Here is a 56,758-nt window from a genome sequence, read left to right on the forward strand (position 1 = left end):
CGGTTCAGGGCCGGCGCCGAGAACTACCTGGAGGCGCATCGCGCGGAGAGCCTGGAGACACGCGGCACCTTCAGCCAACTGGTCGACGTGTGGAGGCGCGACCGGACGCTGCGGGATCTCACCCTGGACCGGCGTCTCGGCAGGATCGCCGAGCAGCTCGCCGGATTCCCGCTGCGGCTGTGGCACGACCAGATGCTGGTGAAGGAGCCGCACAGCGACACCGCCACGGAATTCCATCAGGACCGCCCGTACTGGCCGCACCGGGGCGACCGCCTGCCGCTCTCCGCCTGGATCGCGCTGGTCGACGTCCCGCCGGAGCGGGGCTGCATGACGTTCCTGCCCGGCACCCAGCATCACGCCGGTCTCCGCCCGCAGGACCTGCACGATGCGGAGGACCTGTTCGCGGCGGAGCCGGCGCTGCGGTGGGCGCCCCGCGTCACCCTCCCCCTGCGGGCCGGCGACTGCACCTTCCACAGCGGTTACACGGGGCACATGGCGCTGCCGAACCGCACGGGGACGGCCCGGCTCGCGCACGTCACCATCTACATGGACGCGGAGACCGCCTTCAGCGGCGGCGCGCACCCCGTGACCGACGGCCTCGGCCTCACGGCGGGGGATCGGCTGAACGGCGAGAGGTTCCCCCGTCCGTGGGCATGAGCAGGCGCACCGGACCGAACAGGCCGGAGACCCGCTGACCGGGGAAGACGAAGTGGGTCGGGCTCACCTCGTCGAGGTAGGGCGCGAGCGTGCCGCAGACCAGGATCTCGATCTCGTTCGGGCCCTCCCGGAGGGCGGCGCCGAGGTCGAAGCGGTACGGGGCGCAGATCCGCACGCCCGCGTGCACGCCGTTGACCGTGACCTCGGCGGTGCCGCGCACCCGTCCGAGGTCGAGCGCCGCCGTCGCCGGGGCCGGGGCGGAGGGCAGGTCGACGCGGCGGCGGTAGCGGACCGCCCCGCTGTAGCCGGCCAGCCCCGCGTCCTCCCAGTCGCCCAGCTCGATCGTTCCGGAGCCCAGGGCGAACCGCACGGGCCCGGCGAGCGCGGCGCCGGCCTGGTGCCCGGGGACGGTCCGGATCCGCAGCTCCGCCGTCCTCCGGCCGGGCGCCCGGAGCGGAGCCCCGCCGGGGCCGGGCCGGGGAGGCAGCCGCATCTCCGGGCCCGGTTCCAGCCGCTCGCCGTCCAGGAGCACCTCCAGCAGTTCACCGCGCACGTCGGCGCCCATCCGGGTGGCGCCCGGCGGCACGGTGACGCGGAGCCGCTCGACGCGCGGACCGACGCCCGGAACGGCGAACCGCGCGGGCAGCACGTCGCCGCTCTCCACCGTGTCATCGAGCCAGGCCGCACCGGGCAGCGGATGGGGGCGCCGCCGCAGGTGCAGCGAGGCCGGGTCGCCGTACTGGCGGCGGTTCGGCAGGACGGGCACCGGCTCCCCGTCGCGCGCGGCCGTCCACCCGGCGCCGGAGACCACCGCGCCGTCCACCATCACGGCCGGAGGCGCCCCGCTCTCCGTGAGGACCAGCGTCACCTCGCCGCCGGTCACCTCGTAGCGGCCGACGCGGGGCACCGCGTGCTCGGCGTACGGGTCGAACCCGCCCTGGCGGCCGACCTCCTCGCCGTCGACGAGGATCCGGCAGGGGGCGGCCGAGGCCACCTGGAGGACCGACGGGCCGGAGGTGGCCGCCGCGTCCCTGCGGGGGGCGGTGAGCGTGATCCGCGCACCCGGCCTCCCTGGCCCGGCCACCGTGATCCACTCCGGTCGCCGATAGCGGCCGGGATCGGTGATCACGGCGAGGTGGGCGCGCAGCCGCACCTCCTCGTCCGGGACGAACCGGACCTCGACCTCGCGCTCGCCACCCGCGACGGGGGCCGTGGCGATCGCCAGGTGCCCTCGGTCGTCGAGCGGGACCTCGGCCCCGTCGACCAGCAGCGTCTTGGCCGCCGGCGCGCCGACCGCCACGAAGCCGCCGTCCGCCGGCACGGTCACCCGCGCACAGAAGAGCACCGCCTCCCCGGCCGGGACCTCACCGAAGTCGAGGAACTCCTCCGGCACGTGCCCCTTCGGCCCGAGGAAGTCGCGGTGCACGGCGTCCTTGCGGATGCCGCGCGAGTCGGAGTACACGGCCGGGCGCCACGAGCCCTCGGACTCCAGTGCCCAGACGCCGTGCGGGCCGAACGTGGCGTGCGCCTCGGCCCAGTCCGTCTCACCCTCCACCTGGTGCAGGAAGCTCCAGCTCTCGATCGGGACGTCCCGGCCGGCGGGGCGGGCGAAGTCGCCCCAGGAGTTGTCGAGGGTGGGCACCGCCTCCATCGTCCAGGAGGTACCGAGGTCCAGGACCGCAGCCGCCTGCCGCTCTTCGGCGGGGGCGGCCCCCTTCCGGTCCGCGCCGTCCGCGGCGTCCTCGCCGCCGGGGAAGACGAGCAGTGCGGCGGGAGCGTCGTCGAACGGCACGACCACCTCCGACCAGGTCGCGTCGACCGCCCGGACCTCCAGCGGGCGCGGCGGCCCCCCGAACGGGCCGGCCAGGAACGCCGGGCCGCGGACACCGCGCACCCGCACCCGCATGTCGCGCAGGTAGCGGTCCGGGTCGAAGTCGTAGGTCACGTCGAGCCAGCCGAGGTCGGCGCCGCGCTCGCCGGGACGCTCGACCGACACGCGGCTGGCCATGGACGGAGCGGCGGTCACGAAGACCACGGTGGCGCCGTCGACCTCGCGGACGAGGGCGGGGACCGGTGCGTCCACGCGGCGGTCGGCCGCAAGGGCCGCCCCGATGCCGTCGGCGTCCGGCACGACCTCCGCCAAGGCGCGGAGCCTCGCCACCGCCGCGTCGGCGTCCGGGTCGCCGACGCCGTGCCGCGGCGGCGGACCCACCGCGACGACGCGCCCGCCGGCCTCGGCGAACGCGGCGAGCCTGCGCGCGGTCTCCCCTTCGAGCACGGTGCACGCGGGCAGGACGACGGTGCCGTACGACTCGTCCGCGACGTCCAGCCGTCCTCCCGTGACGTCGGCCCGCTGCACCGAGTCGTCGTCCACGACGTCGGCGTCGATTCCCAGCCGGTCGAGCACGCCGGGGACCATCCGGAACCACGCCATGTCGCCGACCAGGGCGCGGTAGGCGTCCTGGGCGCGGACGGCGTCCGGGTCGACGCCGTCGAGGCGCGTCCCGGCCTGCGCGGTGGCGGTCGGGAACAGCACCGCGACGTCGCAGACGTGCCTTCCCAGCGACAGCGCGGCGCACAGCCGGGTGACCGCGTCGGCGAACACCCGGTGGTGCCTCCAGTAGGGCTGGCGCCAGTCGGTGGACGGCGGCGCCCATTCCCACCAGCCCGCCTTGGTCGTGTAGTAGACGGCGTGCGGGTTGTAGAGGGTGGCGCCCGACCGCAGCCAGGGAAGCAGCCAGTCGAAGGTCTCCTCCAGCGTCCCGCCCCAGCCGCTGGAGTGGAACGCCTCGATCCAGGTCCGGCCGCGGCCGTACAGGTGCGCCAGCGACGCGTGGATGCGGGCGTCGCCGTGGTGGTCCGAACCGGGGGCGCCGAACCAGCGGTGCGTGCGCGCGTAGTCGGCGTAGATCCTGACGCCGTCCACCGGGAGCCCGGCCCGTGCCGGATCCTGCTGGTCGCACCCGTGCAGCAGGCCGTGCGCCTGGTGCCACTCGGCGAGCGGCCGGAAGAACGCGTCCTCGGCCAGTTCCGCGCGGGTGAGGTGGTAGTCGCGGCAGATCCGGAACGCGTCCCGCCCGCTCGCCCCGCTCCCCGCGCTCGCCCACAGCGCCCCGAGGTGCGGGGTCAGGTCGTAGCCCCGGCGCCGCGCGAACTCGTCGGCGAACGTCCGCGACCAGGTCGGCAGCGAGGGCAGCTCGTCCTGGAACGACCCGACGATCACGTTGCCGAGCCGGTGGCCGAGCCGCCGCGCGAACTCGCCGTGCACGCGGTCGAGCAGCACCTCGCACGCTTCGGCCGACAGGTAGTCGAAGCCCCGCACGCCCGCCGTCCCGGACGGTTCCAGCCATCGGCCCGCGTAGGCGGGGACGTCGCGCACCAGCCGGGCCTGCAGGTCGGCGCCGGAGAAGCCGAGCTGGTCGTAGAACCAGAGCGACACCCCCAGCCCGGCGGCGTCCTCGCACACCGCGTCCAGCAGGTCCCACCAGGCGTCGGAGAAGAACGGCGGGTCGTCGGCGTCCGAGCCGAACATCGGCCCCGAGGGCGCCAGGTTCAGCACCACCAGGTTGTGGACGCCGCCCTCGGCGAACCGTTCGAGCTGGTCGCGGAGGCGCCGCCGGTCCAGCCGCTCGCCGCTCCACCACCAGATGGGCGCCGGCGAGTACGCGGACGGCGGCGCGTCCAGGGCCGCCCGCAGCCGGGGCGGGATCGCGGCCGCGCTCACCCCTTCAGCCCGCTGGCGAAGCCCTTGATCACGTACCGCTGCAGCAGCAGGAAGACCACGATGATCGGCAGCGCGGCGAGCACCAGGCCGGCGAAGACCAGGCCGTAGTCCGACACGTACTGCCCCACGAACGCGAAGATCCGCACCGGGACGGTCTCCCGCGCCGACCCGCCGAGGTAGAGCAGCGGCGTGAAGAAGTCGTTCCAGACGAACACGGCGTTGAGGATCAGCACGGTGCCGGTGATCGGCCGCAGTAGCGGGAACACCACCCGGGTGAACGCCTGGAGATGGCCGGCGCCGTCGATCAGCGCGGCGTTGGCGTAGTCGCCCGGCAGCGCCCGGATGAACCCGGTGTAGAGGAAGATCGTGAACGGCAGCTGGATGCCGGTGTAGAAGATGATCATCCCCTGGTAGGTGCCGAGCAGGCCCGCCGAGTCGGCCAGCTTGAACAGCGGGATCATGCCGAGCTGGAACGGCAGCACGATGCCGAGCAGGAACAGCACGTACAGCACGAACCCCATCCGGGTGGCGCAGCGGGCCAGGAAGTAGGCGGCGAACGACCCGATGGCGATGAGCGCCACCAGGCTGACCACCGTGATCACCGTGCTGTTCAGCAGCGCCGACCCGAGCGAGGCCCGCGACCAGGCGCCGGAGAAGTTCTCGAACGTCGGCGACGTCGGCGGGGACAGCGGCGCCGAGGCGATCTGCTGCTTGTCCTTCAGCGACAGCGTGATGAGCGCGTACACCGGGAACAGGAACGCCAGCGCGACGGCGATCATCAGCACTTCCAGCAGGAAGGTGCGGAATCCGTACCGCAGGCTCATGCCGCCACCTCCCGGCTGCGCAGGTAGTAGATCTGGATCAGCGAGACCGCGGCGACGAACAGCGCCAGGACCAGCGCGATCGCCGTACTGTAGCCGTAGTTGCCGAACACGAACGCCTGCTTGTACAGGACGGTCGAGAGCGTCTCGCTGGAGTGGCCGGGGCCGCCGCTCGTGGCCGCGTAGACCTGGTCGAACAGCTTCAGCCCGCCGATGGTCGACAGCATCACGTTGATCGTGACCGCGGGGGCCAGCAGCGGCCAGGTCACGCTGCGGAACCGCTGGAACCGCCCGGCGCCGTCGATCATCGCGGCCTCGTGCAGTTCCGCGGGCACGCCCTCCAGCCCGGCCAGGAAGATGACCATCGAGTAGCCGGCGAACTGCCAGATGACCATCCCCGCCACCGACCACAGCGCCAGCGACGGGTCGCCCAGCCAGTCCTGGCGCAGCGACCCGAGACCGAGCCCGCCGAGGATCGCGTTGAGCCCCGCGTCCGGCGCCGGGTTGTAGACGTACTTCCACAGGAACGCCACCATCACGGGGCTGACGACGGCGGGCGCGAAGAACACGACCCGCAGCACCGCGCGCGATCTGATGCGGGTGTGCACCCCGAGCGCGAGCAGCAGCCCGATGCCGTTCTGGACGACGACGATCGCGACGGTCAGCAGCAGCGTGTTGACCAGCGATCCGCGGGCGGCGTCGTCCTGCAGCAGCCGCCGGAAGTTGTCGATGCCGTTGAAGGACCGGTCACCGATGCCGTTCCAGTCGGTGAAGGCGTAGACGATCCCGCTGGCGCTCGGATACAGCACGACCAGCACGTACACGAGCAGGGCGGGCGCCGCGAACCACCAGGGCGGCGCCAGGAAGCCGCCTCGCCGCCGGCGGCCGCGGGGCGGCCGCCGGGCACCGCGCGCCTTCGGTGCTCCGGCGGCCGGCGCACCGGCCGCCGGAGCGGCCGGTGCGCGCTGAGGGGACGAGGTCACGGCTGCTTCTTCCGGTAGGTCTCGTCCAGCTTGGCCAGTCCCTTGGCGACCGTCGTCTTGCCGGCGAGCAGCTCCTGCACCATCGCGAAGTGGGCGGGCTGCACCTCGGCGTTGGGCCAGGCCTGGTCCATGAAGGGGACGGCCTTGTTGCCGTCCATGTACGGCAGGAACGGCGTCAGCACCGGGTCGATCTTGGAGCCGGCGTCCCGGACGAGCGGGACGCAGGCGACGGACTCGGCCCAGCGGTTGATGTTCTCCTGGCGGCCGAGGAAGTCGATGAACGCCTTGGCGGCGTCGCGGTTCTTGCTGCGGGCGCTGACGCCGAGCCCCACGACGACCCCGGCGGGGATCCACACCTGGGAGGCGTCGTCGGCGCCCGGCACCGGGAACATCGACAGGTCGTCGGGGCTCGGCGCGGCCTTGCGGAAGTCGGGCAGGACCGCGGAGACCTGGATCGCCATGGCGGCCTTGCCGGTGGCGACCATGGACGTCTGCTGCTCGAACGTGGTGCCGTTGGGGTTGTCGTTGAAGAAGCCCCGCTTCTGCAGCTCCAGGTACATGTCGAGCGCCTGCACCCAGCCGGAGTTCGCGAACGTCGCCGTCCCCGCCTTCATCTGGCTGTCGAACTGCGGGTTCTTGGCGTACACGGTGGACGGCACGAGCGCGTAGGTGATCAGCTGCGTGACCCACTGGGTCTGCGCGCCGAGCGCGATCGGGACCTTGCCCTTCTTCTTGATCTTGTCGCAGACCTGGAGGAACTCGCTCCAGGTCTTCGGCGGGGTGACCCCCGCCTCCTGGAAGACCTTCTTGTTGTAGATCGCGCCGATCACGCTGGATCCGGCCGAGTACAGGAACGTCTTGCCGTCCATCTGGAAGGCGGGCTTCAGCCCCGCCGGGACCCGCTTCGTCCAGGCCTGGTCGCTCAGGTCGGCGAGCAACCCGGCCTTGGCGATCTGCACCATGCTCATCGCGCTGCCGTTGCCCGGGTAGACCACGTGCACGTCGGGGGCGTTGCCCGCGCCCAGCTGGGTGCGCAGCGAGGTCTCCACCTGGTCGGTGGGGGCGAACGAGGTGCTGAACTTCGCCTTGGTGTAGGCCTTGGTGAGCAGGTCGAGCGGCTTCTGCTGGTCGGCCACGCCGACCAGGCGCAGGGTGCCGCCGGACCCGCCGGACGACCCCCCGCAGGCCGTGAGGGCCGCCGGCAGAGCGGCCACCGCGGCCGCTCCGCCCGACAGCCGCAGGAAACCGCGGCGGCTGAGGGCCGCCCTGTCGAACGACGATGTCATCTGTCCTCCTCGCGTTCATGGCGCGGGTCGCCGAGGTGACGGCGGCCGGCCATGCCCGTCCCACGTGGGGACGGTGGTCAATGAAGTTCCGCGGTGAAGCGGTACTCCCCCGAAGCGGTCCGGCAGCGGAGCTCCCCCGGCTCCGTGCCGACGATCCGGACCCCGGCGGCCTCGGCCACCGGTACCCCGCTCTCCGTGACCCCCCCGGGGTCGTCCGCGGGGATGTGGACGGTGGCGGTCGCGCCGGGCGGCACCGTCACCTGAAGGTGGAACATGCCGTCCCGGCGGGTCCAGCGGGTGGCGACGGTCCCGCGCACCGACTCGTGGCTCGCTTCGGCGGAGGCGAGGTCGCCGGGCCTCGGCCGGACCAGCACTTCCCGGTAGCCGACCGATCCGGGCGCCTGGTCGAGGCCGGCGACGCCGCGGTAGAGCCATTCGCCGATCGAGCCGAGCGCGTAGTGGTTGAAGGAGTTCATCGCCGCGGCCTGGAAACCCCGCTCGCCGGTATAGCCGTCCCACCGCTCCCAGATGGTGGTCGCGCCGTGCCGCAGCGGGTGCAGCCATGACGGCGGCTCGGTACGGCGCAGCAGCGCGTGCGCGAGGTCGCTGTGGCCGTGCGCGTCGAGGACGGGGGCGATCAGGCTCACCCCGAGGAACCCGGTGGTGAGGCCCGGGCCCGCCTCCCGGACGAGCTCGACCAGGCGTCGCACCGCACCGGGCACGAGGTCCGGCGGGAGCAGGTCGAACGCCAGGGCCAGCAGGTAGGCGGTCTGGGTGTCGCCCTCGATCCCGCCGTCCGGGGTCACGAACCGCTCGGTGAAGGTCTTGCGGATGTGCCCGGCCAGCGCGCCGTACCGCGCGGCGACCTCCGGCTCGCCGACGACCTCGCCGGCCCGCGACGTCAGCTCGGCGCTGTGCGCGAAGTAGGCGGTGGCGAGCACGTCCCGGGGCGTGGGCGCGGGCGCGAGCCAGTCGGCGAAGTGGGGGCCGACCCGGCGGCTCCACACCAGGTCGGGGTTGTTCCGGTGAACGTGGTCGACCCAGGCGCACATGGCGTCGAGGTTGCGTTCGAGGAAGCGCTCATCCGCGTACACCCGGTAGAGGTGCCAGGGCACGAGGACCCCCGCGTCGCCCCAGCCGGGCGCGCCGTCGTCGGCGACCCCGGCGAGCCTCGGCGCCACGTTGCTGAACGCGCCGTCCGGCGACTGCGCGCCCCGCACCTCCCGCAGCCAGCCGTCGAAGAACGCGGCGACGTCGGCGTTGAGGCACGCGGTGGGCAGGAAGACCTGGGCGTCGGCCAGCCAGCCGAGCCGCTCGTCCCGTTGCGGGCAGTCGGTCGGGACGCTGACGAAGTTGGAGCGCTGCCCCCAGCCGATGGCCTCGTACAGGCGGTTGACGTCCGGGTCGGAGCACGTGAACCCGCCCGCCCAGGGGGTGTCGCTGTGCAGCACCACGCCGGTGATGCCGCCGGCGTCGAGCGTGCTCGGCCCGGTCACCTCGGCGTACCGGAACCCGTGGTAGGTGAAGCGGGGCTCGAAGACGGTCTCGGCGGGCCCGGCCGCGATCAGCACGTCCGTGGCCGCGGCGGTGCGCAGGTTCGCCGTGTAGAGCGCACCGTCGTCGTCCAGCGTCTCGCCGTGCCGGATGACGACCCGGTCGCCCCGGGCCAGGCCACGTACCGTCAACCGGACCCGGCCGGCGAAGTTCTGCCCGAAGTCGACCAGGAAACGCTCCGCGCCGACGCGGGTCACCGACCGGGCCGCGAGCTCCCGGACGGCGCGGACCGGCTGAGCGACCGACGCGGTGAGGCGGCTCCGGTCCGAACCGGTCACCCGCACCGGCCGCCACCGGCCGCTCGCCGGAACGTCCGCGTCTTCCTCCTCACCGGGGCCGCCGGGGAGATCCCACCCCGGCGTCTCGCGGCGGAGGTCATGGCACTCCCCCATCAGCAGGTCGGCGTACCGGATGGGAGAGCGGGCGCTCCGCCAGTCGCCGCCGGTCGCGACGATGTCACTGGTCCCGTCGGCGTGGACGAGGTGCAGCTCGGCCAGCAGTTGCGGGAACGTTCCGTAGTGGGCGCCCGAGCGGCGCGGATCGAAACCGACGAACCCGCTCCACCAGCCGTCCGCGATCGTGACGGCGAGGACGTTCCCGCCCGCCCGCACCAGGTCGGTCACGTCGTAGACCTGGTAATCGATGCGGTCGCGGTAGTCCGTCCAGCCGGGGGCGAGCTCGGCGTCTCCGGCGCGCACGCCGTTGACGCGCGCCTCGTACAGCCCGCGGGCGGTGACGTACAGCCGGGCGCGGACCGGGGCGGCGGTGACCTCGAACGCCCGGCGCAGCCGGACGGCCGGCTGGAGCCCGTGGTCGGTGAGGGCGAGCGCGCCCTCCTCGGGAGCGTCGACCACGTCGAGGTCGGACGGGTCGTGGGCGATCCAGGAGGCCGTCCACTCCGCCGGGCTCATCATCCCCGTCTCGAACCAGGACTCCCGTTCGGCGGACGCGCCGTCCGCGCCGGTGACCGTGACCGTCCAGCGGTAGCGGGTGCGGGGCCGCAACCGTCGTCCCTGGTAGCGTGCACCGACGGCACCGGGGTCGGCCACCTCTCCGGTGTCCCAGACACGCTCGCCGTCCTCCGCCCGCACGCGCACCCGGTACGCCGCGGGCGCGTCGCCGCGCCTGCCGGACGCCAGCCGCCACGACAGCAGCGGCGCGGGCTCGTCGATGCCCAGCGGCCGGACCCGGTGATCGCAGCGGAGGCCGTACGGCGCCACACTCTGGGACTCGGCCACTGGCCCACTCCGATCGCAATCCCAACAACAAAACTGTGAAGATAACGCCAAAAAATGTGAGATTGAGCGTAAGAGGCCGCCGATCGGGGTGTCAAGATGTCTGCTGGATCACTTCTGAGGGGATCTGGCGAGCACCGCCGCGGAGCCGCCGCGGGCGGCCCCCGCACCCCCGAGTCGACCCTCTATCACCGGACTGACCACACCACTCGTGGTCAAGACACATGAGAAGGCGCTCGGCGTCGGACCCGGTGCCTCCCTGCCCCAGCCGGGCTCACCGAACGTGAGATAAGAACACTTCGAAACGTTAACAAGCGCCGGGCCGCGGTGCGGGCGGGAGCTCGGCCGGGGCGGCGAGCGGCGCGCAGCTCAGGTCGCCGCCAGCTCGTAGGCCACCTTCTGCTCCTCGAGATCCCGCAACGCCTCGGCGCCGGCGCCGTCGTCGACGATGACGCGGTCGAACGCCGACAGCGGCGCCACCCGATGCAGCGCCACCCGGTTGAGCTTGGAATGGTCGATGAGGAGCACGCTGCGCGCCGCGGCCCGGAGCATGGCCCGCTTCACCGGCACGATGCGCTGCTCCTGGTGGTAGGCGAACCCTCCGCCGACCGCGGAGGTGGACACGAAGCACAGGTCCACGTTCAGCGCCTCGATCGCGTCGACGCAGGACACGCCGAGGAACGAGTCGTGCAGCGGATCGTAGTCGCCGCCGAGCGCCATCAGCCGGATCTCCTGCTCACGGGCGAGCAGGTTGACCGCCTGCAGGAAGTTCGTGACGACCGTCAGCGGAACGATGCCCGGCAGGCGGCGGGCCAGCGCCAGCGCCGTGGTGGAGTCGTCCAGCATCACCGCCATCCCGGGCTCGACGAGCTCGGCGGCCCGCCTGGCGATGGCGTCCTTCTCGGCCCGCATCGACTTCAGGCGGTAGGCCACGCTGCTCTCGAACACCCCTGACGGCTGGGCGGTGACCCCGCCGCGGTGCTTGCGGACGATGCCCCGGCGGGCGAGTTCGTCCAGGTCGCGGTGGATCGTCATGAGGCTGACGGCGAAACGATCGGCGAGTTCCGCCGCGGTGACCGAGCCGACCGACAGCACGACGCCGGCGATGTCCTGCCGGCGCCGCTCCGGACCGCGCGGCGCGCCGCCGTCCTCGCTCATGGTCGATCCTCCCGTGGTCCGCATCGCACGACGGGCTGCCGGAAGCGACAGGACGGGACCGAAGATAACACTCTCAGATGCTCTCTTAACAAGAAATCCCGAGGCGCCTGCACGCGCTCGCCGTCCGGTCGGCGCTCCAGCAGCGGTCTCCTAGACATGTCCAGTGGCATACGGCGAGCCCGCTGCGGTCCGCGCACCTCGTGCCTCCAGGCGCGCGCGCAGGCGCAGGCGCCCCGGGTTCACGCCGGCCGCGTGCATGATGCCGCAGAGGAACAGCGCCAGCCAGCACAGCGCGGCGGGCGCCGATGTCACTCCCTGCCCGTCGGTGGTCGTCAGGATGAGCGCGACGACCGCGACGGTCAGGACCCCGTACGCCGCGGCCGCGATCAGCCAGGCGCGGTGCCGGTGCCGGACGCCGATGTAGAGGAACGCGCCCCAGGTCAGGAAGCCCAGCGCCAGGGCCGGCGCCATCCATAGGCTGTGCAGGATCTTCCAGCCAAGCCCGTGCCGGGTCATCGCCGCGTCTTCGGCCGGCGCGTAACCCGGCACGCTCTGGCCCGGCACGCTCTGGCCCGGCACGCTCTGGCCCGGCACGCTCTGGCCCGGCACGCTGTAGCCCGGTGGGGACGTCATGGACGTGGGGCCCTGAGGTGGCATCCGGGACGAGGTGCCAAGAGGCATGAAGCCCGTGGGCAGAGGGGGCGGGCCGGACGTTGGTACGGGACCCGCCTGGGCCGGCCCCTGGTCGGCACCGGCGAGCCGGGTCAGGACACGGGCGTGCAGGTGCATCCCCGTCGGTCCGGCCGCCGCCGGGGCGATCTCACCGAGCGGATGCGCGCGTTGCACGAACCCCAGGAGCCGCTCGTAGGTTTCGCGGGCGTCCGCCGGGCGTTGCCGCGGATCCTTGGCGAGCAGCCGGCGGACGAGTTCCTCCAGGTCGGGCGGGACGTCGGCGCGACACAGCGGCGCCGGTTCCTCCTCGAGGTGCTTGTAGCCGAGCGCGTGCGGCGACGTCGCCGTGAACACCGGACTCCCGGCGAGCATCTCGTAGACGACGCAGCCCAGCGCGTAGAGGTCGGTGCGCGGGGTGGCGCGCTCGTTGCGCAGTTGTTCGGGCGCCATGTACGCGGGCGTGCCGACGATCTCACCGGTGCGGGTGATGCGGACGACCCCGGCGGCGTCCAGGACGGTCGCCACTCCGAAGTCAAGGACCTTGACCGTCGCGTCCCGGGTCACCATCAGGTTCTGCGGCTTGATGTCGCGGTGCACGAGCGAGCGGCCGTGCGCGACGGCCAACACCGAGCAGACCTGTGCGGCGATCGCGGCCGCCCACGGGACGGGCAGCGGTCCCTGCTCGGCGACCAGGTCCGCGACCGTGCAGCCGTCCACCAGCTCCATGACCAGGAAGAGGCCGTCGTCAGAGGAGCCCGCGTCGTGCACCGCCGGGACTCCGGGATGCTGCAGGCCCGCGGTGAGCGCCGCCTCCTGCACGAAGCGGCGCACCAGCCTTCCGGGGTCCGGCCAGCGGGCGAGGGCCTCGTTGGTGAGCAGCTTCACCGCGATCCGCCGCTCCAACTGCCGGTCGACCGCTTCCCATACCTGGCCCATGCCGCCCCGGCCGAGCGGCGCGACCAGCTCGTAGCGTCCCCCGAGCAGCTGCGTCACGCGGGCCCCCTCCGTACGGAAAGGATCATTCTGGCGCATGCCGCGGCCCGCGCGGAGCGTTCTGGACGAGCGCGTCCACGACCGCCGCGGACCGCCCGGCCTCAGTCGTCGGCGACGTCCAGCTCGCCCGCCGCGACACCGTCCGCGAGGAGCCGGCCCATCTGCTCGGTGAGGGCGATGCCGTCACGCGCGGCGGAAGCGACGCGGTCCATCCGCCGGAACGCCTCTCCGTACCGGCGCTGCTGCTCCAGAGGAAGCCGCGGCACACGCGCACGGTGGACGTCCACCCGGCTGCCCGTCGACGACAGGGCCGACGACCGCACGTTGGCGGTACTGCGCAGGACGCCCGCCAGGAAGTACGGGTCGAGCTCCTCCGGGTCGACCCTGACGAGCGACAGCTGCGGGCCGAGCAGCAGACCCTCGCGCTCCACCACCCGCGCCGCGAACCGGCGGGAGGCCACCGCCACAACGATGTCGCCGGTGCGCGTGAGGAGCCAGTCCTCCTCCGCGCGGTCGAGGACCCGTCCGGTCGGCTCGCGGTCGTGGATCACGTCCTCGGCGGTGAGCATCGGCCGCCCCGCGCCCGTCTCGGCCGCGTCCCTGCGCGCCGGTGCCCGGTGCACGGTCAACGCGCCGACCCGGGCCAGTTCCGCGACGGAGGTGACCGCCGGTTCCCGATCCCGCGTCGCGGGTCCGAGGTCCGGCACCAGCCCGGACATCTGCCCGAGCAGCGCGGTCAGCCGGTCGCGCGTCTGGACGAACCGCTCGGCGGTCCGCTCCCCCGTGCCGGCGGCCAGGTGCCGCGCCGGGGTCAGGTCGACGTCCTCGTCCAGCAGGTCGATGATCGGCACGATCCGGCTCGTCCCGGGCCGGTCCACGTCGCGGCCGGCGTGGAAGTCCCGCCAGGTCCGGACGATCTCCGCGCCGTCCGCGCCGTCCACGCCGTCCACCACCAACAGCCCGGACGGCCGGTCGCCCGACGGCCTGCGCAGCAGCCACAGATGGGGGCCGTCGGGAAGCGCGACCACGGCGCGCAGCGCGCCGCGTCGCAGCAGCTGCGTGCGCATGCGCCGCCCCGAACGCCGCCCCGCCACCGCGGGCGGCATCAGCAGGACCGCGAGCCCGCCGGGGACGAGATGCGCGAGGGCGTGCTGCGCCCAGGCCAGTTCCGGCTCCATGCGGGGCGGCAGCCCGTACTCCCACCGCGGGTCGGCGGTGAGCTCCTCGTGGCCCCAGTACCGCTCGTTGAACGGCGGGTCGCACACCACCGCGTCCACGGTGAGGCCGGCGAACGCGTCCTGCCGCAGCGAGTCCCCGGTGCGGATGTCGGCCGGGGTGCCGCGCAGGGCGAGCCGCGTCCCGGCCAGCGAGGCGAGCACCTCGTCCCGCTCCTGCCCGACGAGCCGCCGCTCCGCACCGCCGGACGGCGCCGGCAGCGCCGACAGCAGTTCGCCGGTCCCGCACGCCGGGTCCAGCACCGACCGCGCGTCCGGGTCGACCAGCCCGGCGATGAGCGCGGCGAGCTGCGGCGACGTCAGCGCCATCCGGGGCAGTCGGACTTCCAGGTAGCGCTCGACCAGGAACTCGAACGCGCGGGCAGGGCCCCACGCGCCGGACAGTTCGTCCACGGCCCTCAGCAGCGGCACCGACCGCTGGTCGACGCCCAGCCGTTTCGCGGCCGACCGGTCGCTCAGCCCGCCGAGCGGGATGCCGGCGCGCTGGCAGGCCCCCACCTGCCGCAGGACGGCGCCGAGCTCGCGTTCGTCGCCGGCCGCGCGCAGCAGCTGCCACGCCCGCTCCTCCGGAGGGGTCTCGACGAGCTTGCCCTGGTCGCGCAACCACGCCTCGACCTCGGCCAGCGAGAACACGGGGCTGGTCGGGGTGCCGCCGATGGGCTGCGGAAAGTCGGGATGGCGGCGCCGCCAGTTGCTGACCGCCGCCCGGCTCACCCGGACGAGCCGGGCGATGTCCGACGTGGTCACGGTGGCGTCCTCGCGCACGTCCACCCTCCTCATCTGCGACTCCGACACCCTATCGCCCGCCCGGATGCGTGTCGCCACAATCGAACCACTTGTTAGTCGAGTTAACACGTGCTGTACTTGGCGACGCGCCGAACACGTGATCGTGTCGGCGTTCCACGACGACGCCCCTCCGGAGGTTCCGCCATGCCGTCCCTGCGCCCCGCCGTCCCGCTCGCTGCGATCGCCACCCTGGCCGGCGCCGTCCTACTGACCGGGTGCGGCGGCGGCAAGGACGACAACGGCCCCAAGAGCAGCGGCGCCACCTCGACGGCCGCGGGCGCCGAGCCCGCCGGCTCCCCCAAGAGCACCGCCGCCGCGGCGGCCTACCACGACCCGATGGACATCGCCAAGAAGATCCGCGGTGCGCACCTCGGCTGCACCAAGGCCACTCGGACCGAGTCGCTGGGCAGCGGAAAGGTGATCTGCGGCGGCACCGCCAACATCAGCATCGAGTTCTACGAGACGCCGAGCGCCTTCCTCGAGGTCAAGAAGACCATCTGCCAGATGGGCGTGGCCGCGACCATCGTCGCCGACCCGGGACGGCGCTGGATGGTCACCTCGCTCAACACCGGCGTGAACAAGCGCATCCAGCGGGCGGTCGGCGGCAAGGTGGTCAAGACCTGCTGACGGCCGGGAGGTCCGCCGGCGGGGGCATGTCAGCCGCCCAGCTTCACGACCAGCGAGCGCAGGTGAGGTGCCGCGGCGTTCGGCCGCCCGCGCTTCACCCACGCTGCGATGTGCTCGCTGACCAGCTCGGCGAGGCTCGCGCGCTCCTCGTCGCTGAGTTCGACCGTGGTCGTGGAGTCGGTCCGGCAGTTGTAGGCCCTGAAGAGGATGTCCCCGACGGCCTGCTCGGCCACGGGAGGCTTGCGGTTGCGCTGAGCATGCCAATCGGCACTGTTGTTGACGACGCCCCAACCGTGCAGGGCTTCGTGGTTGGTGAGTTCGAGCCTCATGGGGCCGGTACCTCTCGCCTCAAGGGTATGACCACACCCTACGCAGGCGTGGCCCTTGAGGCCCGGGGCGCTCCGGTCGGCGGCCTTCTTCCAGGCGGCTTCCGAGAGCACGTTCGCGCCAGCCGGCGGGATGTGGCTGATCGCGACCTGCCGGGCGCCACGGACGAGGATGTCGGCGCCGGCGGCGAAGCGGGGGACGAGCGGGCGACGGAACACCGGACCGTGCGCGACGAGGATCGCGGTGACCTCGATGTCGTCGTTCTCCGTGGCGTGGCGCGGCCGCGGCCGCCGTACCGGTCTCTTCCGGGTGTCCGGCTACTCTGCCGCCGTGATTATGATCAAGGAAATCGATTCTTCGTATATGTGAAATCCATAAGATGGATGTCATGAATCTGGCCCGGCTGGACATGAACCTCGTGGTGGCGTTGCGGGCGCTGCTGGAGGAGCGCAACGTGACGCGGGCGGGCCGGCGCGTCGGCCTCAGCCAGCCGGCCATGAGCGCCTCACTGGCCCGACTGCGGCGGCACTTCGACGACGACCTGCTGGCCCGTGTCGGCGGCGGCTACGAGTTGACGCCGCTGGGCGCCGCGCTGCTGGAGCGCACGGCCGCGGCCTGCGATCTGCTGGAGCGGGTGTTCGCCAGCCAGACGCAGTTCGACCCCGCCGCCGAGACGCGGGAGTTCACGCTGCTCGGGTCCGATTACGGCAACAGCGTGTTCGGCGCGGAACTCGCCCGCGTCCTCCACGATGAGGCGCCCGGTGTCCGGCTCAGCCTGCAGCAGAGCAGTCCCGCCGTCGTGGAGAACCCGGCGACGTCGCTGGGCCGTGTGGACGGGCTGCTGCTCCCGCACGGGATCATCGACGGGATTCCCTCGCTGGACCTGTTCGAGGACCGGTGGGTGTGCGTGGTGGACGCCGGCGGGCCCGACCTGCTCACCCTCGACGATCTGGCCCGCCTGCCGTGGGCGGTCTACCAGCGGCCCTACGACGCCCCGGTGACCCGCCAGCTCAGCATGATCGGGGTGAGCCCGCGGGTCGAGGTCTCGGTGCAGTCCTTCCAGATGCTGCCGAACTTCGTCGCGGGCACCGACCGGGTGGCGCTCATGCAGGAGAGGCTGGCCCGCCAGGCGACCGCTCCCGTCAAGGTCCTGCCCTGCCCGTTCGCGGCCGTGCCGCTGCGCGAGGCGCTGTGGTGGCATCCTCTCCACGCCCGCGACGCCGGGCACATCTGGTTGCGCGAGACCGCGGCCCGGGTGGGCGCCCGCATCCAGGCCATGGATGCCGAGCATACGAAGGATCGATTTCACAACGCGTGACGGCGGCCACATGATGGCGGCCATGTCGAACCCATCCCGGTCGGCCGGCGGCACGCTCGCCGCCGCCTGCTTCGCGATCATGCTGGCGCAGATCGCCAACGTGACTCCCGCCCCCATCAACGGCGAGATCCAGACGTCCCTGCACGCGACGGGAGTCGGCCTGGCCTGGGTGACGTCGGCGTTCCTGCTGCCGACGGCGATCCTGGAGCTCAGCTTCGGCGTCCTCGGCGACCTGCTCGGACGCCGCCGGGTCCTGCTGGCCGGCACGGCGCTGCTGGCCGCCGGCTCCCTGGTGGCCGGCTCGGCGCACAGCGTGCACCTGCTGTGGGCCGGGCAGGCGATCGCCGGGATCGGCGCGGGCGCGCTCATCCCGACGTCGCTGGCCATCGCCGTCGCCAGTGCCCGCGACGACGAAGAGCGCTCCCGCGGCGTCGCCCTGTGGACCCTGTCGATGTCCATCGGCACCGTGCTCGGCGTGATCGTCAGCGGCGCGCTCAGCGAGAACGCGTCCTGGCACGCGTCGTTCTACGCGATCGCTCCGCTGGCCGTGCTCAGCATGCTCGCGACCGCGCTGCTGGCCGCCGAGTCCCGCCAGCCCGAAGGCCGGTCGCTGGACTGGGCGGGGCAGGGCAGCATCGCGGTCGGGATGTTCTGCCTGCTCTACGGGATCGTGCAGGGCGCGGGGAGCACCTGGTCCACCCCGGTGATCGTCATGCTCGCCGTCGGAGCCGCCGGCCTGGTGGCCTTCGTCGTGATCGAGAGCCGGGTGCCGGCGCCGATGCTGCACCTGGCCGTGTTCCGCGTCCCCGCCTTCAGCGCCGCCGCGCTCGCCGCCGTCATCGGCATGTTCTCCTTCCTCGGCAGCGTCTACGTGCTGAGCATCCGGACCGGCGCCCTGCAGCACAAGACCGGCATCGCCGCCGCCGCGTTCTTCATCGTCCTGCAGGGCGTGCCCTGCGTCCTCGGCCCCGGGCTGCCCAAGGCCATGCGCCGCTTCGGGGCCCGCCGGCTGGTCACCGGCGGCCTCGTCCTGCTGGCCGCGGGCGAGTTCTGGCTGGCCGACATCCCGGTCACGAGCTCCTCCCTCGGCGCGCACGTCGGACCGCTCCTGCTGGAAGGCATCGGCTTCCTGTTCGTGGTCTCGGCCATGACCTCGGCCGCGATCTCGGCGGTCCCGATCTCGGCCACCGGCATGGCCAGCGCCGCGATCAGCACCGCCCGGGACTTCGGCATGTGCATCGGGCCCACGATCGTCAGCGCCGTGGCGCTCAGCGCCGCCGGCTCCGACCTTCCCCACCGCCTGGCGGGCCTCAACCCCGCCACGGCGGCCGCCGCCGACCACGCCGCGGCCGCCGGCGGCCCGTTCGCGGTCCTGACCGTCCCCGGAGCCGCCCCCGCCGCCCTCCGCGCGCTCTCGCACGGATACTCGCTGGGACTGGTCATCTGCGGCTGCGCTGCGCTGGTGGCCGCTCTCACCACGGCACTGTGGCTGCGCGAATCAACCGACCGCCAGGTGGCTCCCACTCCCGCACCCATTCCGGCCTGAGCGCCGCCCGGAGAGTGAGCCGGTACGGCGGGCTGGTCGTCGATCCTGAGTACAGGGCCGCCTTCACTGATCCCCGTTGACCGTCGCGGCGATCTCGTCCGGGGTCCACGGCGGGGAGGTCTCATGATCCCGCCAGGTGAGGTACCGCTCGACCGGCGGTGGGAACTCTCCGATGTAACCGCCTGCGCCGGCGAACACGCGACCCGTGACGTCGGGCGACTCGGTGCTCGCGAGGAAGAGGTAGAGCCGGGCGACGTACTCGGCGGGAGGCGGCGCCAGCGCTCCGGCGTGCATCAGGTCGTTCAGGATGCCTCGCCGGTGCAGCCGTTCGATGTGGGCCTCATAGTCCGCGCCGCTCGACAGGCGCGTCTCGGCTCCAGGGCAGACCGCGTTCACCCGGATGCCGTGTTCCCGGAGCTCGGCCGCCAGCGCGTAGGTCAGGCTGTTCACGCCTCCCTTGCCCGCCGGGTAGCCGGTTCCCCCGAAGGCCCCGGTGAACGCGTGCGAGCTGGTGTTCACGATCCAGCCGCGTCCCGCCTCGACCATGAGCGGAGCGAAGGCCCGGCAGGTGAGGAAGGTCGCGTGGAGGTGGACCTCGATGAGCTCGCGCCAGGCCTCCACGGAGATGTCCAGGATCGAGGACGCCGGGGGCTCGGCGGCGCCCGCGCAGTTGACGAGGATGTCAGGAGTGCCGAGCTCCCGCGCCGCACGGAGCAGCGACTCGACCACGCCGGGGTCTGCCGCGGAGCCGGCCACGCCGACGGCTCGTGCCGATGAGCCCAGCGCGGCGACGGCACCGTCGACGGCCGCCGGATCGCGTCCGTTGATCACGACGGACGCTCCCGCGTCCGCCAGCGCGCGCGCCACCTCCAGGCCGATGCCGCGGGACGACCCGGTGACGACGGCGACGCTCCCCTCCGCGAGCGGTCTCATCGCGCCCCCTCCTCAGGAAGAACGGCTCCGGCGGCCAGAGACATAGTCGCCTCTATGTATTCGTCCGGCTCGACGAGTCAACGCCCGCCACCCGCCGGCGTCCCCACCGGCTGGATGAACACCCCGTCGGCCTCGACGGTCGCCCCGCCGGCGTCCGAGATCGACCCGGCCACGAAGATCTTGCGCCCCTCCTCGCGGACGATGCTCGCCTCGAGGTGGAGAGGGCCGAGCGGAGTCCCGCGCCGGTAGCGCATGGTGAGCGTCCCGGTGAAGGCCGTCCGGCGCATCGCGGACGCCGCCTCCCCCATGATGTGGTCCAGAAGCATCGCGGAGACCCCCCCGTGCACCAGTCCAGGCGGCCCCTCGTACGCCGCGCCGAGGACCACATCCGCGTGGCATACCGACGAGTCGTGCTGCACGCGGAGCGGCGGGGCGATCGCGTTCGCCGCGCCCATCACGGCATTGCCCCAGTTCCAGGACCGAAGCTCGGCGTTGTACCGGATGCCGGCGGGGCCGGGCAGCTGGGCGGTGCGCAGCCGCGCGACGAGCGCGGCGAGGCCGTCGCGGATCCGGTGCACCTCGTCATCGTCGACGGTCGTCCGGATCGTGGCGTCGATCAGCTCGCGGACGGTGCCGGTGAGCGACGCCATCACCGCTTCCCGGCGGTCCACCTCGGCGGTCGGCGTGTCTTCGCGGACGAAGCCGCCGACGCCCACCGCGGATTCTTCGGGGAAGGAACGGCGGCCTGTCATGCGCCGACCGTATACCGGAGGCACGAGCATCAACAAGAATCACATAGATCCGTCTATGCCTCTTTCGCCGGTGCGACCTCGCCGTCACGCCGCCCGGCCTACAATCGCCTCGTGACCGAGCCCTCGACCGACCGGGCGGCGGAGGCGGGCGACCCGGCGGGCCCCGGCGTCCCCGGCACGCCCGTCAACGCCAGGGGCGCCCGGCTCAACCGGCGCGGTCTGGAGACCCGCGCCCGTGTGGTCGGAACGGCGATCGCCGTGCTCGCCGACGGCGTGCACGGCGGCGAGGTCAGCGCCAACCTCGTCGCGAAGCGCGCCGGCGTGACCTGGGGCACGGTCCAGCACCAGTTCGGCGACGTCGACGGGCTCTGGGCCGCGGTCCTCGAGGAGCTGGCGAGCCGCGGCGAGATGCTGCCGTGGAAGGAGATGGACGACGGGTCCGTCGCCGAGCGGATGAGCCGGATCGTCGACGCCCTGTGGTCGGGTCTCGACTCCACCCCCGGCCGAGCGGTGGCGACCCTGCGCGGCCTGCTGCCCCGCAACACCGCCGAGCTGGCCGACACGTACCCGCGCACGACCGCCCAGCTCGACCTCTGGGACCGTCATTGGCGGCGCGCCTACGCGCGGGCCTTCCGCGGGCTCGTCGTCGACGCCTACCGGCTGGAGCGCGTACGCCACCTCCTGCCGGCCGCGGTCCACGGCCTCTACCTGGAGCAGAACCTCAGCACCTGGACCGACATCGACGAGGCGCGCGCCGTCCTGGCCGAATCGATCGCCGGCTACCTCGAAAGCCGCGGCTGAGCGCGGGCGCCGGCGTCGGTGCCCGTGCCTGGGCCGAAGCGGCGCCGGTACTCGAGCGGGGTCAGCCCGATCTTGCGGCGCATCAGCGCGCGCAGGTTGGCGGCGGTGCCCAGCCCGCTGTGCCGCGCGACCCTCTCGAAGCGCGACTCGCCCCGCTCGATCATGCGGCACGCCAGGCCGAGCCGCTCCCCCGTCAGCCATCCGAGCGGCGTGGTGCCCAGTTGCGCCCGGAAGCGGCGATGCAGCGTCGCCGGGCTGACCGCGGCACGCGCCGCGAGATCGGACACGGTGAGCGGGGCGTCCAGCCGCTCCTGGGCCCAGGCGAGGACGGGCGCGAGGGACTCGTCGGGCACATCGGGCACGGGCCGCTCCACGAACTGCCGCTGCCCGCCGTCGCGGTGCGCGGCGAACACCAACCGCCGGCTCACCGCGTTGGCGACCTCCGCGCCGTGGTCGCGGCGGACGATGTACAGGCCGAGGTCGAGCGCGGCAGCGCTCCCCGCGGCGGTGAGGACGTCCCCGTCGTCCACGAACAGCACGTCGGTCTCCAGCCGGACGGACGGGAAGCGGGCACGGAAGTCCTCCGCCCACTGCCAGTGCGCGGTGGCGCGGCGCCCGTCGAGGACCCCGGCCTCGGCCAGGGTGAACGCGCCGCTGCAGAAACCGACCAGGCGGGCGCCGCGCGCGTGGGCTCGCCGGATCGCGTCGAGCACCGCGGGGCGGCGCGGCACCCGGACGTCCGGGCGGTTGGGCACGATCAAGGTGTCCGCCGACTCGGCCGCGTCCAGGCCGGCCACGCCGGTGAGGGTGAAGAACCCGTCCCGCATCGACGTGCGGGGCTCGGGCGAGCACAGCCGGAAGTCGTAGAGGTCGCGGCCGAGCTCGGGCCTGCGCAGGCCGAAGACCTCGGTCGCGCAGCCCAGCTCGAAGGGGTTGGAGTTCTCGTCCACGATCACGACGACCCGGTGCGGGGTCACCGCATCGCGTGCTTGCGAGGATCCTTGCGCCATGTGCTATTCCTAGCACTCACGTCGGGTGCGCCCGGACGGCCAGGATGCGATGCATGAGCAACGGACCCATCGACCTCGCCCAGGCCATCGCCTCCTTCGACGCGCTGTGGAGCCCCCGCATCGTCACGCGCGTCAACGACTACGACGTGCGCGTCGCCAAGGTCGAGGGCGAGCACGTCTGGCACGTCCATGACGACACCGACGAGTTCTTCCTGGTGCTGGACGGGGAACTGCACATCGCCATGCGCGGCCCGGATGGGGAGCGCACGGTCCGGCTGCCCCGGGGCGCGGTCTTCACCGTTCCGCGCGGCACCGAGCACAAGCCGTCCGCTCCCGCCGGGGCCGCGATCCTGATGTTCGAGCCGTCCGGGACGTCCACGGTTGGCGACCGCCATGACGCCGTCCCCGACCACGTCGACGCGACGACGGGCCACGCGCTCGACTCCTTGCGTGGCGACGGCGACGGCGACGGCGACGGCTCCGCCGCTCCTTCGCCCCCGTCCCGATGAGAAGCAGGTCGCCGCCGGTCAGGCGGAAGACTTGATCTCCTCCAGGCCGGCCGCCACCAGCAGCGGCGTGAACTCCACCACCTGGTGTTCCGCCACACCGTTGAGGAGATACGGGTCGGTGGCCAGCAACCGATGGATCTCATCTGAAGGCATCTCCGGGATGAGGTAGACACCCCCGACCCACTCCGGCCGACGGCCGGCGACAAGGAGCAACTGCTTGGCGAGCAGATCATTCAGCCACTCGCCGTGGGCCGGCCTCCACCGATCCACCTCATCGATCGGAGCTGTGTACGTCACGGTCACCACGAACATCCTCGGACCGTACTGGACCTTCCGGCCTCACAGCGATCGAATTTCCTTGATCAGAGAGCACGAGCCCCGGCAGGCCGTCTGCGCGTTGGTCTTCGATGCCGGCCATGCTGATTTCACCGTCAGCCGGACATCATGACCCGTTGAAGGCCGCTGGGCCGTCTCCTTGCGTGCCCACTCCCCAGATGCCGCCGGCCACGGCGGCGAGGTCGTGCACGTCGGTCCCGGCAGGGATCGTCACCGCCTCCCACTTGCCGCCGCTGTAGCGGTACGGGGGCTCCTCGGGTGGCGCGGACGCTTCCGCCACGACCCAAGGGGTCCCGGACGAGTCCACGGTCAAGTCGCCGAGGTCGGGGAACCCTGCCGCGGCGGCGATGTAGGTCCACGCGGTGCCGTTCCAGTGCGCCAAACGCTTGGCCGTGATGCCCCAGACGTCGTTCGCGGCGACCGGGACGACCTTGCGGAACCAATCGTTCTCGGTGACAGCGGGCAGCGGGACGCTCTTCCAGGCGGCGCCGTCGAAGTGCGCGACGGCGGGCACCTGCTGCAGGCCGTCCTTGTAGCCGACCGCCCATGCGTCGGACGCGGTGAGCGCCTGAAGGTCGGCGACGTAGTCGACTCCGGGCACGTTGACCGCGGTCCAGGTATCACCGGTGCGCTTGAACAGCCCGTTCCCGGAATCCAAGTCCCAGGCGCTGGCGAAGGTGCCGGCCGCGCCGGTGACGAGCGTGGTGACGTACTTGGCCGGAGCCGCCACCTGCTGGAACGCCGAGCCGTCGAAGCGCGCCATGTAGGTGCTCGAACTCCCGCTGGCGCTCGGTCCGCCGGCGATCCAGGTCTCGCCCGCACCCGAGGCGATCCGCGCGATCTCGCCCTGGCCCGCCCAGCCGTTGATCGGATACTCCTTCCATGCGGAGCCCACCCGACGCCGCACGACCGGGTTCCCGTCGTTGTACACGGGGCACAGGTCGCCCCAGCGGAGGCAGTACTTGCCCTGTACGCCGCCGACCCAGACACCGCCCGCGCCGTCGGCGGTGACGTCGTAGAGCCGGGCCGTCGGCCACAGGAAGGGCAGGGAGACCGTGCGCAGTTCGGGGGCGGCCGCGAGGGCGGGTGCGGGAAGAGACGCGAGGGCGGCGACGGTGGAGATGACCGCGATGACACGTTTCATGTGAGCACTATCCAACGGCCGCCAAAAAAACACCAGTGTCTACTGGGATGATCCCGGCCCCGGCCGCTCCGCGTCCGACTCCGCGGCGGCGAGGAGCCGCTCAGCGCAGTACGGCCGCCAGCAGGTCGGCGCCCAGCGACGTCAGATCGGACAGGTTCAGGGTGTATCGGACGTAGCGGCCGTTCCGTTGAGCGGTGAGCAGGCCCGCGCGGCGCAGGACGGCGAGGTGACGGGAGACCTCCGGGGGCGTGAGCTCCCAGAAGTGGGCCAGCTCGCCGGTGGTGTGCGGGCCACGGGCCAGGGTGCGCAGGAGCCGCAGCCGCACCGGATGCGCGAGCGCGTCCAGCCGGAGGGAGACCGTCTCCAGGGAGACCGGCTCCGCCGGACCCGGCTCGGCGACGGGGTACTGCACCACCGGATGCCACCCGGGCGCGTGGACCGCCACCAGGTGCGGGCGGCCGAACACGCTGGGGATGAAGGTGACCCCGGCGCCACGGGCGGTGGTCGCCTTGTCCTGCACCTTGTCCACGATGATGCAGTCGCCGTCCGGTGCCAGGGTGACCGCGCCGGAGACCGAGGCGAGTGCCGCCCCGACGCCGTGCCGCCTGAGCAGTTCGTTCTTCAGGCGCAGATCGGCGGCGAGCTGCGCCGCGACGTCCGCCCAGGCGCCGTCGAAGAACGCCTCGGCGCATTCTTCGAGGGTGTCGCGCACCCGCGCCCGCACCGCGGCCGGGTCCGCGAGCAGCCGTTCCGCGAAGGCCTCCTGCAGCGCGCCGCGGGCCTGGGCCACGTCCAGGGCCCGCTCGCGCGCGGTCGTGTCGGTGAGCGGCGACGCCCCGCGGAAGTGGACCCGGTTGCTGCCGCACGTGGTGACGAGCGCGGCGGTCACGTAGGTCTCGTCGTCGATCCGGTCCACGTCGTCCAGCTCCTCGGCGAGCGTCGGCCGGGGCCGTGCCGGGATCATGAAGTCGGCCTGCGAGGAACGCCAGAGGAACTCCGCCTCCCTGAGCCGCTCGGCCAGCTCCGGCCGCAGCGCGGCCCAGACGTCCGCGGCCCAGCCGGCGAACTGCGGATGGTGGCCGGGTTCGGCCAGCACGTGCAGCATCGCGGTCAGCTCGCCCAGCGGGGAGGCGGCGAACCGCACGCGCTCGGACGGCAGGCCGCTGATGTCGATCCTCAGCGTCACCCCCTCATCATCGCCGCCCGGGCGGCCCGGCGCGGCGTCGATTGACGATGTACGTCAACCGACGTGCCCCGCCCCGGCGGCCGGACGCACCGTCTGACGCCATGGCGACCATCACCAGATTCCAGCCCCGCGCCCTCGTCCGCGCGTCCGGAGGCCCCCGCTATGCCGTCGCGCTGGCCGTGGACGCGCTGGGCACCGGCCTGCTGCGGCCCTTCCTGCTGCTCTACGGCGTGACGGTACTGCGGCTGTCCGCGCCGGTCACCGGCACCGCCATGACGGTCGGCATCGTCGCGGGCCTCGGGTGCATGCCCGCGGTGGGCCGATGGCTGGACCGCGGCGCACGCAGCACGGTCGTGGCGGCGTCGATGCTGGTGCGGGTGCTGGGCGTGGCGCTGCTGTCGGCCGCTCCGGCGGGGCACGTCGGGCTCTTCGCGGCGGCGGCGCTCTTCCTCGGCATCGGCAACCAGGCATGGCCCGCCGCCCACGCCGCGCTCGTGGCCACGGTCGCCCACGGCCGGGAACGCGACACCGCCCTCGCGGGGGCCCGCGCCCTGCGCAACGCCGCCCTGGGCGTCGGCGCGCTCGTCGCCACCGCATGCCTGGCGGGCGGCACCACCGCGCTGCAGGCGCTGGCAGCGGTCACTGCGCTCGCCTACCTCGCCGCAGCAGCCTTGGCGTGGTCGGTCCACGTGCGCGCACACCCGGCGGGGGCCGCCCCGGACAAGGACCGGGACGAGGAGCCCGCGCCCCGGATGCTCGCCCTCCTCGCCGCCAACGTGGTCTACGTCTTCTGCCTCAACGTCCCCGAGATAGCGATACCGCTGGTCCTGGTGACGCAGTTCCACGCATCTCCGGTGTGGCCGGCGGCCGTCTTCGTGGCCAACACGGTGCTGGTGGTCACCCTGCAGGTACCGGTCACCGTCCTGATGTCCCGGCTGTCCCGGCGGACCGTGCTGGCCCTCTCCGGCGTGGTGCTGGCCGCGTCCTACCTGGGGTTCCTCGCGGCCGCCTCGCTGGGACACGGCTGGGGTACCCCGGCCGTCGCCGCGGTGTCCGTGGTCTGCACGATCGGCGAGATCATCTACGCCGGCAGCGCCACCGCGCTCGTCGCCGCACTGGCCCCGGCCCGTGTCCTGGGCCGCGCCCTCGCCCGCTTCCAGCTCTCCACGGGCTTCGGCCTCGCCGTCTCTCCGGCGGTCATCACCGCTCTCGCCTCCCGCGGCCCGGCCGCCCTCTGGGGCGGCCTCGCCGCCGCGACGCTGCTCTCCGCCTCCGCCGTCGCCACCGAGAAGGATCGAGGAACACGGCTGGGCGCTCGCCACGGCCGGGCGAGCACCGCGGGGGCCGAAGATCGATAACAGTCTTGTTGTGAGACTTCCTCGGATTTGGTGATCGTGGTTCCATGGCACCGAGCAAGCGTTTGGGGATCATCGTCGAGCGCCGAGCGAGGGAGCACCGGATGGGCCTGCGGTTTCGCGGAAGGTGGTGGGTGCCCCTGGCGGCCGTGGCCGTGCTGATCCTCGGCATGGTGCAGGCCGCGCAGGCGCACATCGAGCGGCCGTCGTACTGGCCGTCTCCCGGTCCCGACTGCTCCGTCAGCCCGTGCGCGGGCGGGAAGGTGCCGACACCGCGGAGCCTGGCGTCGGCCGTCGACACCGTCCCGCGGAGCACGACCCGGGTGGTGTGCCAGCCGGATTCGCTGAAGCGGCTGGACGCCTCGATCAAGCGGGCGCTGAAGTCGGGCTACAACGTCCGCCCGCACGACCACCGGACGCTCGGCGCCGCCGAGGCCCGGAACCTGCGGCGGATCAACCGCACGCTGTTCGACCGGTGCCGGTACAGCGAGATCCAGCCCGCGGTGACCGATTCGCGGAACAACGACCGCGTCGTGGTGCTGCCGGGTGTCTACACCGAGCCCACGGCGCGCAAGAAGCCGACCCACGACCCCGCGTGCGACCAGTACAAGCTGAGCACGGGCGCGTACTCCTACCTCGGCGAGTACACCTGCCAGAACGACGCCAACCTGATCGCCGTGCTCGGCCGGTCCCCCGGCGGCGGCAAGGACCCGGACCCGCCGCTCGTCGACCGGCACGGCATCCCCAACCGGGGCTCGTGCGTGCGCTGCAACCTCCAGCTCGAAGGGTCGGGCGTGAGCGCCGACGACGTGGTCGTGGACGCCGGCGACCCGTCGTCCGGCAACGGCGGCCCGCGCAACTCGGCGAAGGACGTGGGCATCCGCGCCGACCGGGCCGACGGCTTCGTGCTGCGGAACCTGACCGTCCGGCACGCCAACGAGCACGACATCTACGTGCTCGAGAGCAACGGGTACCTGCTGGACAGCTTCAAGACCTTCTACGCGGGCGAGTACGGCGTGCTCACCTTCGTCGAGGACCACGGCGTGATCCAGAACTGCGAGGCGGCCGGCAACGGCGACTCCGGGCTCTATCCCGGGTCGGGCGCGAAGACCGGGGCGGGACGCGACGAGCGCGTCTACCCGGCCGCGCGCTACAGCCAGGAGATCCGCTACTGCGACTCGCACCACAACACCAGCGGCTACTCGGGCACCGACGGCAGCGCCACCTGGGTGCACCACAACAACTTCTACGGCAACGCCCTCGGCTTCACCACCGACGTGTTCACCGCCGCCGGGCACCCCGGTTTCCCGCAGCAGGGCGACCTCGTCGAGAAGAACGACTTCTTCTCCAACAACTTCAACCCGTACCTGGCGGGCAGCGACGTCGTGCCGACCGTTCCGGTCCCGGTGGGGAGCGGGATGTGGATCGCCGGCGGTGACGACAACGTCGTCCGGAACAACACCTTCCGCGACAACCGGCGGCGCGGGGCCATGCTCTTCGCCGTCCCGGACGCGTTCGTCTGCGCCGACCAGCCCATGACGGGCTGCGACCCGCTGAAGCTGTCCACCTCGCACCGCAACCAGTTCTACGGCAACAGGATGACCGGCAACGGCGTGGACTTCTGGTGGGACGCCTTCCCCGGCAATTCCGGCAACTGCTGGTACTCCAACGGCGCCGTCACCACCTCCCCCGGCAACCTTCCGGACTGCCTGAACGGCAAGGCTCCCTTCCTCAGCATCGGGCTCGGCAACCTGGGCAACGAGTTCGAACTGCTCACCTGCATGTCCAACCTGAAGCCCGGCGGCCCCTGCCCCTGGTTCAAGACCCCCGGGACCACCGCGCCGGCCGCCATCAGGACGGCGTCCGCCGGCGACCCCCACAACCCCGGGACGAGCGAACTCGACGACGCGATGCTCGCCGCGATGACCTGCCATTCCTGGAAGGAGATGACGACCGGCCAGCGCGACCACATGCTGGCCAGGATGGCGGTGTTCATGGGCGGCCAGATCGACCATCCAGGGGCGCGCGGCACGACGCTGAGCAACCAGAAGGCGACGAGCGTGCTCAACAACGCCTGCGGGCTGTCCTTCGCCGGGCCGTTCAAGCTCTACAAGCTCTACGCCCGAGCAGCGGCCTTCCCTCTGCAACTCCCGTAACGCCTCAAAGGGACGGTGATCCGGACCTCCGCCCGGGGAAAGGCAACAATGTGAGCACCCGGTATCGGGCCCCGTATTTACCCGGTACTTCACGCTGAATATGGCCTGAGCCGGGCAACTCTCTTGACCGGCCGTGTCAACGGTCAGCATGATCCAGTCCCTACGGAGGGACTCATGCGACACTTCACGCTGGTTGCCCTGGCCGTAAGCGGCCTGCTCACGTTCAGCGCCTGCAAGGCGGACCCCTCGCCTTCGGCAGCGGTCTCGCCGATATCGAGCCCGGCGGACTCCGCTTCCCAGGCGGCGTCCACATCGGCGACGCCCGAGGGCTCGACCGGGAAGAAGAAGGTCACCGTGACCCGAAAGATCCCCTTCAGCACCCGGAAGGTGCGCGATACGTCCCTTGCCAAGGGAACCACCAAAGTGAAACGGCACGGCGTCGCGGGCGTCAGGAAGCTCACCTATGAAGTGACCCTCCGCGACGGCGTGGAGATCAGCAGGAAACTGATTCATGAAGAGACCACCAAGGCCCCGGTCTCGCAGATCATCGCGGTCGGTGCCAAGCAGGCGTCGAGGTGCGACCCGAACTACGGCGGCGCGTGCGTGCCCATCGCGAGCGACGTCGACTGCGCCGGCGGCAGCGGCGACGGCCCCGCCTACGTGCGGGGCCCCGTCCGCGTGATCGGCAGCGACATCTACGACCTGGACCGCGACGGCGACGGCATCGGCTGCGACACCTGACCCGGACCGATCAGCCGCCGCCGGTTCCGCACCGTCCGCTTCACGGAGGGCTGCGCGATCCCCTGGCCGCCTGGCTCGGCGGGGCCGCCGGAACCACGACGGCGCAGGCGGACGGCGGGGCGCGGGGATCGCGGACGCGAACGAGGTCGGTGCGGACGGACGGCGGCTGCCGGGTCATGCGGACAGGTGCGGGCGCAGGCGGGCCAGGGCCCGTTCGGTGTCGGCCTCGGCGGCGAGCGCGGCCATGAGGAGCAGCCGTGCCTTGGGGGCGCCGAGCGGGCCCGCGAAGACGGCGCCCGCCTCGGCGAGGTCGGCGCCCCCGCCGGCGCCGTAGACGGGGACCGCCGGTCCCTCCGCGCAGCGCGACGTGACCAGGACCGGGATGTCCTGATCGAGGCAGGTCCGGATCTCGGCGAGGACGCCGGGGGTGGGGTTGCCCGTGCCGAGCGCCTGGACGACCAGCCCCCGGGCCCCCGCCGCCCGGCAGGCGGCTATCTGCACGCCGTCGGCGCCCAGGTGGACGGGCACGATGTCCACCCGGGCCTCCAGCGCGCCCAGTTCGGCGAGCCGGAACCCGTCCGGACGTGCGGGCCGGGTGATCGCCTCGATCCCGTCGTCCCGGACGAGGGCGACCGGCCCGTGACCCGGTGAGGCGAAGGCCTCCGGCGCGAGCGTGTGCGCCTTGGTCGCGTACCGGGCGGCATGGACCTGTCCGGCCATGGTGATGACGGCGCCCAGACCCCGGGTCTCGGAGGCGGCGGCGACGCGGACGGAGTCGGCGATGTTGCGCGGGCCGTCGGCGTCCGGTGCGGACGCGTGCCGCTGGGCGCCGGTGAACACCACGGTTCGCCCGGGAGGCAGGACGAGGTCGAGCAGGTAGGCCGTCTCCTCCATGGTGTCGGTGCCGTGCGTGATGACCACGCCGTCCACGCCGGAGGCGTCCGCCTCGGCGAGGATCCGCCGGGCCAGGCGGAGGACGTCGGCGACGGTGAGGTTGAAGCTGTGCGCGAGCATCACCTCGCGGACGCGCACCGCCGCGGGGACGGCCAGGGCGGTCCCCGGGACCGCCACCCGGACGTCCCCCCGCGAGGACGGGCGCGACGCGATGGTGCCTCCGGTGGTCAGGACCGTGACTCCCATCAGGACACCGCCTCGGCCGCCACCGCCGCGTCGGCCGTGACCTGCCGCCGCGCCCGGACGGCCAGGGCGTAGTAGAGCCCGCCCGCGACCAGACCGCCCGACAGCCAGGAGAAGTCGGTGTGGCCCAGCGCCCGCGCGAGCGGTCCCTGCAGCGCCGGCACCATGCCGTACTGCCACGCCCATCCGGCCAGCAGTCCGAGCGCCAGGCTGACCAGCGCCGGGCCGCCGCGACCGCCGCGACCGCGGTACAGGGCGGCCACGTCGACGCGGCCGCGCCGCAGGACGAAGAAGTCCACCAGGCAGACGGCCGCCCACGGACTGATCCAGACGAGGATGGACGACATCCAGTTGTCGAAGGCCTGGGCGAAGCTCTCGGCCTGCAGGAACACCGCCAGGACGAGGGACGCGACCGTCCCCGCCGCCAGCGTCACCTTCCATCGGGCGACGCGGATGCCGACCGACAGGGCGGCCAGCGAGCACGAGTACAGGTTGAGGATGTTGGTCGCGACGGGCCCGTGCATGATCAGCAGCAGCACGGGCACCGCCATCACCCCGAAGGCGCCGGTCACGAGGCTGGAGGGGTCGCTGCCGCCGCCCGCGGAGGCCAGGCAGGCGCCGAGCGCGGCCAGCCACACCGTCGGGACGTACATGCCGAGCGCGGTGGACCAGAACACCGACCGGTCGGAGGCGCCCGTGCGGACGAAGCGGCTGTAGTCGGCCGAGTACGGCAGCCAGGTGATCCCCCAGCCGATGCCGATGGCGGTGAGCAACTGGGTGACGGCGGTGACCTTGCCGCCGGTGGTCGTGGCGGTCGCGGCCGTCCAGTGCGGGTCCGTGTGCGCGAGCGCGAGGACGGTCATGATCGCCATCACCAGCACCGTGGCCGGGACGGTGTACTTCTCGAACGTGCGGATGGCGTAGAACCCGTACAGCGCCAAGGTCAGCTGGAGGGCCATGATGAGCGCGGCCACCAGGTACCTGAGCCCGGTGCCGCCGTGCACTCCGAGCTGCCCGAGGATCTCGATGACCAGGTCGAGCACCACCCAGGTGTTGACGCCGACCCAGCCCGTGGTGAGCAGCCCCTGCACCAGGCCGGGGACGAGGGCGCCGCGCCGGCCGAACGGCCCGCGGCCGAGGACCATCTGGTTGACGCCGGTGCGGTGGCCCATGACGTTGAACAGCCCGAAGACCGCGCAGCCGACCACGTTGCCGAGGGCGATGACCACCAGGGTCTCCACCAGGCTCAGGCCGAGGGTGACGCCGAGCGCGCCGAGCACCCAGTTGATGGGCGCGATGTTGGCGCCGCACCAGATCCAGAACTGCTGCCATGGCGTGGAGTCGCGCGAGGAGGCGGGGATGGGGTCGATGCCGTGCTCGTCGAAGCGGACCTGCTCGGGCCGGCTCTGTGCCGGATCGTTGTTGGACATGGTTCCTCCGTCCGTGATGTGACACACAAAAGCACCAGGCTCCGACGATGCGAAGTAGAGGAACCTCTATTGCTGAGCGCTTCGACTGTATAGATTCACACCATGTTCACTCTGCGGTCCCTGCTGGCGGACGAGACTCTGGAACTGCGGGTCCTGGTCCCGGGACCTCCGGGCGCCCTGGACGAGCCGGCCGCCTGGGTCCACAACACCGAGCTGCCCGACCCCTCGCGCTACGTGCGGCCGCGCGAGCTGGTGCTGACCAACGGCCTGTGGAGCGACCGCGCCACCGCCGCCGAGTTCGTCGCCGACGTCCGGCGCGCCGACCCGGCGGGCCTGGTGTTCGGCCTGCGGCCGGAGTGCCCCGTGACGCCGGACGACCTGGTCCGCGCCTGCGAGGAGGCCGGTGTGCCGCTGCTGGAGATCTCCGCGGCGGTGCCGTTCACCGCGATCTCGCAGGCGGTGGCCGCCCACTACACCGAGGAGCGGCAGGGCGCGCTCGTCGGCCTGGTCCGCCGGGGCGAGGCGCTGGCGACGGCGATCTCCCAGGGCGCGGGCGCCTCCGGTGTGCTGCGGGTGCTGCGCCGCGACCACGAACTGCCGCTCGCGGTGATCGACCGGATGGGCCGCCTGCTCGCGTCGGCCGGAGCCGAGCTGGAGCCCGCGCAGCTCCAGACGGTCGCCACTGGTCTGGCGCGCCGTCCGCCGCCCCTGGAACTGGACCTCGGCGCCGCGGGCAGGGCCGCCCTGTACCTGGTCGGGGCGGTCGGCGAGGCCGACGCGGCACTGGTCTGCCTGCGCCCGGTCGGCGACCTCACGCGCGTCGAGCAGGACGCCCTGGAGCAGGCGGCCCGCTTCCTCAGCCTGGAGGTCGCCAAGAAGCAGGCGATGCAGGCGATCGAGCAGCGGTTCGCCGGGGAGCTGCTGGAGATGGTGCTGTCGGGCGGCAGCCGCGCGGCCGAGGTCCCCGGCCGGCTGCGCGCGTTCGGGGTGGACGCCGAAGGGCCGCTGGCGGTGTGGGCGCTGGCGTTCGCCGGCGCCGACGCGACCCTGCCCGGACTCGCGGAGGCGGCCGGCGAGTTCTTCGCCGCCGCGGGCGTGCCGGCCGTGGTGGCGGGCGGGTCGCAGGACGTGGTGGCCGTCCTGGCGTGGCGGCACGGCGAGCGGGAATCGGCCCCCCTGGCCGAACGGCTCGTCTCGGCCGTGACCGGCCGCTTCCCCGGACACCGGCCGGTCGTCGGCCTCGGCGGGGTCGTCTATGACCCGGACGGGCTGCGCGAATCCCTCGTCCGGTCCCGGGAGGCGTGCCGGGCCCTGCGGCAGGGCCGTCCGGGACGCGCCGTCCAGACGTTCGCCGAGCTCGGCGCGCACCGGCTGCTGCTCGGCATGCAGGACGCCGAGACCCTGCGGACCCTGTCCGACGGCGTGCTCGCCCCGCTGCGCGAGCACGACGCCGGCCGGGGCGCCGAGCTGGAGGGCACGCTGCGCGCCTTCCTGGACCACGACGGGCACTGGTCGGCCACCGCGGCGGCCCTGCACGTCCACGTCAACACGCTGCGCAACAGGCTCGCCAAGATCACCGAGCTGACGGGCCGGGACGTGACCCGCACCGCCGACCGCGTCGATCTCTTCCTCGCCCTCCAGGCCGCCGGAATGGAGTGACGCCCGCCTCTCTCAATCCGGGTGGACCTCCGGGTCGACCTTGGGCCGCTCGTGCGGACGAACCCGGACCTCCGGGTCGGCGACGGCCGCCGCGGCGACGTCCCTGCAGCGTGCGAACGTCACATCCGCGCACTCGCGGGCGTACTCGATGAGGTGGCGCAGTGCCATCGCGCGGCCGGGACGTCCCGACAGGAACGGGTGCGCGCACAGGTTGAACAGGCACCGGTAGGCGCGCATGCCGTCCAGCTCCGCGCGCCACAGCTCCAGTGCCTTGCGCGGTGACTCGATCACCGACCCGATGTTCGGCTCGGGCAGGTAGGCGTACTGCTCCCAGTCGTCCAGCGACCAGTGCACCGGCAGCTCGACGATCTCCCCGGCCGCCGTGCCGATCCGGTACGGCCGGTCGTCCCCCATCAGGGACGAGTCGTAGCGCAGCCCGTGCTCGGCCACCAGGTCCGTCGTCAGCCAGGACGCCCCCCACAATGCCGCGCGGAATCCGGTGATCTCGATGCCCTGCCGTGCGAACACCTCCAGGGCCCGCACGAAGTCCGCGCGCTCCTCCTGCGGGCTCATCGACGTGGGCGGGCGGTGCGCGTAGGAGTGGTGCGCCACCTCGTGGCCGCGCTCGACGATCGAGGCGGCCAGCCCGGGGCGCCGCTCGGCCACCCAGCCCGGCACGAAGAACGTCGCCGGCACCTCCATCTCGTCCAGCAGGTCCAGGATGCGGGGCAGCCCCACGTCCGGCCCGTAGGACTGGTGCGACATCGTGCCCGCGTGCCGGGCGTAGCGTCCGCCGTGGGCGAGGATCGGCGTCTCGGCGTCCACGTCGAAGGTCAGCGTCGCCACCGCCGCCGCCCCGCCATGCCAGCTTCCGGTCCCGTCTCCGCCCATGACCTCGTCCATGTCCGTATCCATCTCTCGTCCACGCCCGGCTTCCGGCTTCGCGTCAGACCTTCGCCTCGAGCACCCGTCGCCGGCGCCGGGCGTTGTCCAGCGTGACCATCGGCTCCAGAAGCGTACGGTCGAAGCGCTCCAGCCGCCCGCCCTCCGCCAGGCGGCGCGGCAGGTCCGGATTGACCAGGGCGGCCCGGGCCACGGACACGAAGTCGGCGTGACCGTCCCCGAGGACCTGCGCCGACAGCTCCGCGTCGTGCATCCCGCCGTTGGCGATCACCGGGAGCCCGGTCACCCGGCGGGCCTGGCCCGTGATGGTGAGCCCGCCCTCCAGCTCGGCCGTCTCGATCCAGTTGCGGCCCTCGCTGGCGATGTGCAGGTACGTCGCGCCCGCATCGGCCAGCGCGGCGAAGATCACCTCCCCGTCGTGGACGCCGCCCGGCCAGCGGTGGTGGAAGTCGTTCACCTTCGTCTGCGACAGCCGCACCCCGACGCACCAGTCCGGCCCCACCTCGGCGCGGATCGCTTCCACGACCTCGGCCGTGAGCCGCACCCGGTTGGCGACCGGCCCGCCGTAGGAGTCCTCGCGCAGGTTGGTGTAGTCGGTGAGGAACTGGTCCAGCAGGTACCCGTTGGCGGCATGGACCTCCACGCCGTCGAACCCGGCGTCGCGGGCGTTCACCGCCGAGGCGACGAATCCGGCCACGGCCTCCTCGATGTCCGCGGAGTCCATCTCCCTGGGCACGGGCCACGGGCCGCTCCCGCCGTACTCGGGCATCTTCGCGCCCTGCGGCTTCACCGCCGACGGCCCCGCCGTGCCATCGCGATGCGGGTTGCCCTGCGACAGCGCCCCCGCGTGCATCAGCTGCGCCACGATGAGTCCACCGGCCTCGTGAACCCTCCCGGTGACGTCGCGCCACGCCGCCGCGTTGCGCGCCGACACCAGCCCCGGCTGGTTGAGATAGCCCTGGCTGTAGGCGGAGTCCGTGTAGATCCCCTCGGTGACGACCAGCCCGAACCCGCCGCGCGCGAACTCGGTGTAGTAGGCGGCCATCTCGGGCGTCGCCGTGCCGTCCGGCTCGGCCGACACCCTGGTCATCGGCGCCACCACCAGCCGGTTGGCCGTCCGCAGGTCTCCGATGCGCCCTGGCTCCAGCGCGGAATGGCTTCCCTGAACGCTCATTGGTCTTCCCCTCATCTCTCGGTGATACGGCCGCTCCCCGGCGATGCGCCGGGCGTCACCACACGTCGATCGCCAGCGGCGTCGGCCGGTCGTTGTTGATGCCGACCATGTCCTGCGGGCACGCCGAGACCACGACCACGCAGTCCATGGCGGCCTCGAAGGTGATCGCGTCCCCGGCCCGGCTCTCGGCCGGCAGCCACCGCAACCGCCCCGACTCCTGCACGGGTATCCGCATGAACACGTTGACCGGCTGCGGCGTGACCCCGGCGTCGAGCCCCAGCGTCGCCAGCGCCAGTTCCAGGTTCCGCGCGCACGAGCGATGCTCGGGTACCCCCAGCGCCGCATAGCGCGCCGGGTCGCAGGCGGCGATCAGCATGTCGTGCGAGCCCGGCGAGGTGTCGCCGGCCAGGACGAGGATCGGCCTGCGCCGATCGGTCACGAACGCCTCCCCGGCCTCCGGGAAGAGCCGGCTCGTCACGCTGCGGGTGTGCGCGGCGCTCAACCGCTCCCGCGGATCGTCGGCGGCGAAGGCGAACAGGTCACCGACCTGCCCGCCCTCCAGGTCCACCACCCGCACCCGGTGCCCGGCGGCCACGCGGACCGCCCGCCCTTCCCCGGCGGGCACCACCGTCCGCTCTGTCGTCAGCTCCATGCCGCAAGCACACCACCGGCCAGAACCCCACGGCCATGGACATTGCTCTACCATTCGGCGCACCGGATGGATGTTCCTCTACCCGACCCGGCCGATCGCGCCCGTCAGGCGGCGAGGTGACGCGACCGGCTTCGCACGCCGTCGGCGGCCGCTCCGCCACCAGCGGCGTGGCCGACGTCGTACGGGGCGGCGGTCAGGAGGCGTCGCCGGTGAGCAGCCAGCGCAGTCGGGTCGTCAGCTCCTCGATGACGGCGTCGGCCCGCCGGTCCCGTTCCGTGCGGACCCAGTCGTCGAGCCAGACCTGCAACGCCGAGACGATCATCCCGGCGGCGACGCGCGGGCGGATGCCGGGCAGCTCGCCGGCGGCGATGGACGCCTCGACGCCGCCCGCGAGCGTGTCCAGGCCGGCGCTCCAGACCGTGCGCTGAACCCCGCGTCCGCCGTCCGCGCCGCTCGCCCAGCCGGATCCGGCCCGGAGGTTGAGCGCGAGGTACTCGTCGTGCTCGGTCAGGAACCGGGCCACGGTCGCGACCCCGGTGAGGAGGCGTTCGAGGGGCGACGCCGCGGTCCGCGTCGCCATGTCGACCTCGGCGAGGAGCGCCCGCATCCGCTCGTCGTGGAGGGTGTCCCAGATGTCGAGCTTCCCGGAGAAGGTCTTGTACACCGTCGCGAGGGACACGCCGGCGGCCGCCGCGATCGACTCCATCCGCGCGTCGGTGAACCCGGACTTGCTGAACTCCCGCTCGGCCGCGGCGAGGATCTGCCGCCGATACATCCGCCGGCGGGCGTCCCGGATGTCGGGCACCGCGGCCGGGCTGTCATCGAGGTGCATGGTCCTCCACTGCGCGCGTACGGATCCGCCGCGCACCGCGCGGTGCGCCCTCCCCGAGAGCGTGCCCGGATCGTTTCGAGAGGGGTTGTCGTCATCGTAGCGCCTCGCTACCGTGGTGCAGAATTGCCATTCTGTTCATTGAAGTGGCCATTACTCCACCCCCGGAGGTCGGAGGTTCCCATGGCGAAGCCGACGCTGTCGATGAAGCCCACCGGCTGGTTCCAGGTCGCGTGGTCGGCCGAGATCGGGACGGGCGACGTCACCCGGATGACGTACTTCGGCCGCGACCTGGTCGCCTGGCGGGGAGAGTCGGGACGGGTGACCGTCATGGACGCCTACTGCGGACATCTCGGCGCGCACCTGGGCTACGGGGGGACGGTCGTCGGCGACCGCCTGCAGTGCCCGTTCCACGGCTGGGAATGGACGGCGGAGGGCCGCAACGCGTGCATCCCGTACGAGACCCGGCCGAACCTCGGCGCCCGGATCGACACCCTGCCGACGGTCGAGCGGAACGAGGCCGTCTACGTCTGGCACGACGTTCACGGGCGCCCGCCCTACTTCGACGTCCCCGACGTCTTCACGGCATGGGACGACGGCGTCACCGCGGACGACTACCACCCGGCGTTCCCCGACTCGACGCTGTTCCAAGAGCGGCTGGAACTCCATCCGCAGTACGTGCTGGAGAACGGCGTCGACTTCGCGCACTTCAAGTACGTGCACAAGGTCCCGATCATGCCGGTGTTCACCCGCCAGGACTTCGGCGGGCCGGTCTCCTACGTCGACTTCACCATCACCTTCGACGACTCGGTGACCAGCATCGACGACGCCGGAAGCGGTGTGCACGCCATCAACGCCGGGCTCGGCGTGGCGGTCACCAAGAGCTGGGGAATGGTCGACAACCGGACCGCCTCGGCGGTCACCCCGGTCGACGACCGCACCTGCGACGTGCGCTTCTCCGTCTGGATCGCCCGCCGGCCCGGCAAGGACGAGGCGGCCTCGCGCTCCTCGGCGCGGCGGAACGCCCAAGGCGTCATCGACCAGTTCCTCGCCGACATCGAGATCTGGTCGCACCAGCGCTACACGGACCCCGCCAGGCTCGTCCGGGACGAGCACGCCGGCTTCACCGCGCTCCGCGCCTGGGCCGAGCGGTTCTACCCCGCCGGATGACGGCGCCGGGTTCCGGTCGCGGCACCGTCCCCACGAAAGGCAGAGGCCATGACCTCAGATCGCAGATCGCCCATCCGGGTCTTCCAGGTGGCCACCGGCAACGTGGGCACCGAGATGATCCGGCGGATCGGCAGGCATCCCGACCTGGAACTCATCGGCGTGCACTGCTACACCCCGGAGAAGATCGGGCGCGATGCCGGTGAGCTCGCGGGCGGCGCCCCGATCGGGATCGCGGCGACCGGATCGGTGGATGAGATCATCGCCGCCGCGCCGGACGTCGTCACCTTCCACGGGGTGTTCCCGGACGAGGCCCTCTACGAGCGTGTGCTGGAAGCCGGCATCGACATCGTCACCACGGCGGACTGGATCACCGGCCACCACCGGGACCGGAACCATCCGCACCCGTCGGGCCGGCCGGTCAGCGAGGTCCTGGCCGACGCCTGCCGGCGCGGCGGCGCCACCTTCTACGGCACCGGCATGAACCCGGGGCTCTGCCAGATCCTGGGGGTCGTGCATTCCGCCGACGTCGCCGAGATCGAGAACGTCACCGTCATCGAGTCGGTCGACGTCTCCTGCCACCACTCCGCCGCCACCTGGGCCGAGGTCGGCTACGGGCGCCCCGTCGACGACCCCGCGCTGCCCGCGATGCTGGAGAAGTACACGCGGGTGTTCACCGACTCGATCTACATGATGGCCGACTGCTTCGACCTCCGGCTCGACGACGTCACCTTCTCCTACGAGATGGGCGCCTGCACCAAGGACGTCGACCTCGGCTGGTACAGACTGCCCAAGGGGTCGCTGGGAGCCAGCTACATCACGTACCAGGGCGTCGTCGACGGCGTCCCGCGGATCGAGACCCACCTCGAATGGCAGATGACCCCTGACACCGACCCGCGCTGGGACGTCAAGGGCTGCTACATCACCAAGATCCAGGGCGATCCCGTGATCTACAGCAAGCACATGATCCTGCCCAAGCCCGGCACCGACTTCTCCTCCGCCGCAGCCTTCGCCTCCATCGGCATGACCGTCACCGGGCTCCCCGCCCTCAACGCCATCAAGGCCGTGGTCGACGCACCTCCCGGCATCTTGACCAGTGCCGACATGCCGCTGCGCGGTTTCGCCGGCCGTTTCGCCACCACGGCGAGCCGCTGACGTGGGGCAAGCCGCTCGCCGTGGTGGCGAGCAGGTACGCCGGGCTCCGCATGGCAGGGACCTGATCGTCCGCAAGATCCTGCTGGCCTCACGCCTGGGTTATGGTGCCTGCCATGGAAGCCGAGCATCCTCTTGTGCGCGAGGTCTTCCCGGAGCTCGTCACTGAGCTGATGGCCTTGCTGGAGGAGGAGGGCGAACGCGAGCTCGCCGTCTGCGCATGGGACCTTCGCCTGGTCGCCGACTGTGGCTGCGGCGACGACTTCTGTCAGAGCTTCCAGACCGAGCCCCATCCCGAGGACCGGCCCTACGGTCCCGGCCATCGTTGCGTCCTCCTCGCTCCCGCGAAGGGCATGCTCAACCTCGACGTCGTCAACGGGCGGATCATGTACGTCGAAGTGATCGACCGACCGCCGCTGCGCGACCGCCGACGGGACGAGGAGAGATAGGCGGGTCGAGCCGGTTACCTCTCCCGGACGCTGTAGGTCAGGTGCGTCACCGTCGACGAGGGCTCCGCGCGGACCTGCTCCAGGGCCACGCGGGCGGCGTCCACGCCCTCGAACAGGCGGATGCCGGAGCCGAACAGCACGGGCGACAGCGCGATCGAGAACTCGTCGATCAGGCCGGCGTTCACGTACTCCAGGATCGTCGCGCCGCCGCCCGCGATGCGGACGTCCCGGTCGCCGGCGGCCTCGCGGGCCTGGTCGAGCGCGGACTCGATGCCGTCGTTGACGAAGTGGAAGACGGTCCCGCCCGGCCGCTCCCAGGGGTCGCGCTTCTCGTGCGTCACGACGAAGACCGGCGTGTGGAACGGCGCCTCCTCCGGCCACATCCGCTCGCCGGCGTCGAACATGCGCTTGCCCATCACGCTCGCGCCGGTGCGCTCGAACGTCTCCCGCACGATGTCGTTGTCCCGCCCTTCCTCACCGCCCCCGCCGAGCTTGAGGTTCTCCCGGAAGAACCGCTGCGGGAAGATCCACCGCTGCAGCTCCATCCACTGCCGCCCCATCAACTCCTCGCTGGACTCGGGCGCGATGAACCCGTCCAGCGACATCGAGACGCTGAAGAACACCTTTCCTGCCATCAGTCCTCGGCTCCCTTCGAGACGATCTCGGTGACGTAGGCGGCCAGGTTGCCCAGGGTCTGCCGGCCGCCCTCGATCGCGTGGTACTTCTCGACCGCCTCCTCGCGCAGCTCCTTGGTGGGGAACACCGTGCGCATCTCGATCCGGGTCGCCGCGCCGTCGGGCGCGAACGTCAGGACCGACTCGAAGGCGTTCGGGTCGCCGCGGGACTCACCGTGCAGCAGCGCGATCCGCTCCGGCGGAGCGATCTCGGTCCAGGAGATCCACTCCTGGTAGTCCGTCCCGTCCGGTCCGTGCATCACGAAGTCCCACACCCCGCCGACGCGGAACTCGAACGCCCGCGTGGTGGTGCTGAACCCCTCCGGTCCCCACCACCGCGACAGGTGCCGGACTTCGGTGAACGCCTCGAACACCAGCTCCCGCGGGGCATCGATCACCCGGGAGATGACGATCTCGCGGTCGGCCGCCGCGGACGGCGCCGGCGCTCCTCGTCCCATTGCGCTCATCGGCTACTCCTCTTCCTGTCTTGCCTGCTTCAGGTCCTGCACGTACGCGTCCAGCCGGTCGAAGCTCTCGTTCCAGAACCGCTCGAAGCCGCCGGTCCACTCGTGCACCGGCCGCAGCCCGCGGGCGTCGAGGCCGTACAGGCGCTGCTTACCCGCCTTGCGGTCCCGCACCAGCCCGACCTCCCGGAGCACCCGCAGGTGCTTGGACGCCCCCGGCTGGGTCATCCCGAGCTCCCGGGCCAACTCGGTCACCGGCCGCTCGCCCGCCCGCAGCAGCGCCAGGATCTCCCGGCGCTGCGGCTCGGCGATCGCGTTGAAGACGTCCGACGTCGTCGCTGCTCGTGCCATGCCCGCCATCATATGCCCATATCGGCATGCGTCAATCGCGGGCCGATCCAGGGCTCGAACGTCCCGGTCCCGGACAGGTGGACGGCGCGGCGGTCAGGAGGGTTGGACCTCGTCGAAGAGCGCGACGGCTTCGGCGGGGTCCGGGCTCACGAGGCGTTCCAGACCGGCCATCGTGATCTTCGCCCACCTGCCGGCCCGTGCCGTCATCCGCTGCTCGAAGGCGCGGACGGCCTCGTCCGGATCTCCAGGGCCGGTGGTGATGGCCTCGGCGAGTTCGGCGCCGTCCAGCATCGCGAGGTTCGCGCCCGCTCCCAGAGGGGGCATCAGATGGGCGGCGTCGCCCAGGAGCGTCACCCCGGGGACGTGGGTCCAGGTGTGGGAGGCGGGCAGGACGTAGAGGGGGCGATGGACGAACGCGGTGCCGTGGCGGAGAAGCTCCAGGACGGGAGCGGCCCAGCCGTCGAACAGGGCCAGCAGACTCGATCGCACGGCCTCGGCATCGGCCGGGTCCAGGTTCGCGTGCCAGTCCACGGGCGCGCGGAACTGGGCGTACACCTTCACGTGCCCGCCGCTGTTGCGCTGGGCGACGAGGGCGCGGTTCACGCCGTACACGGCCACGGAACCGTCGCCGACCAGGCGGGCGAGGTCGGGGTGGCGGGCGTCGACGTCGTCCAGGGCGGTCTCGACCGAGGTGACGCCGGTGTAGTGCGGCGTCGCGGACGAGACGGCCGGGCGGACCCGGGACCAGGCGCCGTCCGCGCCGACCACGAGGTCGAACGTCTCCTGTCGGCCGTCGGCGAAACGGACCAGCACGCCGTCCCCGCCGTCCGGCACCACCTCCGCCACTCCTCGCCCCCACTGAACGTCCAGGGGACCGAGCAGCAGGTCGCGGAGCTGCCCGCGGTCGATCTCGGGATGGGCCCGGTCATCCGGACGGGGCCGCCAGTCGCGCAGGACGGTCCCGTCGGTGTCCAGGATGCGCATGGCCTGCCCCTCGGGACGCGACAGCGCCTGGAACTCCGCCAGCAGTCCCGCCTTGTGCAGCGCGAGCTGGCCCAGTCCCTCGTGCAGGTCCAGCGTGCCGCCCGGGGGACGTGCGTCGGGGGCGGGATCGCGTTCCAGAACGGTGACGGGGTGATCGTGACGGTGCAGGACGCGGGCGAAGGTCAGGCCCGCGGGGCCGGCCCCGATCACGGCGATACGGCGTCTCATGACGATACACCGTATTGATCTCTTACAGTGTATCGCAACTGTACGGTGTAGGCATGACTGTGTGGGACCGTCCGGAGCCGCCGACCCGCCCCGCGCCGCTCGACCGGGAGCGGATGGTCGCCGCCGCCGTCGCGCTGGCCGACGAGAGCGGGCTGGAGGCGGTGTCGTTGCGCAAGGTCGCCGCCCGGCTGGACGTCGGCCCGATGCGGCTGTACGGGTACATCGCCTCCAAGGAGGAGCTGTTCGACCTCATGCTGGACGAGGTCTACGCCGAGATCCTCCCCGAGGAGCAGCCCGGTGACTGGCGGGAGGCGCTGCGCACCCACGCCCACCGCACCAGGCGGGCCGCCCTCCGGCATCCATGGCTGGCCGACCTGCTCGGCGGCCGTCCGGCGCTGGGCCCCAACGCCCTCGCCGTGGCCGAGGCGATGCTGGCCGCCCTCGACGGCGTCGCCGACCTCGACACCGTGATGCGCGCCGTGGAGACCGTCAGCGCCTACGTCACCGGCGCGATCAGGCGCGAGGTCGCGAACCTTCGGGCCGAGCGCGCCACGGGCCTGTCCAAGCGCGACTGGCAGCGCGCCTCCGGCCCGCATCTGAGCAGGATGCTGGACACGGGCCGCTTCCCGGCGCTGGCCAGGTTCGTGTACGACGGCACGGAGGTGGACGCCGAGACGTCCTTCGCGACCGGGCTGGACTGGGTCCTCGACGCCGTGGCCGCCAAACTCACCCCTCCACCGGCGTGACGGGGCTAATCCCGCCTTCCGGCGCGGAGTTCGGTCGCCAGGGACGCGATCCGCTCTTGCGGGTGGGTCGATCCCGGGAAATAGGCGCAGACCCGTTCGGCCACGTCGCCGAACCGGTTCCTGATCTCGGTCGCGCACTCGGCCGGCGTTCCGGCGACCGCGAGGGTCCGCATCATCGTGTCGTCGATCAGGCCGATCATCGTCATGATGTCGCCGGTCTTCGACAGCGCGTTCAGCTCGGGCTGCAGATCCCCCCATCCCTCGACGTCCAGGACCGGCTTGTAGGCCGGGGTCGAACCGTAGAACGCCAGCAGCGCCTTCACCCCGAGGCTCGCGGCCTCGATCTCCTCGGGAGTGTCGCCCATCGCGACGATGGCCTGCGGGTACAGGTCGACGCGTTCGCGGCCCGCCAGTTCCAGCCCTTCGGCCACGGCCGGGAGGGTGCGCTCGCGGAAGTGCCGGTGGCTGTGGAACGGCATCACCAGCAGCCCGTCGGCGACCTCGGCCGCGGTCCGGGTCATCACCGGGCCCAGCGCGCCGAGCAGGACGGGCGGGACGCCGTAGGGGTTCGGTCCGGGGACGAACGTCGCGGGCATCAGGGTGTGCCTGGTGAACTCGCCGCGGAAATCGAGGGGCGTGCCGTCCTGCCAGGAGTTCAGGATCGCCTTCACCGCGAGCACCGTCTCGCGCATCCGGGCCGCCGGCCTGCTCCAGGTCGAGCCGTACCGCTTCTCGATGTGCGGCCTGATCTGCGAGCCCAGTCCGAGCCGGAACCGGCCCTCGCTGAGCAACTGCAGGTCGTAGGCCATGTTGGCCAGATGCATCGGGCTGCGCGGGAGGGCGATCGCGACGTTGGTCATCAGGTCGGTCGGCGGCACGTCCGATGAACCGGCGGCGACGATCAGCGGCAGGAACACATCGTGCGGGCCCTCGAAGGTGAACAGGCCGTCCACCCCCGCGGCGATCAGTGCGCGGGCGCGCTCCGCGGCCTCATCCGGCCGCCCGTCCAACTGCACGTCGAGTTTCACTGACCGCTCTCCGTTCCGCGCGCCGCCGAGAGTCCACCGGCTCGATCGTCCATGACGTGGATTCCGCGCCCGCTGCCGACCGTCTCCAAGCCCACCACATGCCCGACCGCCGACCCGCTCTTCTTCCCCGAGGACATCACCGCCCTCGACCAGCTCCGCGCGGGAAGGCGGCCCATGCGGTGATGCCGAAGCCATCGCCGTCCTTCCGGATCTCGGCGGCTCCGTGTCCCGGCCAGTGCGCCGGGATGACGAGTTCCCGCAGATCGGCTGCGCGGGAGAGACAGGCGCGGCGAGTCTTCGCCGCGAGACGGAGGTCGTCGCAGAAGCAGCTGTTCCATCCGGGTTCGAGGACTTGGACGGGGCTGTGCAGCATGTCCCCGACGAAGACGGCGCGGTCGGTGCCCGAGCGGAGGGTGAGGACGGACGAGCCGGGGGTGTGGCCCGGTGCGGCCTCCAGCAGCAGGTTGCCGTCGATGCGGTGGGCGTCCTCCCACAGGACCGCCTGTCCGGCTCGGTGGACGGGGGCGATGCTGTCGTTGAACACCAGCTTGCTGCCCTCCCAGCGGATGCGTTCGTGCTCGTCGCGCGGCGCCCGGCTGCGGCGGGGGCTTTCCGGGTCGAAGTAGAGGTAGTCGGCACGGGGGATCAGATAGGTGGCGTTGGGAAAGGCGGGCAGCCATTGCCCGTCGCGCAGTTCGGTGTTCCAGCCGACGTGGTCGTAGTGGATGTGGGTGTTGACGACGACGTCGACGTCCTCGGGCGCGACGCCGGCTTGGCGCAGGCGGGCAAGGTAGTCGGTCTTCAGCCCGGCGAACTGCGGGATCTGCGGGCGCTCCCGGTCGTTGCCGACCCCGGTGTCCACCAGGATGGTCTTCCCCTCGCTGCGCAGCACCCAGGTCTGGATGCGGCAGCGGTAGGCGTCATCGGCCGGGTTCCAGAAGTCCGGCGCCAGCCACTCCCGGTTGTCCCGCCAGGTCTCCTTACTGCTGTCAGGGATGATGAAGTGGGCGGTACGGATGGGGCCGGACCACTCGACGACGCGGGTGACCTCGACTTCGCCGAGAGAGATGGTGTCTGCGGGCATGACGGTTCTCCGGAGAGAGCGGGACGGATGGGGTGGTCGTGCGGCGGGCGGCCTCACGCGGACCGCGCCGGGCCGTGGGGCGCGGGGGCATAGCGGGCGAGGAAGGTGAGCACGGCTTCCTCGATCACCACCTCCGCGGAGGGCTGGACGGCGACCTCCTCCTCGAAGGCCATGACCCCCGGCCAGACGAGGAACTCCTGGACGAGGCCCATGAACTGGCGCGCCGCGAGGTAGGTGTCCGGGCAGCTCAGGCGGCCACTGTGGACCAGACCGTCGAGGCAGCCGACGAACGCCTCCACGACCGGTCCCTTGCCCACCCGGTAGAACTCGTCCGCGACCCACGGCAGGCGCCCGGACTCGGCCACCACGAGCCGGGCGAAACGGATCTGGTCCGTCTCTGTGGCGAAGCGCTGGAGCGACCGGGCGAAGGCGCGAAGGACCTCCTCGGCGCTCGTGCCGGCGTCGCACTCGACGAGCCGCCGGTCCGGGCCGGCGAACGCCGACCAGTGGTAGTGCACCATCTCCCGGAAGACCGTCTCCTTCGACCCGAAGCGGTTGTAGACGGTCTGCCGTGAGACTCCGGCGCGCTCGGCGATCCGCTCCAGGGTGACCCCGTCGTAGCGGTCGGCCAGGAAGAGCTCCTTCGCCGCCGCGAGGATCTTCTCGTCGGAGGCGGATCTGCGGCGTCCGGGCTCCTTCCGCCGCGTCCCCGGCCGGTCCGTCCTCGGCTGTTCGGTCACGCCACGCCACTCCCCGCTCTCGTACCGATCCCCTCGGGCCGTTGTTTAGACTTTACAGTCCAGTCTAAGTTCATCGATGCGATTCGGCTAGTGCGTCCGCACTAGGACACGTGAGCGGCCGGTCCAGGCGCACCAAGGGAAGACGGCGACAGGGGACGATGCCCGGCGAGGGTGCCGGAGGGAAGTGTTGGAGGCGCGCGGATCTCGCGCAGCATTCCCCCTTCGCCAACGGTGTCTGGAGTGATCAACAGATGGCGACTTTCCTCTATCGGATCGGACGGTGGGCCTTCCGGCGGCGGCGGCTCGTGATCGGTCTGTGGCTGGGCGTCCTCGTGCTCGCCGGGGTCGCCGCCGCCATGGCGCCGTCCGGGCAGGACGAGGACCTCTCCATGCCAGGAACCGAGTCGCAGAAGGCGTTCGACCTGCTGGACGAGCGCTTTCCCCAGAGCAACGCCCAGGGGGCCGAGGCCCGCCTGGTGTTCCAGGCGCCGGACGGGCAGCGGGTGACGGCCGGCGGGAACAGGGCGGCCGTCGAGGAAGCGCTCGGCTCGCTGGACGGGGGCGATCAGGTCGCGTCGGCCACCGACCCCTACAAGACCGGCGCCGTCAGCAGGGACGGCACCATCGCCTACTCCACGATCACCTATACCGCGGACGCCGTCGACCTGCGCGAGCCGACGAAGAGCGCCCTCGAGGACGCCGCGGCCAGGGCCCGGGACGCGGGGCTCACCGTCGAGATCGGCGGCTCGGCCCTGGACGCGGAGGAGGCGCCGGGCGGTACGACCGAGATGATCGGCGTGGTGGTGGCGGCGGTGGTGCTGGTCCTCGCCCTCGGGTCGCTGGTCGCGGCCGGACTGTCGCTGCTGACCGCCTTCTGGGGCGTGGCCATCGCCTTCGGCCTGGTCACCGCGCTGGCCGTTCCGCTGGGCCTGACGTCCACCGTCGCCATCCTCGCGCTGATGCTGGGCCTGGCGGTCGGGATCGACTACGCGCTCTTCATCACCTCCCGCTTCCGCGACGAGCGCGTCCGGGGCGGCGAGCCGGAGGAGGCCGCCGGCCGGGCGGTGGGCACGGCCGGGTCCGCCGTCGTCTTCGCCGGGGCGACCGTCTTCATCGCCCTGGTCGGGCTGGGGGTCGTGGGGATCCCCGAACTGACGAAGATGGGCCTGGCCGGAGCGGGCGCCGTGGCTCTCGCCGTCCTCGTCGCGCTGACCCTGGTCCCCGCGCTGTTCGGAGCCTTCGGAAGGCGGATACTGTCGCGCGCCGTCCGCAAGGCCGGTCGGCCGGGCGGCGACCGCCCCGCCGCGGCCGCGGCCGGTCGGCCCGGGCTCGGCACGCGCTGGGCGCGGTTCGTGCTGCGCCGGCCGGTGGCCGTGCTCCTGATCGCCGGCCTCGGGCTCGGCGCCGTCGCCCTCCCGGCGCTGAGCCTCGAACTCGGGCTGCCCGGAGACGAGTCCAAGTCGGTGGAGACCACCCAGCGCCGCGCCTACGACCTGCTGTCGGAAGGCTTCGGCCCCGGCTTCAACGGCCCGTTGACCGTGGTCGTGGACATGTCGGAGTCCGCGGACCCCCGCGCCACCACCGACCAGGTCGTCAAGACGGTACGGGGACTGGACGGGGTCGCGTCGGTGGACGATCCGGTTCTCGACCGGTCCAAGGACACGGCCGTCCTCACCGCCGTCCCGCGGACCGCGCCGGCCGCCGGCGAGACCAAGGACCTGGTGCACGCGATCCGGGGGGCGGTCTCCGGCGTCGAGGCCCGGACGGGCTCCGACATCCTGGTGACCGGCACGACCGCGCTGAACATCGACATCTCCGAAGCGATGTCCGACGCCCTCGTCCCCTACCTGGCCGTGGTCATCGGCCTGGCCGTGCTCCTGCTGACGGTGGTCTTCCGGTCGGTCCTGGTCCCGGTCAAGGCCGCGCTCGGCTTCCTGCTGTCGGTGGGCGCCGCCTTCGGCGTCCTCGTCGCCGTCTTCCAGTGGGGCTGGGCGGCGGACCTGATCGGCATCGAGCAGACCGGACCGGTCATGTCGCTGATGCCGATCCTCATCATCGGGATCGTGTTCGGCCTCGCCATGGACTACGAGGTCTTCCTCCTCACCCGGATGCGGGAGGCCTACGTCCATGGCGCGTCCCCCGGCGAGGCGATCGTCGGCGGCTTCCGGCACAGCGGACGCGTGGTGGCCGCGGCGGCGATCATCATGATCAGCGTGTTCACCGGGTTCATCGGGATGAACAACCCCACGATCCAGACGATGGGCCTCGGGCTGGCCTCCGCCGTCGCCTTCGACGCCTTCGTGGTCCGGATGGCGATCGCGCCCGCGGTCCTGGCGCTCCTCGGCCACCGGGCCTGGTGGCTGCCGCGTAGCCTGAAGCGCGTGCTGCCGAACGTGGACATCGAGGGCGAGGCGCTGAGCGGGCGTACCCCGGCCTCCGCGACGGTGCCGGACGCGGCGGTGCCGCCGATCCCCGTCGACGGGCGCTGAGGCGACCATGACGAACACGGGTGGCGGTGGCCCGCGACCGCGCGGCACGTGGTGGCGCGAGGGAACGATCACGGCGGTCGCGTTCGCGCTCTGCCTGCTCGGCGGCGCGCTGGAGGTCGACGACAAGGCGCTGTCACCGCCGCCCGCCGCCGCCTACCTCATCGCCGTGGTGTCCTGCGCCGTGCTGCCGGCGCGGCACAGGGCGCCCCTGGCCGCCATGGCTGCCACGACCGCATGCGGCATGCTGGTACCGCCCTTCGGCCTTCTGCTGAGCCCGCCCATCGTGGCCCCCGCCGTGATCGTCGCCTACTCGCTCGCCGTGCGCGCCGAACGGCGCGCGGCGAGCGCGGTGCTGCTCGCCTCGGCGGCGCTGCCGGTCGCCTCCGATCTCGTGGTCGCGTTCGGAAGCCTCTCGTGGCAGGACGCGAGCAGGATGGCGGCGGTGGCGGCGTTCCCGCTGGTGGCGGGCATACTCGGGCACTCGACGCAGAACCGGCGGGCCTTCCTGGCGGCCATGGAGGAGCGGGCCCGGCGTGCCGAGAAGAGCCGGGACAGCGAGGCCCGCCGGAGAGTGGCCGAGGAGCGGCTGCGCATCGCCCGGGAACTGCACGACCTCGTGGCCCACCAGATCACCCTGGCCAACGCGCAGGCCACGGTCGCCGCCCACCTCTTCGACACCCGCCCCGAGCAGACCCGCAAGAGCCTGAGGGAACTCGTCGAGACCACCGGCGACGCCCTCGACGAACTGCGGGCCACGGTCGGCCTGCTGCGCCAGACCGGGGACGCGGCCGCGCCCGCCGAACCGGCTCCCGGGCTGTCCCGGCTCCCCACCCTCCTCGAATCCTTCCGCCGCGCGGGGCTGGAGGTGTCGGTGCACCAGGAGGGCACGGCCAGGCCGCTGCCGCCGGGCGTCGACCTCACCGCCTACCGCATCGTCCAGGAGGCTCTGACCAACGTGACCAAGCACGCCGGCACCGGCAGCGCCCGGGTGCGCCTCGCCTGGAACCGCGACCGCGTGACCATCACCGTCGCCGACGACGGAGCGGGCGCGGTCGCGGCCCCGGGGGCGGACCGTCCGCCCGGTTACGGCCTGATCGGGATGCGCGAACGCGCCACCGCGGTCGGCGGCCGCCTCTCCGCCGGCAGGCGTCCGGAGGGCGGCTTCCTCGTCACCACCGAGCTCCCCCTCCCGCCCGCCAAGGACGCGCGGCGTGCCGGCGGCCCGGTGGCCGCCGGAGAGGCCGGGGACGCGCCGTGACGCTCCGGGTCCTCCTCGCCGACGACCAGGCCCTGCTGCGCGGTGCCTTCCGGATGCTCCTCGACACCGCCGACGACATCACCGTGGTCGGCGAGGCCGCCGACGGCGGGGAGGCGGTCAGGCTCACCCGGGAGCTGCGCCCGGACGTGGTGATCATGGACATCCGGATGCCCGAGGTGGACGGTCTCACCGCCACCGCGGAGATCTGCGCGGACCCGGAACTGCGCGGCAGCCGCATCCTGATCCTCACCACGTACGAGACCGACGAGTACGTCGCCCAGGCGCTGCGCGCGGGGGCCGGCGGCTTCATCGGCAAGGGCATCGGGGCCGAGGACCTGCTGGACGCCGTGCGCACGATCGCCGAGGGCGACACCCTCCTGTCCCCCGCCGCGACCCGCTCCCTGGTCGCCCGCTTCCTCGCCACACCGGACGACGCCCCACCGCGCGACCCGGAACGGCTCGCCGCGCTCACCCCGCGCGAACGCGAGATGGTGGCCCTGGTCGCGACCGGCCTGTCCAACCAGGAGATCGCCGAGCGGGTGTTCCTCAGCCCCTTCACGGTCCGCGCCCACGTGCAGCGCGCCATGACGAAGCTGGAGGCCCGCGACCGGGCGCAACTCGTCGTCATCGCCTACCGGACGGGCCTGGCCCACGCCGCCCCCGACGGCGACCACCTGTCGTAATCCGTACCAGGGCGCGGCGCCGCATCGCCGGTCCGTCGACCGGGTCGGTGGGCAGGGACGCGCGCACGCGCAGCCAGTCCCGGTGCCGCAGCGCCACCTCGGGTGACGGCAGTTCCAGCACCGCCGCCATCTGCTCCAGGCTCATCCCCGCCTGCTCGGCGACCTGCCAGACCCGGTGCTCCAGCCGATCGGCGTCCAGCCGCGCCGCCTGCGCGACCACCAGCGCCGCGCTATCGCATCACGATGTTCGACCCCGGGCTGCTCGCGGACGTCGCCGGCGTCGGTGAGCCCGTCCGGCTGCTCGGCCATCGACCGGTGTCGGCCGACGCGGGCCGGCGGCTGGAACGCACCATCGCCTTCCTCCAGGACAACCTGCTGGCAGACCCGGAGGCACCCGGACTGCCGCTGATGATCTCCACCGCCTCCCGGCTCCTGGCGGCCGGCGTGCTCAGCACGTTCGCCCACAGCGCCTCGACCGCCCGCGACGGCCGGCACCCGCGCGACCGGCACCCCGCGCCCGTCCGCCGCGCGATCGCCTTCATGGAGGACAAGGCCGCGAGGCCCATCAGCGGCGCCGACATCGCCGCCGCGGCGCGCGTCAGCGTCCGCTCCCTCCAGTACGCCTTCCGCGAGCACCTGGGCACCACGCCGATGAGCCACTTGAGGCAGGTGCGGCTCGCCGCCGCCCATGCCGACCTGCGGACCGCCGATCCGGCCACCACCACCGTCACCGCCGTCGCCGGCCGCTGGGGCTTCCTGCACGCGGGACGGTTCGCCGCCGCCTACAAAGCCGCCTACGGGCACCCGCCGAGCGAGACCCCTCCGCTCCTGATCGATTCTTGCGGGGAACCGCCGATAAGTGTGCGGCAAGGCAACGCATTCACGCCCGGCTGCTCATGAAATTCGATCGATGCCATTCAATGGCATTACCACAGGCCTTGTCGCTTCGCTCAGAGGCGCACCCGGAATCCCGCGGGCATGAGATGACTCACTTCAGTTCAGGCGGGGCCGGGAGGAGAGGTGCTCGCCCACCTGGTTGACCAGGAGGGTCATCTCGTAGCTGATCTGGGCGGGGTCGACGTCGGCGCTGCTCAGCACGGTCAGCGACGCGCCCTCGCCCGCGGCCGTGACGAAGAGGAAGGCGTCGCTCATCTCGATGATCGTCTGATGGACCTCGTTCGCGCCGAACTGGAGCCGCGCGCCCCGCGCGAGGCTCTGCAGCCCGGCGGCCAGCGCGGACAGGTGGTCGGCGTCGTCGGGAGTGATGCCGGAGGACGCCCCCATCAGCAGGCCGTCCGCGGACTGCACGACGGCCCTGGTCACCTGGGGTACGCGTTTGACGAACCCGTCGATCAGCCAGTCCAGCCGGTCGGTCGACGCGTCGCGCGGTGTCATGTGGCTTCTCCTCCTGGGGCGGTGGACGCGGGGACATCGTGCCATTCGCCGCGCCCACCCTCAGGCAAAACCGCCAGAGTGTGAAATATGACCCGAAACCGCCGCGCAAGATCAAAGCGATGGCTATGGTGTCACGGACCTCGTCCCGACCGGACCGTCACCGACGCTTGAGAGAAACGAACATGAATGAGCTGAACAGCCGCGTCCGCCCCGCTCACCTCCGTTCCGACCAGTGAGGACCGCGCGCCGGCGCTCGTTCCGGTTGTCGCTGTACGGCATGCTCGTCGTCCCGGTCGTCTCGCTGATCACGCTGTGGGGCTTCGCGGCGCAGAGCACCGCGTCCGAGGCGCTCCACCAGCGCAACATCGACACCGCCAACGAGGTCTACGGCAACGCCGTGCAGCCGATGCTGGTGACCGTGGCCCAGGAGCGCCAGGAGTCGGTCGTGTGGCTGGCCGGCCGCGGCCGGCTGCCGCGCACGTCGCTGGACGCCGTCCGCAAGAAGGCCGACGGGACGATCGTCCAGATGAACAAGGCCGCGAACTCCGGCAGGTTCCGCGGCACCCTGACCGGACCGATGAAGCAGCGGCTGTCGGTGCTGATCGGCAAGCTCAACGCGATCGCGAAGGTGCGCGGCGAGGTCGACTCCGGCGCTCTGACCAAGCTCGAGGCGTTCAACGCCTACAACGACATCATCGACTCCCACTTCCGGTTCATCTACCTCCTGGTCGCCGACAACGGCTACCAGCAGGCGTACCACCTGACCGGCATGTCGCGGGCGATCGAGCTGAGCGGCCGGGAGGCGACGCTCGTCGGCGGCGTGCTCGTCGGCGGCGGCAGGATGACCCCCGCCGAGTACGCCGCGATCAACCAGCTGGTGTACGAGCGGCGCTACCTGCAGACGACGAGCCTGTCGGAGTTCACCCCCGGCAACGGCGCCCCCTTCCGGCAGGCGCTGGCCTCTCCGCCCGCCACCACCTTCACCTCGGTGGAGGACCGCATTCTCGCGGCCGGGCCCAAGGGCCGGCTGACGCTCCCGCCCGCCGCCTGGGAGCAGGACTTGAAGGGGTTCATCGGCGCGCTGGACGGCGCGCTGCTGAAGTCCCGGACCGTGCTGGCCGGCGACGCCAAGAAGACCTCGGACCGGACCCTGTGGCGGCTCGGCCTCGTCGGGGGCCTCGGCCTGGTCGCGGTCCTGCTGACGCTGTTCCTCGTGATCCGGTTCGCCCGCCGCATCGGCCGCGACCTGCTCGGGCTGCAGAGCGCCGCGCGGTCGCTGGCGGAGGAGCGGCTGCCGGGCCTGGTCGGCCGGCTCAGCCGCGGCGACGAGGTCGACGTGGCGGTCGAGGCGCCGCCGCTCCGCCTCGGCAAGACGGCCGAGGTGGCCAACGTCGCCGACGCGTTCTCCAGCGTCCAGCGCACCGCGGTCGCCGCCGCCGTCGGCCAGGCCGACCTGCGCAAGGCGGTCAACCAGGTGTTCCAGAACATGGCCCGGCGCAACCAGTCGCTCCTGCACCGCCAGCTGGCCATGCTCGACACGCTGGAGCGCAAGGCGACCGACCCGGAGGCGCTCGCCGACCTGTTCGCCATCGACCACCTGACCACCCGCATGCGGCGGCAGGCGGAGGGCCTGGTCATCCTGTCCGGCGCCGCGCCCGGCCGCGGCTGGCGGCACCCGGTCAGCATCGTGGACGTGCTGCGCGGCGCCGTCGGTGAGATCGAGGACTACTCGCGCGTGGACGTGGTGACCTCGGCGCAGGAGGGGATCGTCGGCGCCGCGGTCGCCGACGTCATCCACCTGATGGCCGAGCTCATCGAGAACGCCGCCGCCTTCTCGCCGCCGAACACGCCGGTCGAGGTGGACGCCGGGCTGGTCGGGCAGGGCTTCGTGGTGGAGATCCAGGACCGCGGCCTCGGCATGGCGCCCGAGAAGCTCGCGGCCATCAACCAGCGGCTGTCCCGCGAGCCGGAGTTCGACCTGGCCGACGGCGACCAGCTCGGGCTGTTCGTGGTCACCAGCCTGGCGTACCGGCACGGGATCAGGGTGGTGCTGGAGCCGAACGCCTACGGCGGTATCAAGACGATCGTGCTGCTGCCGCACTCGCTCGTGGTCCCCGCTGACCGGATCGGCCGGGAAGCCGCCGAGGCCGCCCCCGGCGCGGACCCCGCCGCGGCGAACGCCCCGGCGAACGCCCCGGCCATGGCGACCGCCCGCCCCGGGTCCCAGGACCCGGCATACCCGGCGCAGGTCCCCGCCGGAACCGGCGGGTTCACCGGAACCGGCCCCATGCCCGTCTCGGGAACCGGCCCCATGTCGGTCACCGGGACCGGGCCCCTGCCGGTCGCCGGGCACGTTCTGCCAGGTCACGCGCAGGACCCCAGCGGACGGCACCGGCTCGGCGGAAACGAGCCGGGTCCCGGAGACACCCCGTCCGACGTCCCGCCGTCCGCTCCCCCGCCGCCTCCCCGCCCGGCGCCGGACGCGCCGGCCTCCCAGGTGGGCGACACCCACGCGGGCATGCCGCGCCGCGTCCGCCGCGCCAACCTCGCGCCACAGCTGCGCGACGCGCCCCCGTCCCCCCGCGACAGCGGCGAGCAGCGGCAGCCGGGACGCGGCACCGGGCGCTCCCCGGAACGCGCCCGCTCGGTCATGACGTCCATGCAGAGCGGATGGCGGCGCGGACGCGTCGAGACGTCCGGGCCCGTCCGGCCCAACGAGGATGAGGAGAACCGATGACTCCGGCGCCGATGACGGAGCGGGAAGTGCAGCGGCTGCTCGACGAGATGGTGCTGCGCACCGGCCCGGTGCGCGGCGCGGTCGTCCTGTCCAACGACGGGCTGCTGGTGGCGTCCTCCACCCGGTTCGGCCGGGAGAACTCCGAGCACCTGTCCGCGCTGGTCGCGGGCGTGCAGGGCCTCGCGCGCGGGGCGTGCCGCAGGTTCGGCGGCGGGCAGCTGCTGCAGACCTTCATCGAGATGGACACGTACCTGGTGTTCATGGTGCCGGCCGGGGAGCACGCGTGCCTCGCCCTGGTCGCGCCGCCGCAGGCGGACGCCGGCACGATCGCCTACGAGATGACCGATCTCGCCGAGCGGATCGCCGAGCGGCCCCCGGCGGTCGCCCGGCTGTCGGGTTCGAGTACGAGGTGAGACCCCGGTGAGCAGCGATCGCTGGCTTGATGACGACGCGGGGCCGGTCGTGCGGCCCTACACCGTCACCCGGGGCAGGACCCGGTTCCGCGAGGACGGCCTCGACCTGATCTCCGTGCTGGAGGCGACGGGGGTCCCGGTGTCGCGGCGGATGCGGCTGGACCCCGAGCACCGCACCCTGCTGGCCCTGTGCCAACGCCCGATCACCTTCGCCGACCTGACCTCCGAGGTCGACCTGCCCATCGGGGTCGTCCGCGTCCTGGTCGACGACCTGCGTGACGAGAACCTGCTCAGGGCGCTGCGGCCGACCAACACCGGCGACATCCCTGACGAGCTCGTACTAAGGAAACTGCTCAATGGACTACGTGCACTCTGACGCCGCCGTCCGTGACCCGGCCGCGGCCGGCGGCCGGCGGCCGATCGCCGCGAAGATCCTCGTCGCGGGGGGTTTCGGGGTCGGCAAGACCACGATGGTCGGCTCGATCAGCGAGATCCGGCCGCTGCGCACCGAGGAGATCCTCACCGACCGGAGCGTCGGCGTCGACGACACCAGCGGCGTCGACGGGAAGATCAGCACCACCGTGGCGATGGACTTCGGCCGCATCACGCTGCCCGACGACCTGGTGCTGTACCTGTTCGGGACGCCCGGCCAGCACCGGTTCTGGTTCATGTGGGACGAGCTGGCGCTCGGCGCGCTCGGCGCGGTGGTGCTCGCCGACGTGCGCCGCCTCGCCGACAGCTTCGCCGCGGTCGACTACTTCGAGGACCGCCGGACCCCCTTCGTCGTCGCGGTGAACTGCTTCGACGGCGCCGAGCGCAAGGACCCCGAGGACGTCCGCATCGCGCTGGACCTCGAGGACCGCGTCCCGCTGCTGATGTGCGACGTGCGCGACCGGGAGTCGGCGAAACGCGTTCTGATCACCGTGGTCGAGCACGTCCTGGCGCAGACCGCGGCCCGCCCCTGAGCGACCGCGCCCGGCGGGAGCGGTCCCGCCCCGTGTACCGGACGGGTGGCGAGCCGCCGCCTGGTTTCCCGTGGAGAAGGAGAGCGACATGAGTGAAGTGCTCGAAGGCAAGTCCGCGCTGA

At 72.4% G+C, this 56,758-nt stretch carries 53 protein-coding genes (2 of these 53 running past the window's edge); 23 read left to right on the forward strand and 30 right to left on the reverse strand.

Annotated features, from left to right (window positions below; all coding sequences use genetic code 11):
- On the forward strand, positions 1–657 hold the 3' portion of the coding sequence (locus J4557_RS09450) for a phytanoyl-CoA dioxygenase family protein (RefSeq protein ID WP_208266062.1). 126 nt of this gene lie to the left of the window's left edge; 657 of the gene's 783 nt are visible here — the last part of the coding sequence; its start codon lies beyond the left edge, outside the window; it ends in the stop codon at positions 655–657.
- Here J4557_RS09450 and J4557_RS09455 read toward each other — a convergent pair.
- The 8 genes from J4557_RS09455 to J4557_RS09490 all read right to left on the reverse strand — a co-directional run bounded on the left by J4557_RS09455 (position 605) and on the right by J4557_RS09490 (position 15,098).
- Positions 605–4,381, reverse strand: coding sequence for a glycosyl hydrolase (locus J4557_RS09455; RefSeq protein ID WP_307799581.1), 3,777 nt, complete (start codon positions 4,379–4,381; stop codon positions 605–607). The two genes, J4557_RS09450 and J4557_RS09455, sit on opposite strands and share 53 nt — an antisense overlap.
- Positions 4,378–5,205, reverse strand: a complete 828-nt coding sequence (locus tag J4557_RS09460) for a carbohydrate ABC transporter permease (RefSeq protein WP_208266063.1) — start codon at positions 5,203–5,205, stop codon at positions 4,378–4,380. The genes J4557_RS09455 and J4557_RS09460 overlap by 4 nt, the downstream gene beginning before the upstream one ends.
- Positions 5,202–6,185 carry a carbohydrate ABC transporter permease gene (locus J4557_RS09465; RefSeq protein ID WP_307799583.1) on the reverse strand — a complete coding sequence of 328 codons (984 nt, stop codon included), beginning with the start codon at positions 6,183–6,185 and terminating at the stop codon, positions 5,202–5,204. The genes J4557_RS09460 and J4557_RS09465 overlap by 4 nt, the downstream gene beginning before the upstream one ends.
- Positions 6,182–7,471, reverse strand: coding sequence for an ABC transporter substrate-binding protein (locus J4557_RS09470; protein WP_208266064.1), 1,290 nt, complete (start codon positions 7,469–7,471; stop codon positions 6,182–6,184). The genes J4557_RS09465 and J4557_RS09470 overlap by 4 nt, the downstream gene beginning before the upstream one ends.
- A 77-nt stretch (positions 7,472–7,548) precedes the next feature.
- The gene (locus J4557_RS09475; RefSeq protein WP_208266065.1) at positions 7,549–10,263 is read right to left on the reverse strand and encodes a family 78 glycoside hydrolase catalytic domain; all 2,715 of its coding nucleotides are present in this window, start codon (positions 10,261–10,263) and stop codon (positions 7,549–7,551) included.
- Positions 10,264–10,629: 366 nt separating this feature from the next.
- A complete protein-coding gene (locus J4557_RS09480) occupies positions 10,630–11,418 on the reverse strand; it encodes a DeoR/GlpR family DNA-binding transcription regulator (RefSeq protein ID WP_208266066.1) in 789 nt (262 codons plus the stop codon).
- Positions 11,419–11,568: 150 nt separating this feature from the next.
- Entirely contained in the window at positions 11,569–13,083 is a 1,515-nt protein-coding gene (locus tag J4557_RS09485; RefSeq protein ID WP_307799585.1) for a serine/threonine-protein kinase, read from the reverse strand.
- Positions 13,084–13,184: 101 nt separating this feature from the next.
- Complete coding sequence (locus tag J4557_RS09490) at positions 13,185–15,098, reverse strand: N-6 DNA methylase (RefSeq protein ID WP_208266068.1); 1,914 nt, start codon at positions 15,096–15,098, stop codon at positions 13,185–13,187.
- A gap of 150 nt (positions 15,099–15,248) precedes the next feature.
- Here J4557_RS09490 and J4557_RS09495 point away from each other — a divergent pair, with 150 nt between their 5' ends.
- Complete coding sequence (locus tag J4557_RS09495; RefSeq protein ID WP_208266069.1) at positions 15,249–15,731, forward strand: hypothetical protein; 483 nt, start codon at positions 15,249–15,251, stop codon at positions 15,729–15,731.
- A gap of 29 nt (positions 15,732–15,760) precedes the next feature.
- On the opposite strand, the gene J4557_RS09500 is transcribed toward J4557_RS09495, so the two are convergent.
- Positions 15,761–16,060: a hypothetical protein gene (locus J4557_RS09500; protein WP_208266070.1), complete on the reverse strand. Its 300-nt coding sequence runs from the start codon at positions 16,058–16,060 to the stop codon at positions 15,761–15,763.
- Between the two features lie 386 nt (positions 16,061–16,446).
- Here J4557_RS09500 and J4557_RS09505 point away from each other — a divergent pair, with 386 nt between their 5' ends.
- The gene (locus tag J4557_RS09505; protein WP_208266071.1) at positions 16,447–17,376 is read left to right on the forward strand and encodes a LysR family transcriptional regulator; all 930 of its coding nucleotides are present in this window, start codon (positions 16,447–16,449) and stop codon (positions 17,374–17,376) included.
- 22 nt (positions 17,377–17,398) lie between these two features.
- Positions 17,399–18,922, forward strand: a complete 1,524-nt coding sequence (locus J4557_RS09510; protein WP_208266072.1) for an MFS transporter — start codon at positions 17,399–17,401, stop codon at positions 18,920–18,922.
- A gap of 63 nt (positions 18,923–18,985) precedes the next feature.
- On the opposite strand, the gene J4557_RS09515 is transcribed toward J4557_RS09510, so the two are convergent.
- Together J4557_RS09515 and J4557_RS09520 are read right to left on the reverse strand one after the other, a co-directional pair.
- Positions 18,986–19,855 carry an SDR family NAD(P)-dependent oxidoreductase gene (locus J4557_RS09515; RefSeq protein ID WP_208266073.1) on the reverse strand — a complete coding sequence of 290 codons (870 nt, stop codon included), beginning with the start codon at positions 19,853–19,855 and terminating at the stop codon, positions 18,986–18,988.
- Positions 19,856–19,932: 77 nt separating this feature from the next.
- Positions 19,933–20,607: a PaaI family thioesterase gene (locus J4557_RS09520; RefSeq protein ID WP_208266074.1), complete on the reverse strand. Its 675-nt coding sequence runs from the start codon at positions 20,605–20,607 to the stop codon at positions 19,933–19,935.
- A 111-nt stretch (positions 20,608–20,718) separates the two neighbouring features.
- Between J4557_RS09520 and J4557_RS09525 the strand changes: the two genes are divergently transcribed.
- On the forward strand, positions 20,719–21,408 hold the full coding sequence (locus tag J4557_RS09525; RefSeq protein WP_208266075.1) for a TetR/AcrR family transcriptional regulator: 690 nt from the start codon (positions 20,719–20,721) through the stop codon (positions 21,406–21,408).
- Here the strand turns inward: J4557_RS09525 and J4557_RS09530 are convergent.
- Complete coding sequence (locus tag J4557_RS09530; protein ID WP_208266076.1) at positions 21,387–22,418, reverse strand: GlxA family transcriptional regulator; 1,032 nt, start codon at positions 22,416–22,418, stop codon at positions 21,387–21,389. The genes J4557_RS09525 and J4557_RS09530 overlap by 22 nt on opposite strands.
- 53 nt (positions 22,419–22,471) lie before the next feature.
- Between J4557_RS09530 and J4557_RS09535 the strand changes: the two genes are divergently transcribed.
- Positions 22,472–22,927 (forward strand): cupin domain-containing protein, encoded by a 456-nt coding sequence (locus J4557_RS09535; protein WP_208266077.1) that lies wholly within the window; start codon positions 22,472–22,474, stop codon positions 22,925–22,927.
- Positions 22,928–22,945: 18 nt separating this feature from the next.
- On the opposite strand, the gene J4557_RS09540 is transcribed toward J4557_RS09535, so the two are convergent.
- The 3 genes from J4557_RS09540 to J4557_RS09550 form a co-directional block, all read right to left on the reverse strand.
- A complete protein-coding gene (locus J4557_RS09540) occupies positions 22,946–23,239 on the reverse strand; it encodes a YciI family protein (protein WP_208266078.1) in 294 nt (97 codons plus the stop codon).
- 130 nt (positions 23,240–23,369) lie between these two features.
- Positions 23,370–24,407, reverse strand: a complete 1,038-nt coding sequence (locus tag J4557_RS09545; RefSeq protein ID WP_208266079.1) for a hypothetical protein — start codon at positions 24,405–24,407, stop codon at positions 23,370–23,372.
- 100 nt (positions 24,408–24,507) lie between these two features.
- Complete coding sequence (locus J4557_RS09550; RefSeq protein WP_307799587.1) at positions 24,508–25,593, reverse strand: DUF5937 family protein; 1,086 nt, start codon at positions 25,591–25,593, stop codon at positions 24,508–24,510.
- 101 nt (positions 25,594–25,694) lie between these two features.
- Between J4557_RS09550 and J4557_RS09555 the strand changes: the two genes are divergently transcribed.
- The 3 genes from J4557_RS09555 (at position 25,695) to J4557_RS09565 (ending at position 29,845) form a co-directional block, all read left to right on the forward strand.
- Positions 25,695–26,951, forward strand: a complete 1,257-nt coding sequence (locus J4557_RS09555; protein WP_208266080.1) for an MFS transporter — start codon at positions 25,695–25,697, stop codon at positions 26,949–26,951.
- Positions 26,952–26,995: 44 nt separating this feature from the next.
- Positions 26,996–29,104, forward strand: a complete 2,109-nt coding sequence (locus J4557_RS09560; RefSeq protein ID WP_208266081.1) for a right-handed parallel beta-helix repeat-containing protein — start codon at positions 26,996–26,998, stop codon at positions 29,102–29,104.
- Positions 29,105–29,278: 174 nt separating this feature from the next.
- Entirely contained in the window at positions 29,279–29,845 is a 567-nt protein-coding gene (locus J4557_RS09565; protein ID WP_208266082.1) for a G5 domain-containing protein, read from the forward strand.
- Positions 29,846–30,019: 174 nt separating this feature from the next.
- Here J4557_RS09565 and J4557_RS09570 read toward each other — a convergent pair whose 3' ends face one another.
- Entirely contained in the window at positions 30,020–30,985 is a 966-nt protein-coding gene (locus J4557_RS09570; protein ID WP_208266083.1) for an asparaginase, read from the reverse strand.
- Positions 30,985–32,412, reverse strand: a complete 1,428-nt coding sequence (locus tag J4557_RS09575; RefSeq protein WP_208266084.1) for a purine-cytosine permease family protein — start codon at positions 32,410–32,412, stop codon at positions 30,985–30,987. The genes J4557_RS09570 and J4557_RS09575 overlap by 1 nt, the downstream gene beginning before the upstream one ends.
- A gap of 102 nt (positions 32,413–32,514) precedes the next feature.
- On the opposite strand from J4557_RS09575, the gene J4557_RS09580 reads away from it, so the two are divergent.
- Entirely contained in the window at positions 32,515–34,071 is a 1,557-nt protein-coding gene (locus tag J4557_RS09580; RefSeq protein ID WP_208266085.1) for a PucR family transcriptional regulator, read from the forward strand.
- A 12-nt stretch (positions 34,072–34,083) separates the two neighbouring features.
- Here J4557_RS09580 and J4557_RS09585 read toward each other — a convergent pair whose 3' ends face one another.
- From J4557_RS09585 to J4557_RS09600, 4 genes are all read right to left on the reverse strand, one after another.
- Positions 34,084–34,974: a polysaccharide deacetylase family protein gene (locus J4557_RS09585; RefSeq protein ID WP_243775487.1), complete on the reverse strand. Its 891-nt coding sequence runs from the start codon at positions 34,972–34,974 to the stop codon at positions 34,084–34,086.
- 43 nt (positions 34,975–35,017) lie between these two features.
- A complete protein-coding gene (locus tag J4557_RS09590) occupies positions 35,018–36,148 on the reverse strand; it encodes an oxidoreductase (RefSeq protein WP_208266086.1) in 1,131 nt (376 codons plus the stop codon).
- A gap of 55 nt (positions 36,149–36,203) precedes the next feature.
- The gene (locus J4557_RS09595; RefSeq protein ID WP_243775488.1) at positions 36,204–36,800 is read right to left on the reverse strand and encodes a DUF1989 domain-containing protein; all 597 of its coding nucleotides are present in this window, start codon (positions 36,798–36,800) and stop codon (positions 36,204–36,206) included.
- Positions 36,801–36,993: 193 nt separating this feature from the next.
- Positions 36,994–37,632, reverse strand: coding sequence for a TetR/AcrR family transcriptional regulator (locus J4557_RS09600; protein ID WP_208266087.1), 639 nt, complete (start codon positions 37,630–37,632; stop codon positions 36,994–36,996).
- Between the two features lie 180 nt (positions 37,633–37,812).
- On the opposite strand from J4557_RS09600, the gene J4557_RS09605 reads away from it, so the two are divergent.
- The 3 genes from J4557_RS09605 (at position 37,813) to J4557_RS09615 (ending at position 40,397) form a co-directional block, all read left to right on the forward strand.
- Positions 37,813–38,799, forward strand: coding sequence for a Rieske 2Fe-2S domain-containing protein (locus J4557_RS09605; protein WP_208266088.1), 987 nt, complete (start codon positions 37,813–37,815; stop codon positions 38,797–38,799).
- Positions 38,800–38,847: 48 nt separating this feature from the next.
- Positions 38,848–39,951: an NAD(P)H-dependent amine dehydrogenase family protein gene (locus J4557_RS09610; RefSeq protein ID WP_208266089.1), complete on the forward strand. Its 1,104-nt coding sequence runs from the start codon at positions 38,848–38,850 to the stop codon at positions 39,949–39,951.
- Positions 39,952–40,064: 113 nt separating this feature from the next.
- A complete protein-coding gene (locus tag J4557_RS09615) occupies positions 40,065–40,397 on the forward strand; it encodes a hypothetical protein (RefSeq protein ID WP_208266090.1) in 333 nt (110 codons plus the stop codon).
- A 14-nt stretch (positions 40,398–40,411) separates the two neighbouring features.
- On the opposite strand, the gene J4557_RS09620 is transcribed toward J4557_RS09615, so the two are convergent.
- The 4 genes from J4557_RS09620 to J4557_RS09635 form a co-directional block, all read right to left on the reverse strand.
- Positions 40,412–41,032, reverse strand: coding sequence for a dihydrofolate reductase family protein (locus tag J4557_RS09620; RefSeq protein WP_208266091.1), 621 nt, complete (start codon positions 41,030–41,032; stop codon positions 40,412–40,414).
- Positions 41,032–41,538, reverse strand: coding sequence for an SRPBCC family protein (locus J4557_RS09625; RefSeq protein ID WP_208266092.1), 507 nt, complete (start codon positions 41,536–41,538; stop codon positions 41,032–41,034). Before J4557_RS09625 ends, J4557_RS09620 begins: the two co-directional genes overlap by 1 nt.
- Before the next feature lie 3 nt (positions 41,539–41,541).
- A complete protein-coding gene (locus tag J4557_RS09630) occupies positions 41,542–41,886 on the reverse strand; it encodes an ArsR/SmtB family transcription factor (protein ID WP_208266093.1) in 345 nt (114 codons plus the stop codon).
- 93 nt (positions 41,887–41,979) lie between these two features.
- Entirely contained in the window at positions 41,980–43,098 is a 1,119-nt protein-coding gene (locus tag J4557_RS09635; protein ID WP_208266094.1) for an FAD-dependent oxidoreductase, read from the reverse strand.
- A 53-nt stretch (positions 43,099–43,151) separates the two neighbouring features.
- On the opposite strand from J4557_RS09635, the gene J4557_RS09640 reads away from it, so the two are divergent.
- The gene (locus J4557_RS09640; protein ID WP_208266095.1) at positions 43,152–43,844 is read left to right on the forward strand and encodes a TetR/AcrR family transcriptional regulator; all 693 of its coding nucleotides are present in this window, start codon (positions 43,152–43,154) and stop codon (positions 43,842–43,844) included.
- 5 nt (positions 43,845–43,849) lie between these two features.
- Here the strand turns inward: J4557_RS09640 and J4557_RS09645 are convergent, their stop codons facing one another.
- From J4557_RS09645 to J4557_RS09655, 3 genes are all read right to left on the reverse strand, one after another.
- Positions 43,850–44,872 (reverse strand): TIGR03617 family F420-dependent LLM class oxidoreductase, encoded by a 1,023-nt coding sequence (locus J4557_RS09645; protein ID WP_208266096.1) that lies wholly within the window; start codon positions 44,870–44,872, stop codon positions 43,850–43,852.
- A 136-nt stretch (positions 44,873–45,008) separates the two neighbouring features.
- Complete coding sequence (locus J4557_RS09650; RefSeq protein WP_208266097.1) at positions 45,009–45,956, reverse strand: MBL fold metallo-hydrolase; 948 nt, start codon at positions 45,954–45,956, stop codon at positions 45,009–45,011.
- A gap of 53 nt (positions 45,957–46,009) precedes the next feature.
- Positions 46,010–46,696, reverse strand: a complete 687-nt coding sequence (locus tag J4557_RS09655; protein WP_208266098.1) for a TetR/AcrR family transcriptional regulator — start codon at positions 46,694–46,696, stop codon at positions 46,010–46,012.
- A gap of 251 nt (positions 46,697–46,947) precedes the next feature.
- On the opposite strand from J4557_RS09655, the gene J4557_RS09660 reads away from it, so the two are divergent.
- The 3 genes from J4557_RS09660 to J4557_RS09670 are packed head-to-tail and all read left to right on the forward strand — an operon-like array spanning position 46,948 to position 51,126.
- Positions 46,948–49,185, forward strand: a complete 2,238-nt coding sequence (locus J4557_RS09660) for an MMPL family transporter (RefSeq protein WP_208266099.1) — start codon at positions 46,948–46,950, stop codon at positions 49,183–49,185.
- A 7-nt stretch (positions 49,186–49,192) separates the two neighbouring features.
- Entirely contained in the window at positions 49,193–50,443 is a 1,251-nt protein-coding gene (locus tag J4557_RS09665) for a sensor histidine kinase (RefSeq protein ID WP_208266100.1), read from the forward strand.
- Entirely contained in the window at positions 50,440–51,126 is a 687-nt protein-coding gene (locus tag J4557_RS09670) for a response regulator transcription factor (protein WP_208266101.1), read from the forward strand. The genes J4557_RS09665 and J4557_RS09670 overlap by 4 nt, the downstream gene beginning before the upstream one ends.
- Here the strand turns inward: J4557_RS09670 and J4557_RS09675 are convergent.
- Positions 51,068–51,346, reverse strand: a complete 279-nt coding sequence (locus J4557_RS09675; RefSeq protein ID WP_208266102.1) for a hypothetical protein — start codon at positions 51,344–51,346, stop codon at positions 51,068–51,070. The genes J4557_RS09670 and J4557_RS09675 overlap by 59 nt on opposite strands.
- Positions 51,347–51,369: 23 nt before the next feature.
- Here J4557_RS09675 and J4557_RS09680 point away from each other — a divergent pair, with 23 nt between their 5' ends.
- A complete protein-coding gene (locus tag J4557_RS09680) occupies positions 51,370–52,026 on the forward strand; it encodes a helix-turn-helix transcriptional regulator (protein ID WP_208266103.1) in 657 nt (218 codons plus the stop codon).
- A 93-nt stretch (positions 52,027–52,119) separates the two neighbouring features.
- Here J4557_RS09680 and J4557_RS09685 read toward each other — a convergent pair whose 3' ends face one another.
- Positions 52,120–52,521 (reverse strand): roadblock/LC7 domain-containing protein, encoded by a 402-nt coding sequence (locus J4557_RS09685; protein ID WP_208266104.1) that lies wholly within the window; start codon positions 52,519–52,521, stop codon positions 52,120–52,122.
- A gap of 232 nt (positions 52,522–52,753) precedes the next feature.
- Between J4557_RS09685 and J4557_RS09690 the strand changes: the two genes are divergently transcribed.
- The 5 genes from J4557_RS09690 to J4557_RS09710 all read left to right on the forward strand — a co-directional run.
- A complete protein-coding gene (locus J4557_RS09690) occupies positions 52,754–55,258 on the forward strand; it encodes a sensor histidine kinase (protein WP_208266105.1) in 2,505 nt (834 codons plus the stop codon).
- Entirely contained in the window at positions 55,255–55,671 is a 417-nt protein-coding gene (locus J4557_RS09695; RefSeq protein WP_208266106.1) for a roadblock/LC7 domain-containing protein, read from the forward strand. The genes J4557_RS09690 and J4557_RS09695 overlap by 4 nt, the downstream gene beginning before the upstream one ends.
- 7 nt (positions 55,672–55,678) lie before the next feature.
- Positions 55,679–56,047, forward strand: coding sequence for a DUF742 domain-containing protein (locus J4557_RS09700; RefSeq protein WP_208266107.1), 369 nt, complete (start codon positions 55,679–55,681; stop codon positions 56,045–56,047).
- Positions 56,028–56,636, forward strand: coding sequence for a GTP-binding protein (locus J4557_RS09705; RefSeq protein WP_208266108.1), 609 nt, complete (start codon positions 56,028–56,030; stop codon positions 56,634–56,636). Before J4557_RS09700 ends, J4557_RS09705 begins: the two co-directional genes overlap by 20 nt.
- 88 nt (positions 56,637–56,724) lie before the next feature.
- Positions 56,725–56,758, forward strand: partial view of a glucose 1-dehydrogenase gene (locus tag J4557_RS09710; protein ID WP_208266109.1) — the beginning only. 731 nt of this gene lie beyond the right edge of the window; 34 of the gene's 765 nt are visible here — the first part of the coding sequence; the start codon lies at positions 56,725–56,727; the stop codon falls past the right edge of the window.

It is taken from the genome of Actinomadura nitritigenes, assembly GCF_017573545.1.
GTDB classification, from domain to species: domain Bacteria; phylum Actinomycetota; class Actinomycetes; order Streptosporangiales; family Streptosporangiaceae; genus Spirillospora; species Spirillospora nitritigenes.

Coding starts and splice junctions, on each gene's coding strand:
- J4557_RS09610 (WP_208266089.1), top strand. CDS start 38,848: ATGACCTCAGATCGCAGATCGCCCATCCGGGTCTTCCAGGTGGCCACC.
- J4557_RS09635 (WP_208266094.1), bottom strand. CDS start 43,098: ATGAGACGCCGTATCGCCGTGATCGGGGCCGGCCCCGCGGGCCTGACC.
- J4557_RS09695 (WP_208266106.1), top strand. CDS start 55,255: ATGACTCCGGCGCCGATGACGGAGCGGGAAGTGCAGCGGCTGCTCGAC.
- J4557_RS09460 (WP_208266063.1), bottom strand. CDS start 5,205: ATGAGCCTGCGGTACGGATTCCGCACCTTCCTGCTGGAAGTGCTGATG.
- J4557_RS09565 (WP_208266082.1), top strand. CDS start 29,279: ATGCGACACTTCACGCTGGTTGCCCTGGCCGTAAGCGGCCTGCTCACG.
- J4557_RS09520 (WP_208266074.1), bottom strand. CDS start 20,607: ATGACAGGCCGCCGTTCCTTCCCCGAAGAATCCGCGGTGGGCGTCGGC.
- J4557_RS09560 (WP_208266081.1), top strand. CDS start 26,996: ATGGCACCGAGCAAGCGTTTGGGGATCATCGTCGAGCGCCGAGCGAGG.
- J4557_RS09590 (WP_208266086.1), bottom strand. CDS start 36,148: ATGAGCGTTCAGGGAAGCCATTCCGCGCTGGAGCCAGGGCGCATCGGA.
- J4557_RS09600 (WP_208266087.1), bottom strand. CDS start 37,632: ATGCACCTCGATGACAGCCCGGCCGCGGTGCCCGACATCCGGGACGCC.
- J4557_RS09650 (WP_208266097.1), bottom strand. CDS start 45,956: ATGCCCGCAGACACCATCTCTCTCGGCGAAGTCGAGGTCACCCGCGTC.
- J4557_RS09620 (WP_208266091.1), bottom strand. CDS start 41,032: ATGGCAGGAAAGGTGTTCTTCAGCGTCTCGATGTCGCTGGACGGGTTC.
- J4557_RS09575 (WP_208266084.1), bottom strand. CDS start 32,412: ATGTCCAACAACGATCCGGCACAGAGCCGGCCCGAGCAGGTCCGCTTC.
- J4557_RS09480 (WP_208266066.1), bottom strand. CDS start 11,418: ATGAGCGAGGACGGCGGCGCGCCGCGCGGTCCGGAGCGGCGCCGGCAG.
- J4557_RS09535 (WP_208266077.1), top strand. CDS start 22,472: ATGAGCAACGGACCCATCGACCTCGCCCAGGCCATCGCCTCCTTCGAC.
- J4557_RS09500 (WP_208266070.1), bottom strand. CDS start 16,060: ATGAGGCTCGAACTCACCAACCACGAAGCCCTGCACGGTTGGGGCGTC.
- J4557_RS09495 (WP_208266069.1), top strand. CDS start 15,249: ATGCCGTCCCTGCGCCCCGCCGTCCCGCTCGCTGCGATCGCCACCCTG.
- J4557_RS09510 (WP_208266072.1), top strand. CDS start 17,399: ATGTCGAACCCATCCCGGTCGGCCGGCGGCACGCTCGCCGCCGCCTGC.
- J4557_RS09680 (WP_208266103.1), top strand. CDS start 51,370: ATGTTCGACCCCGGGCTGCTCGCGGACGTCGCCGGCGTCGGTGAGCCC.
- J4557_RS09625 (WP_208266092.1), bottom strand. CDS start 41,538: ATGAGCGCAATGGGACGAGGAGCGCCGGCGCCGTCCGCGGCGGCCGAC.
- J4557_RS09470 (WP_208266064.1), bottom strand. CDS start 7,471: ATGACATCGTCGTTCGACAGGGCGGCCCTCAGCCGCCGCGGTTTCCTG.
- J4557_RS09515 (WP_208266073.1), bottom strand. CDS start 19,855: ATGAGACCGCTCGCGGAGGGGAGCGTCGCCGTCGTCACCGGGTCGTCC.
- J4557_RS09545 (WP_208266079.1), bottom strand. CDS start 24,407: ATGAAACGTGTCATCGCGGTCATCTCCACCGTCGCCGCCCTCGCGTCT.
- J4557_RS09580 (WP_208266085.1), top strand. CDS start 32,515: ATGTTCACTCTGCGGTCCCTGCTGGCGGACGAGACTCTGGAACTGCGG.
- J4557_RS09505 (WP_208266071.1), top strand. CDS start 16,447: ATGAATCTGGCCCGGCTGGACATGAACCTCGTGGTGGCGTTGCGGGCG.
- J4557_RS09585 (WP_243775487.1), bottom strand. CDS start 34,974: ATGGACGAGGTCATGGGCGGAGACGGGACCGGAAGCTGGCATGGCGGG.
- J4557_RS09640 (WP_208266095.1), top strand. CDS start 43,152: ATGACTGTGTGGGACCGTCCGGAGCCGCCGACCCGCCCCGCGCCGCTC.
- J4557_RS09530 (WP_208266076.1), bottom strand. CDS start 22,418: ATGGCGCAAGGATCCTCGCAAGCACGCGATGCGGTGACCCCGCACCGG.
- J4557_RS09570 (WP_208266083.1), bottom strand. CDS start 30,985: ATGGGAGTCACGGTCCTGACCACCGGAGGCACCATCGCGTCGCGCCCG.
- J4557_RS09605 (WP_208266088.1), top strand. CDS start 37,813: ATGGCGAAGCCGACGCTGTCGATGAAGCCCACCGGCTGGTTCCAGGTC.
- J4557_RS09540 (WP_208266078.1), bottom strand. CDS start 23,239: ATGTTCGTGGTGACCGTGACGTACACAGCTCCGATCGATGAGGTGGAT.
- J4557_RS09615 (WP_208266090.1), top strand. CDS start 40,065: ATGGAAGCCGAGCATCCTCTTGTGCGCGAGGTCTTCCCGGAGCTCGTC.
- J4557_RS09660 (WP_208266099.1), top strand. CDS start 46,948: ATGGCGACTTTCCTCTATCGGATCGGACGGTGGGCCTTCCGGCGGCGG.
- J4557_RS09630 (WP_208266093.1), bottom strand. CDS start 41,886: ATGGCACGAGCAGCGACGACGTCGGACGTCTTCAACGCGATCGCCGAG.
- J4557_RS09685 (WP_208266104.1), bottom strand. CDS start 52,521: ATGACACCGCGCGACGCGTCGACCGACCGGCTGGACTGGCTGATCGAC.
- J4557_RS09490 (WP_208266068.1), bottom strand. CDS start 15,098: ATGAGGAGGGTGGACGTGCGCGAGGACGCCACCGTGACCACGTCGGAC.
- J4557_RS09595 (WP_243775488.1), bottom strand. CDS start 36,800: ATGGAGCTGACGACAGAGCGGACGGTGGTGCCCGCCGGGGAAGGGCGG.
- J4557_RS09555 (WP_208266080.1), top strand. CDS start 25,695: ATGGCGACCATCACCAGATTCCAGCCCCGCGCCCTCGTCCGCGCGTCC.
- J4557_RS09705 (WP_208266108.1), top strand. CDS start 56,028: ATGGACTACGTGCACTCTGACGCCGCCGTCCGTGACCCGGCCGCGGCC.
- J4557_RS09665 (WP_208266100.1), top strand. CDS start 49,193: ATGACGAACACGGGTGGCGGTGGCCCGCGACCGCGCGGCACGTGGTGG.